Genomic DNA, 57,671 nt, shown 5'->3' with positions numbered 1-57,671 from the left:
ATCGAACCCATCAAGAAGCTGCTGCCACCTCCGAACTGACAGCAGAAAAACACGAACACAGAGCAGCAGACATAGCCAACCCAACTGAGGTAACTCGTGTTCAAGCGGAAGAAGCTGATGGGAGGGAGGCAGAAATCCAAAACTCGGGTATCCATCATGATGTCATACATGCTGAAGATGACGATACACCACGTAACGAACTTGTGAGAAAAATTGCTGCAGCTTGGGAAGAGGTACTTGGCGTGAAAAAGGTTGACATCCACAAAAACTTCCAAGACCTCGGCGGCGATTCAATCATGGCCACTCAGATTATTTCCAGATTGAAAAATAGCTTCCCGGTAGATTTGAATCTGGACAATCTCTTTTCGGCGCCAACTGTTGCAGGAATGGCGGAGCTAATTGAAGAGGAACTGATTGCTGTTATTGATGAACTTCCAGAAGAGGCAATTTTGGAGCTATTAAGCTGATGAATTCATCTCGTAAGTACGGCAGCAGAATCAACAGGTAGGAAGGAGCAATCCGATGATTAATGATAAGGAATCAGCTAAATCAAGAGATGAGATACTTGCCGAGAGCAGGTCAAAGCTTTCCGAGAAGAAACTGGCCTTGCTGGAAAAGCTGAAAGGCTCAAAACTGGAGACGAAAAAGACGGGAATTCCGCGCCGTTCAAGAGAGGGCTTCGTGCCCCTCTCTTTTGCCCAGCAGAGACTATGGTTTTTAGACCAGTTGGTACCAAACAGTCCTGCCTATAATGTGGTTGCGGCCTTCCATCTGTCGGGTGAGCTTCACACAGACATCATGGAGCGGTGCGTTAATGAGATTGTGAAGCGCCATGAAGCACTGCGAACCACCTTTCAAGTCGCAAACGGAGAGCCGTATCAGCTCATTGCTCCTTCCTTGCAAATTCCTTTTCCCCTTGTCGATCTTACTGGATATCCCGAGGCGGAGAGAGAAGATGAGTTTCGCCGACTCGCGAAAGAGGAAAGCATGTATGTTTTCGATCTAACCAAAGGACCCTTGCTGCGTGTTACTTTATTCAAACTCGGCGAGGATTTGAATATCTTACTTTTGAACGTTCACCATATCATCATAGACGGATGGTCAGTCGGGGTTTTCTTCAGAGAGATGGTTTTGCTTTATCAGGCATATCTCGCGGGCAAGCCTTCCCCATTGCCTGAGCTTCCGATCCAGTATGCGGATTTTTCCATCTGGCAACGGGAGTGGCTTCAAGGAGAAGTGCTGGAGAAACAGCTTTCTTACTGGAGAGAAACCCTTGGAAAAGAAAGCAGCGCGTTAGAGCTGCCAGTAGACCGTACACGACCTCCCATCCAAACGTTTCAAGGAGGAAGCCTAAAACTACAGATTCCCTCTTCCCTTTCCCATGCCATAAAAGCGCTGAGCGAGCAAGAAAATGCCACGCTGTATATGGTCATGATCACCGCGTTAAAGATATTGTTGCACCGTTACAGCGGGCAAAATGATATCCGGGTGGGAGTGCCCGTAGCGAACCGTAACCGAGTGGAAATAGAGAATTTGGTCGGCTTTTTTGTAAATACGTTGGTTCTCAAAACGGATGTTTCCGGCAATCAAAGCTTTAGAGAACTGCTGTCACGTGTGAGAGATACGGCGAACAGCGCATACAGACATCAAGATGTACCGTTTGAACGATTGGTGGATGAATTACAGCCTGAGCGTAATATGAGTCAAAATCCACTATTTGAAGTCTGCTTTGTGTTGCAGAACTTTCCTATGCCGAAAAAATCGGACATGTCTGCATTAGGCTTTTCCTTGGTCAAATTTGAAGAGTTCCGTAACAACACTTCCAAGTTTGATCTCTGGATTCAAGTTGTAGAAAAAGGAGATATCCTTGACCTCGACGTTGAGTTCAATTCCGATATTTTTAATGAATCGACAATTAGTCGTCTACTGGAGAGCTTTACAATCGTACTGGCAGGTATTGTCGCGAATCCGAACCAGCCGATTGCTGATCTGCCGATTTTGACCGCGGCTGAAGAGCAAAAGTTGTTGGTTGAATGGAACGATACGAAGACGTACTACCCAGAGCAACATATGTGTCTTCATGAAATAATCGAAGCGCAGGCTGTCAAAACTCCAGATGCGCCAGCCGTTATTTTTGAAGAGGAGCAACTCACTTACCGTGAATTGGATCAACGGGCGAATCAACTGGCGAACTATCTCCAGAAACAGGGTGTACGAGCGGAAACGCTTGTGGGCATTTATATGGAGCGCTCCTTTGAAATGGTTATTGGGCTGTTAGGTATCCTCAAAGCAGGCGGTGCCTACGTTCCCCTAGATCCGAGCTATCCGCAAGATCGGGTGGCTTTTATGATCACGGATGCGAATCCTTCCTTCCTCTTGACCGCGGAAGGGCTGAAGAACACGCTGCCTGAATACGGTGGACAACTCATTTGCCTCGATTCAGATTGGGAGACAATCAACCTGGAGAACCATGTGGCGCCCGCAATCGAAGTCAACAGCGACAATTTGGCGTACATGATTTACACCTCAGGCTCTACAGGCAAGCCAAAAGGTGCGATGAACACTCATCGCGGTATCGTCAACCGACTTTTGTGGATGCAGGAACAATATCAGCTAAATGAAACCGACCGGGTCATGCAAAAGACGCCTTTCAGCTTTGATGTGTCGGTATGGGAATTTTTCTGGCCATTAATGACGGGCGCCTGCATGGTAGTAGCTCGTCCAGAAGGTCACAAAGATACGACCTACCTGGCACGACTGATCAAAAAAGAGAAAATTACCACCATGCACTTTGTCCCTTCGATGCTGCAAGTGTTCCTTGAGGAGTCGGAAATTAGCGGCTGCGATACGCTACGACGAGTCATTTGCAGTGGGGAAGCCTTATCTTATTCAACGCAGGAGCGCTTTTTCGAATGTCTCGATGCGGAGTTGCACAACCTGTATGGTCCTACAGAAGCGGCGATTGATGTCACGTACTGGGCGTGTCAAAAAGGAAGCAAGCTTAGATCAGTGCCGATTGGACGCCCTGTGGCAAACACCCAAATCTATCTGTTAGACGAGCACCTGAATCCTGTTCCCGTCGGTGTTGCCGGTGAGCTGCACATTGGTGGCGTGCAACTGGCTCGCGGATACTATAACCGCCCTGAGCTGACAGAAGAGAAATTCATCCCTGATCCGTTCAGCAACGTAGAGGGAGCGCGCCTTTATAAAACAGGTGACTTGGCCCGTTACATGCCGGATGGAACGATCGAGTATCTGGGGCGCATTGATTTTATGGTCAAACTAAGAGGGTTCCGTATCGAGCTGGGTGAGATTGAAGCTGTACTAGATGAACATCCACATGTACAAAAAGCGGCAGTGATCGTTCATGAATCCGAGCAGCGACCAGGGCATAAGCAGTTGGTATCTTATATCGTGCCAGATTCTCAGTCCAAGGAAAAATTGAAAGTGGCAACAGAAGAAGCACTTCCTGCGGAACAGGTATCTGAATGGCAGGATGTCTTTGATAAAGCCTATGATGATGAAAATAAATATGAAGCCGATTTCAACATTACCAGCTGGAACAGCAGTTATACGGGTCAACCCCTTTTAGCGGAAGAAATGCGTGAATGGGTCCATTCGACGGTGGATCGTATCCTTGCCTTGCAACCGAAAAAGGTACTCGAGATCGGGTGCGGTACAGGGCTGTTGCTATCTCGAATTGCGCCTCATTGTGAACAGTATTGGGGTACGGATTTTTCTTCGATGGCTTTGGATTATATTACTGCGAATCTGATCAACCAAAGAGAGGATTTATCCAATGTCACACTGCGTAAGAGCTATGCGGATGATTTTAGTGGACTAAAGGGACAGAAGTTCGATGTGATCGTGCTCAACTCTGTCGTGCAGTATTTCCCGGATGCGAACTACCTGTTGGATGTGCTGAAAAAGGCCATACATGCCATGAATGACAAAGGAGCAATCTTTGTCGGTGATGTTCGTAATCTTTCTTTACTGCAAACCTTCCTCACTGAGGTTGAGATGGAAAAGTCACCGGCGACATTGACCACCGATCAATTGAAACGCCGTGTACAAAAGCGAATGAGACAAGAGCAGGAGCTGGTTATCGATCCTGCCTTTTTCTATGCGCTTCAAGATCAGTTGCATCAAATCAGCCATGTAGAAATCAAGCTGAAGCGCGGAAGTCATCATAATGAATTAACTCGCTATCGCTATGATGTGATTCTTCATCTCGGCAAAAAAGTGCAGACAATCGAAGACTTTGCATGGCTGGATTGGCATGAGGAGGGATTCCGAAATATTGATGGACTTCGTCAAATCATGACCAAATATAAACCGCAAATCTTAGGACTTACGAAAATCCCGAATTTGCGGTTGGACAGGGCGAATCGATACCAGTCATTACTTGCTGACCCAGATGCTCTCAAAACGGTGGAAGAGCTGAGAACAGATCAGAACCATCCTAGCACTGGAATAGACCCGGAGGAGCTTTGGAGGTTGGGCGCTGAGCTTCGATACCGTGTAGATATCGCTTGGATGGGCGATTGCGGGGATGGCAGCTATGAAGCTGTGCTCCGACCTGAGCATTTACTAGAAAAAAGACAGCGTAACACAGTGGTCACCGCGTGGCATCGTCCAGCGAGAAACTATCAACCGATCGAAACGTATGCGAACGATCCTTTGACAGACAGAGTTGCTCGCCAGTTCATTCCAGAGCTGCGCAGTTATTTACGGGATAAGCTGCCAGATTACATGGTTCCGTCTATCTTTGAGTTTATCAAGGAAATGCCCGTGAACATGAATGGTAAATTGGACCGCAAAGCGCTTCCTGCGCCGCTTATGGAAGTGCCAGAAATGGAAGGGGATTTTGAACCGCCAACGACGGAGACGGAAAAAATTCTTGCCGATGTCTGGGCTGAAATATTGGGCTTGGATAAGGTTGGCATACATAATAACTTCTTCGGATTGGGCGGGGACTCCATTCATACCATTCGAGTGGTTGCGAGAGCAAAACAACTCGGTTTGGAAATGACTCCACAGCAGATTTTCCAATTCCAAACCATAGCTGAACTGGCAGAGGTTGTAGGTGGGGGTTCCACTCAAAGTGCGAAGCGAACGGCAACAGCAGTAAAGTTACCCACTCTTGATAAGCATCAGTTGGATCGGATAAAAGCAGACAACCCATACATGGAGGATGTTTATCCGCTGACGATCATGCAAGAAAATATGCTCTATCGATACAAACATCATCCAGAACCCGGTTTGAATGTGGTTCATCATGCTTTTCGCATAGAGGGCGGCCCTTTCCATGTAGCTGCTTTCGAGCATGCATGGCAGCATCTCATCCAACAATTCCCTGCCTTGCGAACCTCCTTCATCTGGGAAGAGCTGGATGAACCGATGCAGATCGTTCATGAGAAAGTGGATATCCACATCAAGCAGGAAGATTGGCGGGACATTCCGGAAGAAAATCAACACGAAAAATTGCAATCCTATATTCAAAAGCTAAGACAACAAGGATTTGAGATGGGCAAAGCACCACATGCGCATCTTGCTCTTATTCAAGTAGGAGAGGATGTCTACTACTTTATTTATGTCTTCAATCTGATGTTGCAGGATGGTTGGAGCTATACGTTGATCGTTAAAAGACTATTCGAATATTATCAAGCGTTTTCCCAAGGGAAGGCGATTGATATTGTGCCTGTATATCCGTATCGGGATTATGTTGCGCTACAAAAACAGCAGGACTTAACGGATGCGGAGCTGTTTTGGAAGAAGAATCTGAAAGGAATGACCAGCTCCACGCTTGAATGGGCACAAGCGAGCAAGAAGAATATGTCTGCCGAGGAGCCTCCCTATTCTCAAGAAAGGTTCATTGTATCGCCAGAAGTCTCCTCGGCGCTGTTATCCTTGTCCAAGAAGTATCATCTGACGCCATATACATTGGTACAGGGGGCTTGGGCATTGCTGCTCCATCATTACAGCGGCAAGGAAGATGTTGTATTTGGTACGATCTTCTCCGGTCGCAGCATAGCGATGATGGAGGTCGAACATTCTGTCGGACTTTTCTTCAATATTTTGCCCATTCGCGTGAGCGTTGAGCAAAACATGAGGTTCTTGTCTTGGCTACAAAACATGCAGTCGAAAGTGGTAGAGACGAGTCAATACGAGTACACGCCGCTGAAAAAAATATACGAGTGGTGCGATATTCCACGAGATCGGCTTTTATTTGACAGCTATCTGGTAAGCGAACAGCTCCCTGATTTCTCTTCCGTGTTTAGAGGATTTAATGATGTCCTCGGCGCTACCATCTATGATTCGATTGCGCAGACGGAGCATCCATTACGAGTGGAAATCCTTTTCTATGAACAAGTTTTGGTCCTGCATATCAACTACTATCGACGTTTCTTCAACGATAAGGAAATTAGCAGGATGCTGCAGCACTTGAATGCTCTTTTAGAAGGATTGGTAGCGAACCCAGAGCAAAAGGTAAATGAGTTAGTCAATGCGATAACGCATCATCCCCAACACTAAATTTGCGAACAAGAGGAGAGGTTACTATGTGTGGAATTGTGGGATGGCTTGATTGGGATGACGATTTGACATCCCAGCATGCTATTTTGCACAAAATGGCTCAAGCGATCCAACATCGTGGGCCAGATGAAGAGGGGTATTGGTTGTCTCCTCGGGCAGCGATTGCGCATCGGCGCCTGATCGTGATCGACCCGGAAGGCGGCAAGCAACCCATGATCTACCGAGAAGGAGATCAGACGTGTGTCTTATCGTTTAATGGCGAAATCTATAATTACTTGGACCTGCGCCGCCAGTTAGAGCTGCTTGGGCACTCCTTTCAAACCAATTCTGACACGGAAGTATTACTGCACGCTTTTTTGGAATGGAGAGAGGAATGTGTCCGTCATCTCAATGGAATTTTTGCATTCGCCATTTGGGACGAAAAAAATCATCGCTTGTTTTTAGCACGTGATCACTTGGGTGTAAAACCATTATTTTATTGTCAACGAGGGAGCTCGTTCTTGTTCGGTTCTGAACTGAAAGCCTTGCTCGCCCATCCAAAAGTAAAGCCTGAGGTAGAAGCGGATGGGTTAGCGGATATTATCGGACTCGGTCCGGCGAGAACGCCTGGATTTGGCATTTTCCGCAATGTAAGGGAGGTGCGAGCTGGACATTGTGTAACAGTCACGAAGGATCAAATCAGAACAAGGCCATACTGGAAACTGGCGAGCAAGGTGCATACCGATGATATGGAGACAACGACAGAAACGATACGCGGTCTGTTACAAGACACGGTAAAACGTCAGTTAATCTCTGACCTGCCATTGGTTAGTATGCTGTCTGGGGGCTTGGACTCTAGTGGCTTGGTTGCTTTAGCCGCTGAGGAGCTCCGTAAAAAAGGGAAAACGTTGCAAACCTATTCGGTAGATTTTGTTGACAATGATCAGCATTTTGAAGAAGGTTTGCTTCACATTAGTTTGGACGCGCCATGGGCAAAATCAGTCTCAGAGCATGTACAAACCAAGCATCAAGAGATTACCTTCAACGCCCAAGATCTGATTACTCATTTTCATATGCCGTTGAGAGCGCGTGATCTCCCAGGATTAGGGGAGACGGATACCTCGCTCTATTTGTTCTGCCGGGAAATGAAGAAAAAAGCGACCGTCTCGCTATCAGGTGAATCGGCAGACGAAGTATTTAACGGGTACCCTTGGTTTCAGAAGGAGAAATTCTTGAACTCAGGGAAATTCCCTTGGATGGAGCATGACGGGTGGAGCTCATTTTTAAATGAAGAAGCCATCGAAAAGATTCGCCCACAAGAATATCTTCGCAGGCGGTACGAAGAAGGGATTGCAGAGGTACACCCTTTGGAAGGGGAGACAGCTTTGGAAGCTCAACAGCGCAAAATGTCGTACCTCTTTATCACGCGTTTTCTTCCGTTGCTATTGGATCGCAAGGATCGAATGAGCATGTATACGGGGTTTGAAGTACGTGTTCCCTATTGTGATTACCGTCTGGTTGAATATTTGTGGAATGTCCCATGGAAAGTAAAAAATATTGATCAAATCGAAAAAGGCTTGCTTCGCAGAGCGTACAAAGGATATTTGCCGCAGGAAGTATTGTATCGCAACAAAAGCGCATATCCGATGACCTATCATCCGGAGTATTACCATGCGATTCTGGACCATATGAAACAAATTCTAGCCAATCCTAATTCGCCTCTATTACCTTTAATTAATAAGTCTGTAATCCAATTTGTACTGGATGGAAAAGCACCTATGAATCTCGCTCAATCAACGAAGCTGATCGAATATCTCGTCCAGATAAACATGTGGTTAGAGGAATACAAGGTATCAATTCGATAGAATCTCTGGGATTTGCTGATAAAAAGGACAGTCAGGATATTTTTTCCTGACTGTTTTTCTTTCAAAAATTGTAGGTAAAGGGGTGTTTCGTAAATGAATGTCAGTGAGGTAAATCAGAACATGGCAATCCCAAACCGACTGCCTGCAAACGGAAGTGACAGGTTTAATTACATGGTCAGCTATCTTTCCGATTGCCAGCTTCAAATGGTGTTGGAAATGGACGGACAGGTGAATCAACAGCGATTGCTTCAAGCGATGGAGGCAAGCACCATTGCGGAACCTATCATTGGTTGCCGCTTTATAAAAGATTCAGTCCGCCCTTATTGGGAGCGACGCAGCGATTTGGCGTCAAGCGGTTGGTGTTCCTTGCAACTTCTCGGTGAGTCCGATTCCGCAGAGAAAGCCATACAGGAGTGGCTGTCGAGCCCAATAGACATCGATGCTGATGCGATGGTCAAAATTCGCATTCTGCGGACCTCGACCAAAGATATCGTTTGCATCAAACTGAATCATCTATGCAGTGATGGTGCAGGGTTGATCGAATATGTTCACTTGTTAGCTTCGCTTTATAGTGAGCTAGCCAAAGACCCGCGCTACGTTCCCAAGCCAAACCTTGAGGGGAGGGATCAGAGCCGTTTGTTCAAGGAAATGGGTATCCCAAATGGCGGGACGCCGCAAGCTCCCGAACCGCAGGGGCCAACACTTCCTTTTACGCCTGGAGAACCAGCGAAAAGGAGACAAGCCATTCGCAGAATACCGGGCGAAGAGTGGCTGGAGCTGGCGCAAGGATTTAAACAAAAAGGGTTCACGGTAAATGATGTGGTACTGGCTGCCTACATGCGAGCTTTATATCAACAGATGGAAAATGTTCCGGATGAGCAGGTCAAAGTCATGGTGACTGTAAATGTAAGAAAATTCTTACCCAAGGGCAAGGCAGACGCTATTTACAACTTGTCTGGAGTTGTTCATGCCACAATGAATCAAGCAACAGGGACATTTGCAGATAAGGTAGAAGAAGTGGCGGAATTCATGAAGAGTCAACGTGATAATAAAGACATTCTGCACGATGCGGTAAACACGTTTGCCTTTGTGGAAAATTTAGAGTTCCATCACACCTTGAAGATCATACAGGATGTAAGAAAACAACTTGTAGCAGATGGTAATAGTACACCAATACTATCAAATTTTGGTATGATTAGTATGAGTCAGCTATCATTCGATGATGTGAAAGTCGCAGGTGCATATATCGTATCACCAGCCTATTACGCACCAGGACTGATGCTTGGAGTCAGTACCTATCAAGAGTGCATAACCCTCAATATTTCCTTCTTTGAATCGAACACAGACGTTGGGCTAATAGAAAAACTCCTCGATACCATGATAGAGGATATCAAATCATACAGACAGTAGCCAGCTTGCAGCACATACCCATCCATATAAATAAGGAGTGAATGAAATGAATAAAGTAGTATTCCCCAATGAAATATCAGGTGCGGAGAATCTGCAACAACAGTTTGAACCCTATGGCTGGTATGCAGAAATGAGAAAAAATAGCCCGGTACATTATGATGAAAAGCAACAGGTTTGGAACGTATTTCTGTATGCGGATGTCGAGCGCGTGCTGACCGATTATCACCTCTTTTCAAGCGATACAGGCAAACGAATTGCTGGTTCCCTCGCATTGAAAGAAAAGGGCATCACAGAGATGGACCCGCCTGATCATGGAAAAAGGAGAGCTCTCTATACAAAAGCCTTTTCAACCCGAACACTTCAGGAGTGGGAGCCGCGCATTCAAGAAATTTCACGTCATCTATTAGAGGAAGTAAAAGAAAAGCAAAGCATCAGAATTTTAGGTGATCTCGCAACCCCGATGCCAGTGATTGTCATTGCCGATTTGCTCGGTGTACCGTCTAGCGATTGGATGCTGTTCAAACAATGGTCAGATGTTCTCATCGCTTCCGGGACACGCGAAACGCATGAGGATATTAACCTCAAAAAGGAAGAAATCATGAAGGAAATGGCTGTTTATCTCTCTCCGATCATTCAAGAAAAAAGAGAGAACCCGACAAAAGATTTCCTTTCCGACTTAACGCAAACAGAATATAAAGGCCAAAAGCTATCTGACCCTGAGATTATTGATATTGCAATCAGTTTGCTGCTTGCCGGAAATGTAACGACAAGTACGCTCTTGTTCAGTGTTTTCTACTGCTTTTTACTGGATCGACCAGGCGTTTATCGTGAATTAAGGGAGAATCCGCAACTGGTAGATCAAGCGATCGAGGAAGTATTGCGCTTCCGTCCGCCAGCACAGGTTTTGATGCGCAAGGTGCAAGAAGACACGGATATGTTTGGAAGTCTGATGAAAAAAGGCGAGATCGTCATGGCATGGCTCGGTTCTGCCAATCGTGATGAACATACCTTTGCACAGGGAGATCAATTCGATATCCATCGACCTAATAGCAACAAGCACTTAACCTTCGGAAAAGGCTGCCATTTCTGCTTGGGAGCACCACTATCCAGACTGGAAGCAAAGGTGATGCTAACAGAAATGCTCAAGTGCTATTCTGACATCTCAATCGGTGGATTTGAGAACGATCTGATCCTCAATGTGACGAGAGCCTAATCATATTTTCTGATCAAGCAGTTGAGCAGGAAGGTTATTCCTGTTTGACTGCTTTTTTTATTTCGGGAAATGAGAGAGAGGTTATACGAAGAAAAAATAAAAAAGGAAGGAAAAGAGAATTCCTTACTTTTCAAAACTTATCTTTCCGAATCACCAAATAAACGATCAACCCGATAATGGGAAAAAACAATAATGCAATCAGCACGATGATGGAGAACTCCTTGCTATTCCCACGTCTCCTCGCATCACGGTATGCCCAAATACTGATGACGATATTAATCACGTTTAAAAATAAGATGAGAAGGATCGGGAGGAACACAAAAAAGGTTGATGAAGCATCGCCTACTTGAATCAAAGGATCACCTGCTTTTGAATATTTACAAGACTTTCCCAATTATATATAAAGAAGTGGGAATTGTGTAATGGTTTGACTCACCATGTAAAAGTATTTGGAAAAGATGGCATGAAGTATTTCTATCATCTTTTTGATCCCTCTACATATCCAAGGACAAGATGGAGCAGAAGCTGTATGCAAGCGAGGAGAGAGTATTCGCTATGTTTTGGAAGGAAACTTTCCCCGAACCTCCTCCAGAAAAGCCTGCACAGCCGGGGCCAAATAACGATTTTTCAAGTACGCCAAATAAACCGTCCGCTCCAACGCAGGCGAATCAATCGTTTTCCGAACGAGTGAAGCATCTGTTGATCCAGACAAATAGTTCTCAGGAATAATCGTTACCCCCAAATTCTCCCTCACTAACGTCAATGCAGTTTCAAAGCGCTCAATCTCAAATTTGATTTGCGGGTCGACTTGTTCAAACGAAAAGGCCGTTAAAATATCCTCCCTTGTCTGAAATCCCTCTGTACTAATGATGAATGGCTCATTAGCCAAGTCTTTTAATCGAACGGATTCCTTTTCTGCCAGCGCATGATCCTTGTGCAGCACCAGCATTAAGCGCTCATCATACAGAGCAATGGATTCAATATCTTCTTCATTGATGAATTGGTTGGTTATGAGCAAATGCGTATGATACTTCCGCAGTGATTCCTTTACAGCTTTCCCGCTCAGAACCTCGATTAGCTTGATGTTAATCGAGGGAAAACGCCCCTGATATCCGCGAATGACTTTTGGAATCCAATGCTTTACGGACTCTATGATGCCGATGATAAGATCGCCGCTCCCGGTTAGCTTTACTTCTTCCATCTCTTTTTTTAGCATGTTCATTTGGGAAAGAAGCAGCAATGCTTTCTGGTACAAGATTTTACCAGCATCCGTCAATTCCATTTTTCTCGTGTTTCTCTCGAGCAGTGGAGAGCCGACTTCTTGCTCCAGATTTTTGATCGCGTTACTTAAGGAAGGCTGCGAAATATGCAGTTTTTGTGCGGCTTTGGAGTAGCTCAACTGATCACAAACTGTCACAAAATAGTGCAAATGTTTGATATCCAACTGGGGCACCTACCCTTATTTATAGCATAAAGCTATCAATTTATTTGAATTATATATTAGAAATAATAAGTTTGTCATTATATAATCAATAAACAAAAGGTTCAGAAAGGATGAATAGCTTGCCAAAGAATGTATCAGCAGATTTGTGGACCGGCCGGACTGACCATACGGAGAGAAGAAGCAGTTTTCGCTACCATCAGATTGTAGAAATAACGGACTTGGATACATTGCAAGCTGCCGAGGATCGCACAGTCGCTATCATTGGGTTTGAATGTGAAGAGGGAGTGAGGCGCAATCAAGGAAGATTAGGTGCAGCCAAGGCTCCAAACGCAATTCGGCAAGCGCTTGCAAGCCTTCCTTGGAAGGTGGAGGAAGGGAAACGTATTGTAGATGTGGGGAATGTTGTTTGTCCAAACGAAGAGCTGGAAGCAGCTCAGGAAGAATTGGGGAACGCCGTCTCTGCAATCTTTTCCAAAGCCATGACGCCCATTATTTTAGGCGGAGGCCATGAGACATTGTATGGACATTACGCCGGTGTCCGCAAGCATATTGGAAAAGAGGCTTCCCTGGGCATTATCAATATTGACGCTCATTTCGATTTGCGTTCCTATGAAGTTCAGCCTTCATCTGGGACGATGTTTCGGCAAATACTAGAGCATGACAAAAATAGCAGCTATTTTGTGTTGGGGATTCAGCGCTATGGCAATACGCAAGAGCTATTTGATAAAGCAGATGAGCTCGGTGTGAGCTATGTGTATGAAGAAGAGATGACAGACGCGCGAATGGATGAAATTAGTTTATCTGTAAGCGAATTCATTGAAAAACACGATCATGTCATGCTGACGCTATGTACAGATGTTTTAAACGCAGCCTTTGCACCGGGAGTAAGTGCGCCATCTCCTTTCGGCTTAACACCAATGGTTGTTCGCACTTTGATCCGTGCCGTTGCCACTCATAAGAAAACGCTTTCTTTTGATATTTGTGAAGTGAATCCGGTTTTAGATGAAAACGGAAGAACCGTAAAGCTAGGTGCTTACTTGACGAATGAAGCCATCATGGGATTACTAGAGAACAACTAAGGGGAGACAACTATGACGTTAGCACTTAATCAAGTAACGACGATTTTTCTCGCAGTAGCACTTCTCGTATTAGGTACTTTCCTCGTAAAAAAGGCTAGTTTCTTGCAAAAGTTTTGCATCCCGGCACCAGTGGTTGGGGGCTTGTTGTTCGCTATTATTGCAACAGCTTTGAAAGCGACCGGAATTTTACAAATTACATTGGATACTTCCTTGCAAAGCTTGTTCATGCTTACGTTTTTTACTACTGTTGGATTGGGAGCGAGCTTTAAGCTGATCAAGCTTGGCGGGAAGCTGCTCGTTATTTACTGGATCGCCTGTGGATTTCTGGCTCTGGCACAAAACGTAATCGGTGTGTCACTAGCTTCCGTGTTCGGTATTCATCCATTGATCGGGATGATGGCAGGAGCTGTCTCCATGGAAGGTGGACATGGAGCAGCTGGTGCTTTTGGACAAACGCTTGAGGACATGGGCATTCAATCTGCGTTGGCGATTGGGATCGCAGCAGCTACCTTTGGTCTCGTAGCAGGGGGCTTGGTTGGCGGACCGACTGTGAAATATTTAATTGCCAAATACGATCTGAAGCCGACGGAAACGGAAGAAGTAGTAGAGACAGTAGAAGAAAAAGGACAACCGATTCACTCGAATACCTTCTTCATCCAAGTCCTGCTGATTACATTCTGTATGGCATTGGGAACGTATTTGGGAGAGCTGTTCTCGACTGCAACCGGATTTGTTCTGCCGGGTTATGTGGGAGCGATGTTTGTAGCGGTGATTGTCCGTAACATCGTAGATAAGCTCAATCCAAAAGCAATCGACATGAAGAGCATCAACCTGATCAGTGATGTGACGCTCGGAATCTTCCTGTCCATGGCACTGATGAGCATCAAGCTGTGGGAAGTTGCCGACCTAGCGCTTCCAATGCTCGTGATCGTATTTGTTCAAGTAGTATTCATCGTTTTGTTCGGGATTTTCGTCCTGTTCCGTTTGCTTGGCAAAAACTACGATGCCGCAGTTATGGTCGCAGGCTTTACAGGCCATGGTCTGGGCGCTACTCCAAACGCAATGGCGAATATGGCGGCCGTAACGGGAAGATTTGGTCCTTCGCGAAAAGCATACTTGGTCGTTCCGATCGTTGGTGCCTTCCTGATTGATGTGTTCGCGATGCCGATCATTATTACCACGATTAATTTGTTTAAATAAAGACGATTTAAAATCCCTTCATGCTGAGATAGTCACGCTGAAGGGATTTTTTGTGCTTATCTTCACTTTGCGGTGCTTTCTGTCGCTTGTATTTTTACAAAAAATAGAAAGAAAAGGGAGTAATTTCTTGACTGTTCGCATCCTGTTCGTATATATTTGTATAAGAACACACGTTCTTGTTTTTGCTTAGACGATTCCACTTCAATACACAAGTTTGGCGTGGAGATGGGGAATTCAGGCTTGGTAAGAGACAGCTGGAAGGGGATGAAAAGGGTCATCACTCTGAGGGGAAATTAGGGGCATAGATCCAGAGACAAAGTTTGCACAAGTAGAAGCTGATAAAAAATATTTAGTGTTTTTTGCGAAAATTGTAACGTATTGTCATTTTTTGCGTATTAACTGACAGAAACAACCAAAAATCAGAAAATGTGGAGGGAAGTAGAATGAGAGAACTTCATGCTGATGTGGTGATTATTGGGGGAGGCACTGGTGGCTGCGCAGCAGCACTGGCAGCAGCGAAATCAGGAAAATCAGTCATTATGACGGAGGAAACCGATTGGATTGGCGGTCAATTTACGAGTCAGGCGGTACCTCCAGATGAGCATCCATGGATCGAACAGTTTGGTTGCACGCGCAGCTATCGCACATTCCGTGACAGCGTGCGTGACTATTATCGCAACCATTACCCAATGACGGCAGAAGCACGCGTCATTCCGAATCTTGACCCTGGTAACGGTTCCGTAAGTCGCCTTTGCCACGAACCAAAAGTAGCACTGGCTGTTTTTTATCAGATGCTTGCTCCGTACATTAACAGTGGTAGACTTACTATTCTGACTAATCATAAGCTGCATGCCGTTCGCATGGATGGCGATAATGTCTTGTCGATCACGGTCGAAGATAAGAAGCATCATGATTTTCATGAATTGGTAGCACCTTATTTCTTGGACGCGACAGAATGTGGAGATGTTCTCCCGCAAGCCGGCGTCGAATATGTGCTTGGCGCTGAATCAGTTGATCAAACGGGAGAGCCAAATGCTGTTGTCGGACCGCCGCAGCCAAATGATATTCAGGCGTTTACGTATGTCTTTGCCATGGACTATTTGGAGGGAGAAGATCATACAATTGCCAAACCGGAAACGTATGACTTCTGGAGAAACTACAAAGCAGATTTTTGGCCGGACAAGCTGCTCAGCTGGACAGGTTCCAACCCGCGAAATACTGCTGAATCTGTAAGATATGAGCTGTTCCCGGGTACTAAATATTTTCCGCTCTTTACGTATCGTCAGGTTGCTGATCCGAAAAACTTCCAAACCGGTTTGTACAAGAGTGGTGTATCGCTCGTTAACTGGCCGCAAAATGATTACTGGTTGGGCTCGATCATCGATGTGCCAGAGGAAGAGCGTCAGCGTCACCTTTACGGTGGTAAACAGCTGAGTCTCTCCCTTCTGTATTGGATGCAAACAGAGGCTCCTCGCCCAGATGGTGGACAAGGGTATCCAGGCCTGCGACTGCGCAAGGATGTAGTAGGAACAGAGGATGGGCTGGCGATGTATCCGTATATTCGTGAATCCCGCCGGATCAAAGCCGAATTCACCGTATTGGAGCAGCATGTGAGTGCATTTGTCCGCAAAACAGGCAAAGCAGAGGCTTTCGAAGATTCCGTTGGAGTCGGTAGTTACCGAATCGATCTACATCCGAGTACAGCGAACCGCAATTACGTCGATGTGTCTACCTATCCGTTCCAAATTCCGTTGGGCAGCTTAATCCCTGTGCGTGTAAATAACCTGCTGCCAGCGGGCAAAAATCTTGGGGTTACGCATATTACAAATGGATGCTTCCGTCTCCACCCAGTAGAGTGGAACGTTGGTGAAGTAGCTGGTTATTTGACAGCTTATTGCTTGCAATATGGCTTGACTCCTCGCGCTGTTCGAAACACTCCTGATGAGCTGAAAAAGTTCCAAGCGTTCTTGTACGCGGAAGGCGTAGAGTACTTCTGGCCAACGATGTACGCAGTGTAAGAAGTTAGACGATTTGGTTGCCTGAGTTCGGCATGTCACTGAACTCAGGCTTTTTCATGGAGAGTAAGATTTCCTCCACCGTTTCCTGAGGTGCCTGCTCGGAAGAATCGATCCACATGCCGAGCTTTGGTGTCTCGGTTTGCAAGATTTTATTGAGGTGGGAAATCGTCCAAGCACCATACCCTGTTTTGGAACGGGAAGCTTCTCTCTCTTCAATTGCTTTTTCGCTTGGCGAGAGTACTACAACATACAACGGACGGTTCCGAATCATTTCAACAAATTCGCCCAAAAAGGGGCCGATCACAACATCCTGTACAACGACATTAAATCCTGCTTCAAAAAAAGTGTCTGCTGTAGAGGCTGCTATTTTGTAGCGCAACCGCAACTGTCGAATGGCTTCTTCTGACGGTTCAGGCATGTACTCCTCTCTGCCATTTACAATCATTCGTCGGAACGAATCACCACGCAGATGGACGCCTCGATTCAGCTTTTCAGCAAGTAACTGAGCTACCGTTGATTTTCCAGAAGCCATAACCCCGGTAACGAGAAAGATACATCTGTCTGGAACATGAAGATTGGCATTCTCTTGCAACATCTTTATCCCACCTTACTTTATCAGGATAGATCCTATTTTTTTGCACGGAAAGTAATGATAAGCAGCGTTGACAACGAAATGATGATATCTGCATGGTGTTCTTTTTTTACCAAAACATAACATATTTGTCTTAGAAGAACAATGACACATGGAGGTGCCAAGGTATGGTGAACCTGATCAAAATCAGGGCGAGTGTATTTATCCCCCTGTCATGGACGGAACCAAGAACTGATTCGCAAACAGGAAAAATCATTCAATTCGAAGGCGATTCGCGTGAATTTACCCCGCATGCAGTTAACGCCATGCGTTCCAGAGTGGAGCAAGAGGTTGTCGTAGACTTTATGAAAAAAGAAATTTTCACCTATCAGAACACGGGAATCACAACAGAGAAGATCACGAATCCTGATGGCTCGATTCAGCTGAGAAAGGGAAAAGCGAGTACGGACGGCATTTTGTGCAGGAATATGATATGGAAATCGGATGATGAAGTGAGCTTTGAAATGAGCGCAAGTGCGAGCAATCCCCTGAATGAGCATGCGCCTCCGGTTGACTACTTATTATCAGTTACGGCGAAAAAGGATGGTCTTGTACAGATCGAAGGAGCGCATGATGGCTTCCCTTGTTTTGAGTTTTATAAGCAAGCGGATTTTGGACCGTTTGAAACGATTCATACCCATGATTTCCGCGAAACAGGTGATACTCCGGCAGCCATGGCTGGAGAGATGGAATATCACTTTCGTAAGATGCTGTAGTACGAACGCATTAACACTCTGCTATCCTCCACCAGTAGAACAGAGTTGTCACGACAACTATATGGATCAAGGCATCGTCAAAAAGAGCAACGCACAAGCAGATTCAGCAATTCGAGACATTGCTTCTTTCTATCATAAACTATATCATGAACTAGATTATGGAAGGGAATGAGGCAACCAAAATGTCCCGTCCTACGTTTGTGAGGAGGTTCTTATCGTGAGTAGCCCGACGATGTTCGATCAATTCCCTGTCATCGAAACAGACAGATTGATCCTGCGACAACCTGATCAACAAGACATAGAAGATATTTTTGAAGTGTTGTCACATGAAGATGTGGCGAGATATGTAGGAATAGCGAGATTTCAATCGATTGCAGATGCTGAAAATGAACTTCGATGGTACCGAGACTTATTTGAACAAAAACAGGGACTCAGGTGGGCGGTCACGGATCGTTTCACTGGAAAATTTCTTGGTAGCTGCGGCTATAAACATTATCATGCTGGACATAACAAAGCGGAGATTGGGTATGATCTGAATTTTTCGTGGTGGAATAAGGGGATCATGTCGGAAGCACTGCGGCCCATTATCGCGTACGGGTTTACGCATATGCATCTAAACAGAATAGAAGCAGATGCAGATACACGAAATACGGCATCTATCCATTTGCTCCAAAAATTTGGCTTTCAGGTGGAAGGAATCCATCGAGAAACGGAATTTGAAAATGGGATGTACATTGATCTTGTGAAGCTGGCGCTGCTTCGAAAAGAATATGAGTGGAATTCGTAAAAGAATCATAATCGACAAACGGCGGGGAATGTACGGAATATTTTATCGTACAGAACCCCGCTTATTTTCTGCCCACCTCTACAGCCACGCGCACAGCAGACTCAATCGCCCCCTGAATCCAGCCGTGATATTCATTCGAGATATGCTCCCCCGCAAAATAAATTTTTCCTTCAGGCGCACCAATGTGGGAAGCAAATTCCGTCTCCTGCAACGGTTTGAACAAGGCAAAGGCACCAGCAGCATGGGGCTGCAATGCCCAATTATGTGCGACCCCCGTAACGAATGTATTGTACACCTGCTCTCCATGAATATCAGCCAGATGCTTTACTGCTTGCATCACTTGAACTTCTTTCGGCATGCTGAGCCAAGGAAGGTCGTCATCTTCCCATGTGTAACTGACCAATACGACACCCCCGGGCCGATCAAATCCGTGATTGGGGAAGTAGGAGAGGCGAATAGGTGAATCCGTTACTGTTTGTCCGCTCCTTATTCCTTGTGCTTCCCAGAAGCGCTGAGAAAACTGAACGCCTATTTTGGATGAAGAAACATAGTGGAGTTGACGAATGGCTTTCCATTTTTGATAGGAAAACAGGTCGTACGGTTCGACCTGAACAAACTGCAAGACAGTAAAAGGGATGGTAATAATCGCGATATCGCCGGTCATCTGAAACATTTCGTCTGTGTCGGTACGAACGCCAGAAATGGTCATTTGATTCCCCGTCTTGACGATTCGCGTCATTTTATGCCGGAGATATATATTGTCTTGTAATTGTGGGAGAAATGCCTGTGGTAGCTGATCAAATCCCCCTGCTATTTCGTAAAAGCGTGTAGAAGGATCGAACAGGATGAAGTCTCGTAAAATTTCGGGAAAGGCGAGCTCAGGGAAACCCTCGAAGCCAGTCATGACCTTGATCATATCGATAGCGGGGGAGGATAAGGAAGGACCAACAGGATTGAAGCGCAAGAACTGGTCCATGGAAAATCGATCGTATTTTTTGACGATGATGGGCCAGTTCGTTGCTGGATTGAGATTGATGAAGTCGATGACAGGCTTAATGGCTTGCCCGGCTAATTCATTGAAAGTACGGCCTTTTTCATGTGGGGCTACAGGGAACCGGAGGATGTCAGGATTGCGTTCATAGATCCAGCGTCTTGTTTTGATGCCATTTACGGAGAGGATATCGTTGGGAGAGTTGTTGATAAACGGATGAAGGGGCAGAGCGAATTTCGTCACGTATGCCAGGGTAAGTTCGTGCGTGTGAGGAATACGCATGGCCCCGGCATCCAGATAATGGCCATGGGTAAATGGAGAGCGCAATGTGTACACTCTGCCCCCTATCCGGTTTGCTGCTTCCAAAATCGTTACGTTGTGTCCCGCTGCTTTTAGCAACGAGGCAGAAACAAGACCAGCCATCCCAGCCCCGACGATGATGATATGGAGGGGGGAGTGGGTTTTGGGGAGACCATTGCGAATAATGGACAGCATGTCAGGTTGTGTTAAGGAGAGGGAGGGATTATCCATCGATTGTCTCCTTTCCATTATTTTCCGGTACTATGATCCTATTCCATAGATGACTCAGGTATGCGTTGTGCAAGCCGGTTATACAGGACTCTACCATTTTCATCCAAGAAATGATAGGATGAGAAAAGGGGAACAAATGATCGGAGGGGTTCGCATGTTACCAACGAATGTTATCTAGAAACCAACCACAGGTGTAGGATATGAGCATTTGAGCATACGGGAGGGCTCGAACAGAATCCACGTAAATAGCATGGTGATCGGAAGGCTGGATGACGCTAGTATAACCAGAATCCAATATGAAATGGTCCTGGATTCAAATTGGGTCACACGTGAGGTTTCACTGGCAATCATGGGCGAAGAAGGAGCTTTGCATCTCTCATCGGATGGCAAGGGAAACTGGACGAATGAGGTGGGTGAGCCCATTCCTGAGCTCTTTGGCTGTATCGATATCGATATTTCTTGTACACCTTTCACAAATACACTGCCAATCCGCCGTTTATCGTATTCTCCATGGGAACCACAGTCTATTCAAGTAGTCTATTTCTTGGCCCATGAGCTGACGTATAGACAAGTGCAGCAGCAATATACGCTGTTAGAAAGCAATGGGGACTCTTCTGTCTATCGATACCAGGCTGGAACATTCGTGGAGAACATCACTGTTGATACAAATGGGTTGGTCCTGAACTATCCAGACCTGTTTATTCGTGAGCAGGAAGAAGGAGTGATTGTTCTGCATGGCTGAAAGGTTTATGGCGGGTATAGTGGCGAGTTTTTTATTTACATTTGCAACTGCCCTTCTGTATTTTCAGGATCGATTCTCGGTTCTTCCCGTCGCGATGCTTACGTTCCCGACGGTGTTTATGTTAGGGATTCCGCAATCTATCATCATTGATTGGGTCATGAAGCGAATGCCATTGAACAAGAGAAGGCACCTTCTCATACTGGAAGCAATGCTGTACGTCGTAGCTGGAATCATCGCAACGATGATGCTTTTTTTCATCGTTATGCATACCTTAACGCTGCTTCTCAAGTTTTATGTCCTGGGCGTAGCGGCATCTGTGCTTTATTTTGTTTGTCTGCGCTTCTTTAGGCGTAAAAAGAAAGTCCTGCATGAAGCGTAAGGAAAAGGAGTGAGTGCCATGAATGAATGGGTACAAGTCGTGTCAGGAAATATTTTGGAAGCTACAGAAAATATCATCGTGCAGCAGGTCAACTGCATGGGTGTGATGGGAGCAGGTCTTGCCAAGCAAATTAGGGCCAACTATCCAAGTGTTTATACGGCGTACAAGCGTCATTGCGAGCAGTATGCAGATGCACGAGGCGACCTCCTTGGACAAGTGCTGCTTTGCCAGGTCGGGGAAGGGAAGTACATTGCGAACCTTTTTGCACAGCTCGGTTATGGAAAAAAAGGAGTCTATACGAAATATGACATGCTGCAAAAAGGGTTGGAAGAAGTTCTCACCCTCGCGAAAAAAGAAAATCTGACCATCGCCATTCCATACGGGATCGGCTGCGGATTAGCAGGCGGGGATTGGGATGTGGTGAGGAAGCAGCTTGACGATATTTTTACTGGTTATGGTGTGAAGCTGTACAAATTCGAAGCGGATTGACGGCAGAGGATCACATGCGCTATAGTGAAAGGAACCATATCTAGGGAGAGATGTTGATGTCGGCGGTCGTTCTTAACTAAAGCAATTCCATACAAAAGGTCTTGATTCACCATTCGAAATTTTGCCCTGTAGCAAAGTTTCTTTGTGCTGGGTGATAATCGGCCTTGGAATTAGTTAAGAACAACGGATATCATACAATGCCTTAGGTGAAAACCCTATCATTGCGCCCAAAATCCGTGCTGTGTTCAGCGCGGTTTTTTATTTGGTTGCGTTTTGTTTAGGTATACCAAAAAAAGGGCGGAGAATGACATTTGTTCATTCTTCGCCCTTTTTTATTTTTCATAAAAAGGAGAAATCAGTCATGAATGAAAAAGCATTACAGCGTCTCGAATACGACAAGATCAAAGAAAAGGTAATGGAATACGCCTTATCGTACGCAGGGAAAAAGCATGTAGAACAAATGATGCCAATGGACTCTGTCAAGGTAGTGCGTAGTAAGCTGGACGAAACAGCTGAAGCCAAGAACATCCTGCAAAATGGAGCTAGTGTACCAATTCCCGCGCTGGAAGGGATGGAGAAGATCCTTTCTCTTCTGGGGACGGGATATGTATTTGGCGTAAACGATTTTACGAATCTGTACTTGTTCCTAACGAGTTGCTCACAACTCATGAAGTACATGGCAACAAAAGCACAATTGGCGCCACGCGTAAGCACCTATGCAGCATCGATGTACGACGCTACAAAATTGAGGAACGAAATCGAACAGTGCATCCGTCATGGGCAAGTTGTCGATTCCGCCAGCAAAGACTTGTTGAAGGTGCGCAAACGAATTGTCGTATTTGAAGATCGCCTGAAAAGGCAATTGGATTCGATCATGAACAAATATCGTTCGATCATGCAAGAAAATGTGATTAGTACACGCAATGGACGCTATGTCATCCCTATCAAAAAAGAACATCGCAAGCAAGTGGCAGGCAGTGTCTTAGATGAGTCGGCGAGCGGTCAAACCGTCTATATGGAACCGACGGAGATCAGCGCCGTACAGTTTGAGCTGACAGCACTCAAGGCAGAGGAAGAACGCGAGGTAACAAAAGTACTGATGCAATTATCCGCGTTCGCAGAAGAATATACCCATGAACTCACCGCGAATGTCGAGATCGTTGGAATGTATGACTTCCTTTTCGCAAAAGCGAAGTACGCATTGGCAATCGGAGGCGCGAACGTCGAGCTAAACGAAAAAGGAATCCTCGATGTCAAGGAAGCACGGCATCCGCTACTCGGTCCGAAAATGGTGCCACTGCATTTGAAAATTGGCCGAGAGTACAAATCGCTTATTATTACAGGTCCCAATACAGGCGGGAAAACATTGACCCTAAAAACCATTGGGCTGTTAACCATGATGGTTCAGTCAGGTTTGCTAGTACCAGTACAGGAAGGCAGTCGTTTCTCCATTTTCCGCAACATCGCTGTAGATATTGGGGATGGGCAGAGTATCGAGCAAGCGTTAAGCACGTTTTCGGCGCATATTCATAATGTCTTGGAAATCTTGAAGATTACCGACGCCTCGACCCTTGTTCTAATTGATGAGATGGCTACGGGTACAGATCCAGGAGAAGGGGTCGCTTTATCGATTGCGATTTTGGAGGAGCTGCACCGAAGAGGAGCGACGGTAATCGTGAATACACATTTTAACGAAATCAAAAATTTTGCCTCCGCAACTGCCGGGTTCCAAAATGCACGAATGGAATTTGACGAGGAGACCTTGCAGCCACTGTATCGCTTGCGAATCGGAGAAGCTGGCCAGAGCTACGCATTCCTGATCGCACTGAAGCTGGGTATCCCGTCTGAGATGATTCAGCGTTCTCGGGAAATTACTCGGAATGGATTCATGACTACGACTGCCGCTAATGAGAGGCTGGAACAATACCAAGACGTCGAGCAGGAAGAGTATGAGGCTCCAGGCTATGTGGAGTCACGGATAATAGAAAAGCCGGAAGAAGTGGTAGTGGCAGTAGAAGAGGAAACGCGTGAGCAACTTTCCCAGGAGATTTCCGAAAAAGCAGCAGATACCCCAGCCACGCCAAAGCGTGACAAACCATTTGCTGTTGGCGATAGTGTATTCATCTCCTATTTGGGGAGAACCGGCATCGTGTTTGCTGCGGAGGACTCCAAAGGTATCGTTGGCGTCATGATTCAAAATCAGAAATATAAAATCAACAAAAAGCGCCTCGTCTTGCATATTGAGGGCAAAGAGCTGTATCCGGCCGATTATGACATGGACATCGTTTTTGAGACAAAAGAGAACCGAAAGAAACGTAAAATGATGAGTCGCAAGCATGTCGAAGGATTATCGATCGAGACGAAGCGGGAGGAGTGACGAGTACAGGCAAAAAGCCGATTTCTCTATGAGAGAATCGGCTTTTTGGTGTTGAAGTTGCTGAAAAGAGCGAATCGGCTATTTGGTTGTATGGCTGGCCGTCATTTGTTTACTAACAAGCACCATCATGATTGCCAATAGCAAGAAGTAGATTGGCATGGTGACCAGCGAGCCGTTATGAAAATAGCTCATGCCACTCGTGATGAGACTGACGATGAGGTAGTAAATCAAACCAAAAATAGCGCCAGCAGTTCCGAGCACATCGCTGTAGTGGACAAGAGCTAAACTCAGGCAGTTTGGAATCATGATCCCAATCCCTAGCAAAAGGGTAAAGATAGAGATTACCATGATCGCCATCGAAACAACGGACGGGCTCACTCCATACAAAGTGAAACTTGTGAGGCATACTGCTCCTAACGTTGTCACCAGTGAGCCGATCAGGATAATGTTCTCAGCGGGGTATTTGGTTAGTTGTTTTTTCGAGAGCATGGCCCCGATCACAGAAGCCAAAGCTACGAAAATCCCCAAGAACCCAAACACACCAGGCGTCATGCCGAAAAACGCAATGAAAATAAATGGCGCTTCGGCATAGTAACTGAACAACATGCCATTTGTCGCCCCAATTAAGAAGCCAAAAGCCCAAATCCTTTTGTCCGTAAAAAGGCGTTTGGCTACAGCCAGCGTGTTTATCTTTGAAGCGGTAAATGTTTTGGTCTCAGGCAACGATACAAACGCGTAAGCAAAAATCGCTACGCTCATCGCAATTAGCGTGAAGAAAACAGCCTGGTATCCAAACGATTGATCCACCCAACCACCGATTAAGGGGCCAATTGCAGGCGTAAAAGCGAGAGCAGCTGAAATCTGAGCAAAAACAGCATGACGCTTGGTGGTATCGGTACTCTCTCGTAAAATGGTTTGGGTTACCACCGATCCTGCACTCGCACCGAAAGCTTGAATGAACCGGCTCCATAACAACCAGTCAGCTGAAACGGAGAGGTAGCAACCCAAGCTGCCCAGACCGTAAACGAAAATTCCCCAGAGCATGGCAGGGCGTCGGCCGGTAGCGTCAGAGAGTCTTCCCCAACAAAATACGCCAAAGGCAAAACCGAGGAAGTAAATACTGAGTGTCAGCTGGATCGTATTGTTACTGGCATGAAGACTATTGGCGATATCAGGTAACGAAGGTGTGTAGATCGTTTCACTAATTTGCGGAAAACCCACCAGAATGATCAACAGTAGCAAAGATGGTGTTGAGATTTTTGTATTCACTTGTACATTCCCCCTACATTCCGAAAATCTCAAACAGCGCAGGAGGGAGATTACGGGATTGGGGGTTTACATTTGATTAGTCTGGAAAATGAAAGCATATTGTCACCTTACATAAGTAATAGGGGGAAATTTTTCACTAGAATAGCATTCGTTTGCAATCGGTGACAAGTCATTTTCGTCTGGTGATTTACTCACACTTTTCTCTTTTTCCTCGATGTAGGGCTGTACGGAAGCTGCTTCCACAGCCGCAGGTTGCAATCGCATTCGGGTTTTGGATCGTAAACCCACCCATCATTCCTGTCTCTTTATAATCGATTTCGACGCCATCGACATACGGATAACTTTCCGGATTGACGACCAACTTCACGCCATCCATTTCGATTGTGGAGTCGCCCTCTTGATAAGTATCATCAAAACCGAGCGCGTAGGTCATTCCGGAACACCCGCCGTCCTTCACGCCAAAACGAATGAAGAGAGGAGAGCTTTCTTGTTCAAGCATATTTTGAATGCGAGTGACAGCAGCTTGGCTGATTTGAATCATCGTGAGACCTCCCTTTTTTATGTTTACAGTTCACCTACGATCACAACTTCAGGAACAAGCTGAATGCCAGATTGGCTGTGAACTTTTTCCTGAATCTGTCTCATGAGTGTCCATACATCAAGTGCAGTGGCATTGCCGGTATTCATAATAAAATTGGCGTGTTTGCTCGATACTTCCGCGCCTCCGTACCGCATACCTTTTAGGCCAGCATCTTCGATGAGCTTTGCCGCAAAATGGCCCGGTGGATTTCTGAATACACTGCCCGCACAGTCGAACGGCAGAGGCTGTGTTTTTAAACGTTTTTCTTTATATTGGTTCCATTGGAGCTTGATGCTTTCGCTATCGCGCAAAGTCAGTTCAAAAATCGCTTCCGTGATGATGACATCAGCATCTTGCAAGGAAGAGTGGCGATAAGAAAAATCCAAATCTACAACACGCAAGGAGCGAATGGCTCCGGTTTGTGTGATCACTTCAGCTGAATGGAAAATGTCTGATATATCCGATCCGTTGGCGCCTGCATTCATATACACAGCTCCGCCGACAGACCCGGGTATTCCACCTGCGAACTCCAAGCCACTGAGTCTGTGCTTGTTTGCCAATGCTGCAAGCTTGATTAAGGAGTAGCCGGCCCCTGCGTAAATCTGATTGCCCACGATTCGGGCATAGTCCAAAGCCTTGTTTAATTTAATGACCGCGCCACGATACCCCTTGTCTGTGATCAAAAGGTTGGAACCCTTTCCCATCACCATCCATGGGACATGATGTTCATTCAGTATTTGTAGGACCATGATCAGTTGAGATTTACTGCTCGGTATAATCAGTAAATCCGCAGGTCCGCCAATTCTCCAGGTAGTATGTGCCGCCAAAGGCTCCTGATAAGTCACTTCGACCTGTCGTTCACGGAGAAGGGAGAATACAGCTTTCATCCTTTTCACCTATCCTTCTTGGAAAAAAACACCGTGCACTACAATCATAGTATAGGCACTAATTTATATATATTCAACTAAAATGTTTAATAAATTGCAGTTGCGTAACCTTTGTGATGAACAAAGAGGGTCACTTTATAAACATGTTTGTTGAATTAGTTATACAAAGGACATATACTGTGAGCGTATCGTTCTTTTCCAATAAAGGGGCGAAGAGAAAATGGAGAGATATAAACACCTGTCAACACGTGAATACATTCTATTGTTGCTGAAAAGAGAAGGGGAACTCAGCACAAAGGATTTACAAAACAGGCTGGAACTCACAAAGGTAGCTGTCAGCAGGCAAATGATCTACTTGGAAAAAGACGGTTTTGTTGTGTGCAGAGTAGGTCGTCAAAAAGCAGGCAGACCGATGCATTACTACTCGTTGACACAGCAAGGCAACGAACAATTTCCGAATGATTACGGGCAATTGGCCGTGGATTTGATGGAGCATATCGTGCTGGCAGACGGGGAAGACCGAGTGGATCAATTTTTCGCAAGACAACAAGAAAAGATGATCCAGAAATACGAGGGACAGATGGAAGGAAAAGCGCTATCTGAAAAGGTGGCAGAGATGGCGCGCATCCAAGATGACAATGGATTTATGGCGAGATGGGAGCAGGTCAGTGATGAGGAATATGTGATCACGCAGCACAATTGTCCTTATTTTAAAGTAGCAGATCGGTATCAGATGATTTGTGCAAGAGAGCTTAATTGTTACCGAGCGTTACTGCAGACGAGCGTAGAACGGACGGAATGCGTGGCAATCGGCGGAAAGAGATGTGTCTATCAGATCCGATCTACGTAATCGTAGCTGTAAGCACCCATCACGGCAGATGAAAGGACAAATGGGAGGGGACGAAAACCATGACCAACTCGAATCCATGGGATGCTGACTGGGACGTATCCGAACCATTGGCACGTGCACTCATTTTCCGTCAGTTTCCGCGGCTATCTTCCATGCCCATTAAGCTGATTGGCTGTGGGTGGGATAACGTGGTCTTTCGAGTGGGGGACGAATATGTCTTCCGTTTTCCCAGGCGGAATGTCGCTGTTGCGTTGATCAAGAAGGAAGGGGTGCTGCTGCCAATGCTTGCGGCATTCCTGACGATCCCGTATCCGAAGCCGGTTTTTTATGGGGAACCAACCAACGACTATCCATTCCCTTTCTTGGGGTACACGTATGTGCCTGGAACGTTTCCAAAAGGCTTGACCGACGAGCAGCGTGCTTCATCAGCAGTGGCACTTGCAACGTTTTTAAAAAGCCTGCATGCATTTCCGTCCCAGCGTGCCCGGGAGAACGGCATCGAGCATGATCACAGGAACCTCCTGGACATTGCACAGAGAAAAGAAAAGATGCAGACGTTTTTGTCTACCTTAGTTGTACATATTCCTGCAGAGGATCGGGATGCGATCGCAAATTATTTAGGACAAGTCGTGATCGACCGATTAAGTCCACGTGAAGTGCTGCTGCACGGAGACTTGCATGTTAAAAATATGCTGGTAGATGAAGCCGGGCAGATATCAGGCATCATTGACTGGGGCGATCTCAATCTGGGTCACCCGGGAGCGGATGTAAATGTGGCGTACAGTTTTTTACCGCCACAAGCCCGTCAATCGTTTTTCCATACGTATGGAGAAGTGGATGAAGAGACAAAAATATTGGCGAGAATGATGGCGGTGTACATTCCGATGCTGCTCTGGATGCAAGCCATTGATCACAATGATGAGATAGTAGCAGAGGAAGCAAGAATGACGATACGGCGAGCACTCGCTGGCGAATAGGGTATCTGTAAAATGATTCGGGGGACAAGCTGCTAAGGCTCATCCCCCGAATTTCTTATCCGATTCCTAACTCTTCCATTTTTCGATAAAGGGTGCTTCGCGCAATACCTAGCTTTTTGGCAGCGGCGCTGATGGACGGAGCTTGTGTGATGGCTTGCTGGATCGTCTGTCGCTCTAATTCGCGCAATAATGGCAAAGGTTCCCCGGATGCTTCTTGCAGCCCATACTGCTGCTGCCATTCGCTCGGGAGATGGTGAGAGGTGACCCACGAATCACCAAACGCATGTAAAAATGCCCGTTCCACGATATTGCGCAGCTCACGAATATTTCCGGGCCATGAATGCTGCTTTAAGATCGCCAGGGCAGATTCACAGATATCGGTCGGACCGCCAGCATATTGGGTATGTAGCTGCTGGAGGAACTCGTGAGCCAAGGTTGCAATGTCTTCCTTGCGTTCGCGCAGAGGAGGGATGCGTATTTGCAGGACATTGAGCCTGTAGTAAAGGTCTGCGCGAAACTGCCCATTTTGTACCTGTTCTTCTATAGAACGATTGGTGGCTGCGATAATCCGAATGTCCAATGGCTTTTCTTCATGAGAGCCCAATCTCGTCACTTTGCGCTCTTCGAGGACGCGTAGCAAAAGCACTTGAAGCTCCAAACTCATTTCCCCGATTTCATCGAGAAATAGCGTTCCTCCATTTGCTGCTTCGAATTTTCCTGGTTGTCCTCCTTTTTTTGCTCCCGTAAAAGCTCCTTCTGTATATCCAAATAGCTCACTGGCGATCAGTTCGCGTGGAAGTGCTGCGATATTGACCGCAAGAAAAGGGCCGTCTTTTCTCGAACTGGAGGAGTGGATGGCACGTGCCAGGACTTCTTTGCCACAGCCTGTTTCTCCGAGCAATAACGTATTCGATAGCGATTTTGCAGCAATACGTGCTGTATGTAGTTGAGCTTGATAGAGGGGGCTATTCGTATGAATCTCTGAAAAAGAATCGCTGCTAGTAGTCTTTGAAAAGGTTGACATACTTGGGCGAATAAGAAAAAGGCGATACCACGTCTTCTCACCCAGATCGAGTTCTTCTAAATACCAATTGGTTAAGCGTTCTTGTTCCCATTCCGCCTCGAGCACAAGGCCTTCAACTAACGAAAATCGTTCTTGTGCCCGCTTGTTAGCAAAAAGTACGATGCGCTCGTCACTGAGTGCGATGAGGTATTCTTGGCTGTTTTCCGCCCATGCGAAAAGAAGACTCTTCCAATTGGGAACAGAATGAGAGGGATGCCTGAGTGCTGGAATCACATGATTCGTTTGAAGGGCAGAAGAATGTCGCGTAGTGGAATGAGATAGCGGAAAAAGCGGCAAAGAGCCATTTTGTAGCAAATGGATTAGCGCATCCCTAATCAGAGAAAATTCATAGGATGAAAGATTCGCGGAGGCCTGTAATTGCTGATAGAGAGAGTGAAAGACAGCATGAGGGATCGCGCGATGATGGGAACGCTCGGTTACGGAGGAAGAATCGAAAGACGAGAGTAGCATGCCGGCTTCAAAAATCGTTCTCGCACCCTTTCTTGTTATAGTTTGTTTGTTCGATCGTGGGACAGGTGTCCGACAAGGAAGCAGGGAAACAAACGACACACAATGACGAAAGCGATACAAGAGAGGTGGGACATTTCCGGGTCAAGGGCAGATCAACTGCATGACCTGTTTTGCGACAAGCACTTTCTATTAAGTATACAGGAGAAAGTAGCCAAAAGAATCGGTATTATCAAATTTTTATTAGGTCCAGCAAGCATTGGCATGTCATTTGCTTCTTTTTGTGAATGTAGGGCATACGCATTTTGAACAAGTGAGGGGGAAGCAGCATGCCAGAAGTTTTATTTCGAGTTGATTTGAACAAACCGATGGAGGAGCAGGATACACCTGGTCACAACAGATGGCATCCAGACATTCCAGCAACCGTTTCCGTGAATCCAGGAGCTGTTTTCCGCATGGAATGTAAGGACTGGACGGACGGGCAGATCGCGAATAACGATGACCCTTCCGACATTCGGGATGTCAATCTCAATCGCGTCCATGTGCTCAGTGGACCTGTCTGGGTGAATGGAGCAGAGCCAGGCGACCTCTTGGTTGTCGATATTCTCGATATCGGGGCACTCCCTCAATCGGAATGGGGTTTTAACGGGATTTTCGCCAAAGAAAACGGCGGGAGCTTCCTCGTCGATCATTATTCGCAAGCAGCCAAGTCGATCTGGGACTTCCACGGCATTTACACCACTTCTCGTCATTTGCCAGGAGTCAAATTTGCTGGGATTCTTCATCCAGGCTTGATTGGTACCGCACCTTCCCACCAACTGTTGGATCGCTGGAACCGAAGAGAGAGCGACCTCGTAGCGACAAATCCTGAACGAATGCCGCCACTCGCGAATTTGCCGACCCCGCACAGTGCCGTGTTGGGAAGTCTAAAGGGAGCCGAGTTTGATCGGATTGCCAGAGAAGCGGCCCGGACTGTCCCCCCTCGCGAGCACGGAGGAAACTGCGATATTAAAAACTTGTCCAAAGGCACTCGCATTTACTTTCCGGTTTATGTAAATGGAGCGAAGCTGTCCATGGGCGATTTGCATTTTTCACAAGGAGACGGAGAAGTGACCTTCTGCGGCGGTATTGAAATGGCTGGTTGGCTGGATCTTCATGTGGACGTCATCAAGGGCGGGATGGCCAAGTATAACATCGTGAACAACCCTGTATTCAAACCGGGTCCAGTAGAGCCTCGCTATACCGAATACCTCGTTTTCGAAGGAATTTCAGTCCACGAGACGACAGGGCAGCAGCTGTACATGGATGCGCATGTTGCCTACCGCAATGCATGCCTGAATGCCATCGAATATTTGAAAACAGCGATGGGTTTCACAGGGGAGCAGGCGTACATGCTGCTGGGAACGGCACCGGTGGAAGGAAGAATTGCGGGAATCGTCGATATTCCGAACGCATGCTGCACCTTGTCTATCCCGACAAGCATTTTTGATCGAGATATCTTGCCGAAGTAGCCAAGAAAAAGAACGCGAAAGAGGGAGCCAAATACGATGCCGAGATATGATTACATGTGCGAGGAATGTGGTCCATTTGTACAATGGCTGAAGATGAGCGAGCTTACAGATAGCATTGCGTGCCCCAATTGCCGGCTACCGTCAAAGCGTTTGTATGCCGCACCAGGATTGATCATGACACCGCAAGCGCTGCGACAACGTGTTGAGCGTGGCGTGGAACCAAAAGTGGTACGGAAGCATTCGCATTCCCATGAAGGAGGAGGGTGCAGCCATAACCACGGTAGCCAGACACAGCGGGGACATTCTCACAGTCGTGGGGGCAAACGCCCTTGGATGGTAGGGCACTAAACGCCCCTTTGCCATGCTATTACCGCAGATATCCACCGTTGTTGATGTCAAAAGTCGCTCCGGTGTAGTGTTTGGACTTCTCCGATAACAGGAAAACGACGGTATCTGCTACGTCCGCTGGCATTACAGGGCTGTCGATGAGGCCGTGAGCGAGATATTCTGCCCGACGCCATTCTGGAATGGTGTCCATCATCGGTGTAGCAACCATAGTGGGTGCTACCGCATTGACCCGGATGTAGGGAGCGAAGTTCATTGCGCAGCTTTTCGTCAAGCCGAGAATTGCCGCCTTCGAGGTTCCGTAGACTGCATCCGAGCTGCCCTCGATTCCGGATACAGAGGACAGGTTGACGATAGCTCCTCGTTTTTGGGCAGGAAAAAGGAGCTTTCCGAACATCTGTGAGAAATAAATGCAACCTTTTACGTTAATCGCGAGCACTTTTTCAATTGTGTCGAGGTCGTAGTCCAGAATGTTTTTCGCCAGGTAAATGCCTGCGTTATTGACGAGACTGGTACAATCCGCATGCTCTGCCTCGATATGCGCAAAAAAAGCCGCGACCTCTTCATATTTGCTAACATCCACACAATACGTATGTAGTCTTTCTGCTCGATCCATCTCTTCTTCCAGTGCCAGCAAAGCTTCCTGATTGAGGTCACACGCGATGACAGCGGCCCCTTCTTTCAAGCAGTGCATCACTACGGCTTTCCCGATCCCAGAAGCTGCTCCTGTTACGATTACTTTTTGATTGCTCAGCATACCTGTACCTCTTTCTGTTAGTTTTTTAGTAGAAACATAGGTAGAAAATATGAGATGCTTTGTTAAAATATACGATCATTTAGAAATAGTTGTCTACAAAGAGTGTCATGAGAATAACTTAAGTGGAAAGAGAAAACGTCGAGTGGTCATCTTGTTGATCGCTTGGCGTTTTTTTGCTTTTTCTCACTCGAGTGCAATTGCGGTTTTGCCAAGTCTCTCGTACAATTGGTGAGAATTGTTATCATTTGATGCATCATGATTCAAGAGGAGTTATTTATGGGAAAAACAGACATATTTAGTGATCCGAATGTCATCACTGTAAATGATGTGCACGTTTTGTCCATTTCAAAAGAATGGAAGCTTGTAGAAGCGAGAGAGAGAAGCGAACAAATCATTATTTTGGTAATAGAGGGCAGGGCGTCGTTTCGGTTGGATAAGACAGGAGGGATGCTTAACCAGGGAGATTGCATGTTCATATCTCCAGAGGATATGAAGGAAGGGCTCGCCCTCTTGCCCATTACGGAGAACCTCTATGTTTGTTACGTGGCGCTTTTTGCTGCTCATGCCAGAAAAGAAAGGGATGGGTGGCTCATAAACGAAGTGATGCTACCGATTCAGGGGAAGCACCATATCGAAACTATATCCTTAATTCACCATCACATCGAACAATTGCATCTGGCATGGCGAAAAGATCGCTTCGATCAGGCAACCATGCAGATTCTTTTTCTGAAGCTATGGCAAGCTATTATGGCTGGAATCACGCTGCAAGAGAAAAAAACAGATCGTCAACAACTTCTTCAAGGGATCGCTGAGCATATGGAGCAGCATTGTGAGGAGACTTTTCAGATCGAGGAGATGGCTCGCTACTCAGGAATGACGCCGACCCTTTTCTACCAGCAGTTTAAGGAGTACACCTCGCTCACTCCCTTGCAATTCATCAATCGGAAACGAATGGAGAAGGCTTGTCAGCTTCTGGTGACGCAGGACGTGCTGATTCCTGAGGTAGCTAGTGAAGTGGGCTATCGGGATGTGTACTATTTCAGTCGGATGTTTAAAAAGATCGTTGGCGTGCCCCCTTATCGCTTCAAGAAATCGTTACAAAAGAAAATCGCCGTACTCCATCCAGCAATCATCGGTGATCTGCTCGCATTGGGGATTTCGATCCAACATCTGATCCCTGTTTGGGAAAAGCATCGGCAAAAGAGGCCGTACTCCCAGATGGAAGCAGCCACACTGGAATTTGACTTGTACCGTCTGCATCAGATGGAGCCAGATTTGATTGTCGGAACAGATCAGGTTGCCCCTTGGCTTGAACAATTGGAAACCATTGCACCGACCTGGCTCATTCCCTTTAAAACAACGACTTGGCGAGATCATTTGCAGCAGGTAGCTGCCATGCTAGGAATTACAGAGGTGGCGACCAGTTGGCTCTATTATTATGATCTGAAAGCAGCTGCGGCTCGCGAGCGTATCCGCAAAAAAATTGGAAATGAAACCGTTATGGCAGTGAGGGCGTGGGATGGTGGAGCCCGTATATTTGGTGCGAAAAGGCGGAAAATTTCCGATATTTTATACGGTGACCTACAGGTAAGACCTCCAGTGGGAACAGATTATTTTGCCTTTCTGGATATCGCGAGCCTGGATGAGCTTCAAGATTTTCAGGCTGATCATATTCTGCTTTTCGACGAAAGGAAAATTCGAACGGATGTACGCAAGCATCGATTAAAAGGAAATGTACATCGAGCTGGGGTATATCCTTGGCTGCATTATTCCGCCCTCGGCCATGAGCAATCCATATCAGAGGCGCTCACGCATCTTGCAGAGTCACAGGAATGTACAAAAAAGGAATCAGGTTCTTCAATTTTCTTGCGCCCACAAGTTTGTGATAATGATTGAGAATGAGTATCACTATTGTTGGAGGGAACGAGATGGAGCCATCAATGTATCCGATTGCACAAGCGATCCGAGACCGCAGAACCATAAAGAAATTCAAGCCAGACCTGATTCCACTGGAATTGATTCGTGAGTTGCTGGATGTAGCTGTCTGGGCGCCTAACCACGGACTACGTGAGCCTTGGCGATTCGTCCTTTATATGGAGGAAGGGAAGCGGGTAGTTGTCGATGCCATTCTTCAAAACGCCATGAAAAAAAGAGATCCGGAATTGCTTTTACGCGTCCCGGCCTATCTTTTGGTTATCGTAAATGAAGACTCTCGGCAAAGAGAACGGGAAGAGGATTATGCGGCAGCCTGCACGTTGATTCAAAACTTTCAGCTCGCGGCGTGGGAGCGGGGCTTGGGCGTCGTTTGGAAAACGGAACCGTTCACGTATCAAGCAGGATTTTTGCAAGCGGTAGGGGTACGTGCGGAGGAAAAACTCGTAGGAATGCTTCAGCTTGGCTTTCCGGAGGTCATCCCGGAAGCACGAGCGAGAACGGCTGCAAATGACAAGCTGACCGTGATTCATTCGAACGTTGCTCTGGAGGATAAGAAGGGAAATGTCACTGTCACAGCCGATCACTAAAAATGCTTCGTTTCGAACCAGGCCGTGGATGGCCACGGTGTTGATTGTTGCAGGGATTTGCGCCATTCTTTTCGGACTAGGTTCATCCATTATCACTGGAGTGGCGAATATCTCTTTTGCTACCGTTTGGAATTCGATTTTTCATTATGATTCTAGCAACGAGCACCATGTTATTATTCAAACACTGCGAATGCCGCGTGCCTTGGCAGGAGCGCTGGTGGGAGCCGCTTTTGCCGTAGCGGGAGCCATCATGCAAGGGGTTACGAAAAATCCGATTGCGGATACGGGCTTGATGGGCATTAATGCAGGGGCTGGATTCGTACTTGTACTCGTTTTTGCTTTTGCCCCAGGACTCCCTTTTGAGTCTATTATTCTCTTTTCTTTTATCGGAGCGGGTCTGGGGGTAGGGCTTGTTTATGGTCTGGCCTATTTTTCCAAAAACGGTTTGACCCCCTTGCGGCTCGCGTTGGCAGGGGCAGTCGTCAGCTCAATCATATCAGGGATTAGTCAGGCGATTTCTCTCCTCTTTCAGATCAACTACGATCTGGCATTCTGGTCAGCAGGGGGGATCTCTACAGCGGAGTGGTTTCAAGTATCCGTCATGATGCCGTGGATTGTCGGAGGAATCGTTGTGGCCATGATCCTATCTCGCTCCATTACTATTTTAAGTTTGGGAGAAGAGATCGCAGCGGGACTCGGACAAAAGACAAGGCTGGTGAAGGGGGTGTCGGCGGCTGTCGTCATGGTGCTGGCGGGTGCTTCTGTCTCGACAGTTGGTGGTGTTGGGTTTGTCGGTCTTGTTGTCCCACATATCGTCCGTTTTCTGGTCGGGGTTGATTACCGCTGGATTATTCCATGCTCTGCAGTCTTGGGAGCTGTTTTGGTTGTTTTTGCAGACATCGGAGCCAAAATGATAGCGATGCCCTACGAGACACCGCTTGGCGCCATTATCGCTGTTATCGGGGTCCCCTTCTTCCTGTACCTGGCACGTAAGGAAAGGAGGGAGTGGTAGTGGACATCGATCAATTTTCCCAAAAAAGAAAATGCCGTAGTGTCCGACTGATCCTTCTTTTCGCAGTGCTTTTGCTTGTCGGTTTTGTCCTGAGCTTGAACACGGGACCGTACAGTATTGGGCCCTTCGAGGTGTTGCAAACGTTGCTGGGGGAGGGTTCGAAAAAGCAGAGTCTCGTGTTGTTTGAGCTGAGGCTTCCTCGGATGGTGATTGCGGTCATGATTGGAGCGGGGCTTGCTATATCGGGAGCGATCCTGCAAGGAATCTCTCGCAATGGCCTGTCTGACCCTGGCATTCTTGGAATCAGTTCTGGTGCTGGACTGGCCGTATTGTTGTTCGTCTCTTTATATCCCGCAACGAATATGGCCCCGCCTTTTTTGATGCCGTTTCTCGCACTCATCGGTGCCACCGCCACAGCAGCCATAATCTATACGCTGGCATACAAGAAAGGGCACGGCATATCTCCTACCCGTCTCTTGCTTACAGGGATTGCAGTAGGGGCGGGACTTAGCGCCATCAGCATTATTTTGACACTTCAGTTGAATCCGCGAAACCTCGAGTTTGTCGTCACTTGGCAGATGGGATCGTTGTGGGGTTCCAATTGGAAGTTCGTGCTGGCGCTTATGCCGTGGATGGTGATCCTGCTGCCGTACGTGTATCGGAAGGCAAATGTACTGAACCTGCTCAGTATGAATGAACAAATTGCAGCAAGCCTGGGCGTATCTCTTCAACGGGAGCGACTGGCCTTGATGGCGGGTGCGGTTGGATTGGCTGCGTCGAGTGTAGCGACAGGTGGAGGCATAGGCTTTATCGGTTTGCTTGGCCCGCATATCGCGCGCAGATTGGTCGGACCCCAGCATCAATACATGCTGCCCATTACAGCGCTCGTCGGTTCCTTGCTCGTGTTGACCGGAGATACGATAGGGCGAAGCATTATGCCGGTTACAGAAGTACCGGCGGGTATTGTCATTTCCCTCATTGGGGGGCCTTATTTTCTGTATTTGTTGATCCGAACAAAAGGGTAAATCATGTTTGAAATCAGGAGATGAATAAAAGGAGTTCAATTGATATGAAAAAGAAATTATCAGGCATTTTGTCTGTAATCTTAGCCACAGCCGTCGTGGCGGGGTGCGGAGCAGGACAGGCGACTACAGACACAAACACTGCCAATAAAGCGCAAACGGTTGAGGCAGGAGCATCACAACCCGATACAAAAGGGGCTGGGGCTGGGGAGCCTGTATATCCTCGAACCATCAAGCATACGATGGGGGAAGTCACATTGGAGAAAAAGCCGGAGCGTGTCGCTTCTGTCGATATCATGGGAACAGATTACTTCCTCGTGCTAGATTTTGCTCCGATTGTATCGGAAGGCTTTGAGTCGACGAAAAGCAAGTCACCCATTTTTGCGAAGTATGCGGAAGGTAAAACGGTAAAGGATCTGGGTGGAAAAACGAATTTGGAGACTTTGCTGGAGATGGACCCAGAGGTTATTGTCATGACTAGCACCGGAAAAGGCTCCAGATTTGAGGAATTCAACAAAATGGCTAATTCCATTGTCATTGATTTCTCAGTGGATGTCCCCACTCGCCTCATGAAAATCGCTGAAGTAATTGGTAAAGAAGAAAAGGCGAAGCAAGTTTTGTCCGATTTTAATAAGCTGAAAAGCGAAGCAAAAGCAGCAGCAGACAAACATAAAGGAGAAACGGCGCTATTCCTCGTTTCTAATGGTAAGGATTTTACGGTAATGCATCCCAAAAACTTCCCGATTTATTATAAGGAAGTGGGATTAACACCGATAACCGGATTGCCAGAGGATGGCAAGATTGGAGGGCGTATCGGAATCGAGGCGTTGAGTGAGCTTGCTCCCGATCATATCTTTATTGCGGAGAACCGCCGTTCAGCAAAAGCAGAGGAGCCAGAAGGGTTGATTCATATCTGGAAGGATCATCCTGTCTGGAAAAACCTCAAAGCAGTGAAAAACAACCAGGTCTACACGATGGATACACTCGCAGGCGATACGTTCTTCCTGGGAGAAATCGCTGGATTGGAAGCCATTAAGAACAATCTCGGAAAATAGAAATTTACTGCTGCTCATTCTGAGAATATTTCCATACAAGCGCTTTTTGTTCCAGAGCTTTTGCAAGTGAATCTTTCCCTTTTACATAACCGCCAGAATCATAGGGGAATCGTTTGGCCAGCTCTGCCTTCGCATCGCCGTAATGTTTGGCTTCATCAGGATGAGCACGCAAGTAGTCGCGAAAAGCCAGATGGCGGTCAATAGCTGGATGCACTGAAGCACTCTACAAGATTAGTAGAGTGCCTTTTTTCATTTCCGATTGCCTGATTCCGTATTGGCAGAGGAGATAGCTTGTGTTGCTTGTGCTGCCAATTGAATACGTGCTGGGTTTTTCACTTCCAAAGTCATAACGGACATGACAACCGTATGCATAGTGACGAAAAAATAGATTCAAAAAAAGATGTTTTTCAAAAGTGGTGATTCCACGGAAAAATCGTTTCTCCTTCTCATGTAAGAAAAAATAGAAAGTAATTAGAAACGATATGTATTACACTGCCATTCACGCTCTCTTTCGTATGTCATCGAGTCGACTGTTGTCCTCTCGATTGCTTTCATTATACGGAAAAAAGCGGAGGGCACGCAAAAGCGCGAATGGTTCATTTGCGTCGATTTAAAGGCAGTATGGTTCGTTTTTGCCAGTAGAAAACACGCGCTCTTTTTGTTAATCGCTGTGGCTCCCTGGCAATTATGAATGCTGTGAGAGGTCTCTTCTATTTTCTCATCAATTTCTAATCTCTCTCTTTATTTTCCTTCATCTGTCCTTTTTATGATAAAGGAGATCAAACAAACCCAGTCGAAAAAAGGAGCGAGATCATATGAAAAAAGTAGTCATGACCATGGTAGGAGCACTGATTGTAGGGAGCCTTGGCGTAACAGCCTTTGCACATAGCAACCAATCCTACAGTGTACCGCAAAAGAACACTTCTGCCGTGTACCTGCAAATCGACGATGATGTGAAACACAACTGGGCGAAGCTTGTGCGCATCACACCTGAAAAAGCACTGAAAAAAGTTCGGGATGTACAGCCTGGTACCATTATCGAATGGACGCTGGACGAAGAGGACGGTTTCCTCGTATACAAAGCAGAGATCAGAAATAAGCAGCAAGAGATTGATGTGTACGTCGACGCGATGACTGGCGATGTGTGGCAAACAGTTGACCACGATGACGACGATGATCATGACGACGACAACGACGATCAGTGGGAAAAACAACCGGTGAAAATCAGTGTAGAACAAGCGAAAAAAATCGCGCTGGCTAAAGTGAACGGCACCATCAAATCCATGAAGCTGGATGATGATGATAACCACTATGTGTATGAAGTAGAAGTGAAAACGGCTAAAGGACAGGAAGTCGATTTGGAGATTTCCGCTACAACAGGCGCTGTATTGGATGTAGACTGGGACGATTAATCTAGGCAGCTATCCTTCTCAACCGACCCTCAATAAACAGAGGGCCGGTTTTTTTGTGCAAGTGCCTCTAAAAATTCCATTGCTTCTTGAGCCGTAGGTATCTTTCGGACATTCTCTTCGGCAAACTTCTGAGCTTGTGGATAGTTCGTGGAAGCGATTTGTTTTGCAGCAGCCTCTACGTCATAGGGTGTAAAGCGATGCTCGTAGCTGTCACCATCAAGAAGTAACCAATATGCCCCTGGTTTGTTGGCAAACGGCATGCCCACACTTCCTGCATTGAGGATAAGCAGATCGCCAAGGCGATGTTCAAATTGGACATGCGTATGACCGCAGATGACGATTCGTTGCAGCGTCCGCTCAAAGTAAGTGGCCACAACTGTATCAGGAGTGAGTGGGGTGAAAATATCTTCATCATTGGTGGGAATGGCATGGCAGAAAAGTACGTCCTCATAATTCTCGCGTGTTAACGTGTAGGTAAGAGGGAGCTGCGACAGAAAGTCACGATGAGAGCGGCTCAATTGCTCCGCAACCCATGACGTGATTTCCCGCACAGAATCGGACATTTCCAAGGCCTGAGCCTCACCGTCAAAAGTGAGGAGTACTTCACGATCGCCATTACCACGAATGAATTGCACAGGTGTCTCCAATTGGAAGAGTATTTCAAGTGTTTGGACGGGCATTGGGCCTGAGATGGTGTCTCCCCCGATGACAATAAGATCAGGCTTCACAACTTCGAGTTCTGCCAATGTTGCATGTAGGGCAGGTACATTCCCGTGAATGTCATATAAAGCTGCCACTCTCATTTTATTTCGCCTCCCATTCATTACGGATTGTTCTTCAAAACCTTATTTCCAACGACCGAGTTTGAACCTATAATGTATCTTGGGCATATCCGCTAAGCTGTGGTATAATTTGGAAGCCAAATTACGATTAAGGAGTATGGATGATGGAAAAAAAACTAATCTTCGGTCATAAAAATCCAGACACAGATTCCATTTGTTCAGCACTTGTGTATGCTGACTTGAAAACAAAACTGGGCGCAAATGTAGAGCCTGTACGCCTGGGTGTAATCAGCAGCGAAACGGCATTTGTGTTGAATTACTTCCAAGTAAAAGAACCGCGTCTCGTAGAGACAGTGGCGAATGAAGTTAATGAAGTGATCCTTGTAGACCACAACGAGCGCCAACAAAGCGCGAATGACATTGAGCAAGTGCAAGTGGTAGAAGTGATCGACCATCACCGTATTGCGAACTTTGAGACGAGCAATCCTCTCTACTTCCGTGCCGAGCCGGTTGGATGCACGACTACCATTTTGAAGAAAATGTACAAAGAAAACGGCGTAGACATTCCTAAAGAGATGGCTGGCTTGATGCTTTCTGCTATCATTTCGGATACGTTGCTGTTGAAATCCCCAACGTGCACGGAGCAAGATGTAGCGGCTGCTCATGAGCTGGCTGAAATCGCGGGTGTCAATCTGGAAGCATACGGCCTGGAAATGCTCAAAGCGGGGGCAGACCTGAGCGACAAAACAATCGCACAATTGCTCACATTGGATGCAAAAGAGTTCCAAATGGGCAATGCGAAAGTAGAAATCGCACAAGTTAATGCAGTGGATGTCAATGATGTACTTGCACGCCAAAGCGAACTGGAAGCAGCTATGAACGCAAACATCGCTGAAAAAGGTTTGGACCTGTTTGTATTTGTTGTAACGGATATCTTGAATAACGATTCTGTTGCAATTGCACTCGGCAGTGCAACACAAGCAGTAGAAAAAGCATACCAAGTAACATTGGTGGACAACAAAGCTGTTCTGAAGGGCGTTGTCTCCCGCAAGAAGCAAATCGTACCGGTATTGACTGATACATTCCAAGCTCTGTAAAAAAGAAAGATGGCTGCCATGCACACGATGCGGGCAGCCATTTTTTATCTTTACATGCCTTGGGTAGGGTTGTTATGCATCTGGAACAAGGTTTGCTGGGCATAAGCATCATCAGTGTAATGGGTGATGGCATGTTTATCTCTCGCTTTAAGACTGAGCAGCCCTGTTAATCCCCATCCGGCACCGACTATAGCTACAATGAAGCCGATGATATAGAGCATCGAAGTCCCCCCTTGTATGGCTTTACCTATATTTTAGCAAATAATGAAAATGAAGTAACGCCAATTTTTTGTGAAAATGTATTTGACATTGACGGTCCGTAAATGTGTACGATCAATTTGTCAGGAGGAATGAACATGGAATATACGGTGCAAAAGCTAGGACTCCTGGCGGGTGTCAGCACCCGGACGCTCCGATACTATGATGAAATTGACCTTCTCAAGCCGGCGAGAATCAATTCGTCAGGGTATCGCATTTACGGACAGCAAGAGGTTGATCGATTGCAGCAAATCCTTTTTTACCGCGAGCTGGGGGTGAGCTTGGAGGAAATCAAGGAGATCCTGGATTCACCAACCTTTGATGCTGACCGGGCACTGCTGGAGCACCGCGAGAAGCTCCTGGAAAGGCGAGCGCAATTGGATGCGTTAATCGCCAATGTCGATTTGACATTAGCACAAAGAGAGGGGACCAAAACGATGAGTGACAAACAAAAATTTGAAGGCTTCAAGCAAAAGTTGATTGACGACAACGAGGCGCAATACGGAGAAGAAATTCGTGCAAAATATGGAAGTGACCGAATCGAAAAATCGAATCAGAAGGTCAAAGGCATGACAGAAGAACAATATGCCGCGCTGGAGAAATTGAACGCAGAGCTGCACGAGACGTTGTCGCAGGCTTTTTCGACAGGCGACCCTGCTCATGAATTAGCGCAAAAAGCAGCAGATCTTCACCGTCAATGGCTGAGTTTTTATTGGGACAGCTACAGTAAGGAAGCCCACGCAGGTGTGGCCCAGATGTATGTAGATGACCCGCGTTTTACTGCTTACTATGACAAGGAGCAGCCAGGTGTAGCCGAGTTTCTCCGCGATGCAGTGGCGATTTATACGAGCAAGTAAAGAGGTTTCCAAAAAAGAAGCTGCGAGAAAGGCAGCTTCTTTGTGTTTTACGCTTCGTTATCCCCACCTACTGCGGGGAAAAGCTTTTGTCCCAAGGGTGTTGGCAAGCCATCCATGCTGACTACGTTGTTTTCCTTTTGATAAGCAAGCAGTTCCTCTTCGTCTTTCGCCAAGGTCCATTTCTGAAGGGTATCCCGTTCTTTTGAAAAGGAATAGAAGGGGATGGCCCAGCCGCAAGAAGTCTTTACTTCCTGTACGTTTACGGAAATGATTTGACGAGCGCCGGGCAGAAGAGGGAAGTCCTTTACGAGCTCATCCCACCGAGGCGTATCCGGGAGAATAACCGTTCCTTTGCCGAATAGGCGCATGATGAGAGGAGGGCCTTCAAAGGCACAAAACATAAGAGTAATCCTGCCATTTTCCTGCAGATGAGCACTGGTTTCATTTCCGCTTCCAGTCAGGTCTAAATAGGCGACCTCCGTAGGCGATATGATGCGAAAAGAATCGTACCCTTTCGGTGAAAGATTCACGTGACCATCTGTGTCCATTGGAGCAGAGGCAACAAAGAACATTCGTTGCTTCTTGATAAACGTCTCATGCTCAGGTCGTAACTCAGAAAAAAGCTGACCCATTTTTGCACCCCTCCAAGTAATGGAATTTTTTTACTGCCCTTATATTACGATAAAAATATGAAGATTTTGTGTTGTTTTTCACCAGCGCCTCCCAAATAGGTGATAAAGTGTAAATATTCTCGCAACAAAATGATTTTTGAAAAGGAGGAGCATTTACATGCAATCATCACAGCCTATTTACTTAGGGGAGCGCATCCATTTAATAGACGGTTTCGATATGGGCTGGCCAGAGCGTACGGGGACTTATGTCATCGCTGAAGAAGAACTGACTTTGGTCGAAACAGGACCAAGCCCCTCCGTCCCATACATCAAGGCCGGTCTTGCCAAGCTCGGTTATACGCCGGAACAAGTAAAATACATCATTGTGACACATATTCATTTGGATCATGCAGGAGGAGTAGGACTGTTTTTGAAGGATTGTCCAAACGCAAAGGTCGTCGTCCACCCGAAAGGTGCACGTCATCTCGTAGATCCGAGCCGACTGATCGCAGGGGCGAGAGCGGTTTATCACGATGATTTTGATCGATTGTTCGATCCGATCGTGGCAGTTTCTGAGGAGAGGCTTTTGATTCGCGGCGACGGGGATACACTGAAGATCGGAGAAAATTGCGTGTTAGAGTTTGTGGATTCGCCGGGACATGCCAATCATCATTTCAGCATCTACGATCCCGTAAGCCGCGGCATGTTCACAGGGGATACGGCAGGTGTACTTTATCCACAGCTTCAAAAGGATGGCATACACCTCGTGCTGCCATCTACTTCGCCGAATCAGTTTGACCCAGATGCCATGCTAGCGTCTCTAAGCCGTTTTGAAGCACGCAAGCTAAATCGCATTTACTTTGGTCATTATGGGATGTCTGAGCAGGTGGATGATGTGTACCGTCAAATACGTGAGTGGCTCCCCGTGTTTGTGGAGGAAGGAGAGTCAGCGATTGCTGCTGGACAAACCTATGAAGAATTGTCTCGTACGCTGTTTGAACGAATCTCGGATCATCTACAGTCACAAGGCATCAGTGGTGACCACGACGTTTTCGAAGTACTCAAGCTCGATTTGCAAGTATGCTCCATGGGCATTCTGGATTATTTGCACAAACGAGAGTAGCCTGCGAAAAGCTTTACATTTGCCTGAACCTTTTGTTCAGGCGTTTTTCATTTTTAGTTAGGCAAGAAAGTATTGGCTTACGTGTTTGTCATTCTTTTTTCATCCAAGGAATGCTATGATGTAGGATGAATCATGGACTGTGACAATTTCAAACGTAACAGCAAATAGGTGCCTCGTCTTTTCTTAAAAAGATCGGGTGAAAAGGGAAGTCGGTGAAAATCCGACGCGGTCCCGCCACTGTAAATCGGCTCGTTCCTCAGCCGTAAGCCAGGAGACCTGCCTGTTTGTTTTCGTGCCTGTTGCCTTCGCGGAAAGGATCGGCCTATTTGAGGAAGCAGACCATCCTGTCTGTTTGCCCTGAGGTGCCGATCCTTTGATTTCCGAATGGAAGCAAGGGTCGCTTTTTTTATTGGAAGGTACAGTCAATCAGACATGAAGAAAGGAAGTTCTACATATGAAACGTTCATTGCGATTCATGATCCCACTACTGGTAGCGGCGAGCCTCGCGGGTTGTGCGGGTAATGATAACAGCCAGCCAGCACCAGGTGGACAAACAGGTGCACCGCAGACAACACCGCAAGAGAGCGCGGCCGAGCAGCCTGCAAAACAAACAACGTATCCATTGACAGTCACGGATGCGACTGGAAAAGAAGTAACCTTTGCAAAAGCTCCTGAGCGAATCGTCTCAACATCACCTGCCGAGACAGAGATATTGTTCGCATTAGGCTTGGAAGATCGGATCGTAGCTGTCTCAGACTATGACGATTATCCAGAAGCGGCGAAGGCAAAGCCGAAAATTGGCGGCGTCGTCAAACCGAATGAAGAAGCCATTCTCGCTCAAACGCCGGATATGGTCGTCGGTGGGATTTCGATGGAGAAGCCAGTGGCTGACAAGCTAAAATCTCTCGGAATGCCCGTCTACATTACTCATCCGACAAAGATGGATGACATCCTTAACAATGTTTTAACAATGGGAGTTATCACGAATACACAGGAACAAGCCGAAAAAGTCGTCGCGCAAATGAAGAAAGACATCGCGTACGTTGAAGATGCAGTGAAAAATGTAAAACCGGAACAGAAGAAAAAGGTATACCTGGAATTCTCCCCAGGCTGGACAGTCGGAAAAGGCGAGTTCATGGACGAACTCATCACACTGGCTGGAGCGACAAATATTGCTTCTGACACCCAAGGCTGGAATCCGATCAGTGAAGAAAAGATTTTGCAAAACGACCCAGACGTCATTTTGTATGCGAGCGGAATTACCGATGAAAAGACCGGCGTCAAGCTGGAGGATATGATCGCGAATCGCAATGGTTGGGATAAAATGAAGGCGATTCGTGAAAAACAAATCTTTGGCATGGACCAAAATATTTTGTCCCGCCCTGGTCCGCGCATTACACAAGGCTTGATCGAAGTAGCCAAGGCGATTTACCCTGACTTGGTGAAATAAAATGAAGAAACGATTGTTCATATGGGGAGGAGTCAGTTGTCTCGTCCTGCTGGCATCAATAGTCATCAGCATCTCGATGGGGGCGGCACAACTTCCGATCTCACAAGTATGGCTCATCCTGCTCCAGCAGATCCCGGGCTTCTCTGACTGGATTGCCGTAACGTGGCCGGAGTCATCTGAGCAAATTGTCATGAAGGTTCGTTTTCCACGCGTTGTATTGGCTGTCTTGATTGGGGCTTGCTTGTCGCTTGCGGGAGCGGGCTTTCAGGGAGTTTTGCGCAATCCGCTCGCCGATCCGTTTACGATGGGCGTGGCATCAGGTTCTGCTGTCGGAGCGGCCTTTTTAATCCTGTTTGGCTTGCAAATCAGCTTTTTGGGTGCATGGAGCACGCCTGTCGTCGCATTTCTTACAGGACTGCTCAGTCTATGGATCGTACTCGGACTCGCAAACACGCAAGGAAAGCTCCAAACAGAGACCCTGATTTTGTCTGGAGTTGTGGTGCAGGCTTTTCTCGGCTCACTCGTTTCCTTTATGGTTTCGCTATCCGATCAGACGGTCAATGAGATCGTGTTCTGGCTGATGGGCAGCCTGTCATTTCGGGGCTGGGCCTTTACGTACGTCTTGATTCCGTACTTGGTCATCGGTGGAATGGTGCTGGTGAGCTATGCGCGTTCCTTGAACCTTTTTGCATTGGGCGAGCGGCAGGCTGCGCATCTCGGCGTCCATGTGGATCGAACAAAGATGGTGGTTCTGGTCGTCTCGACTCTTCTGACGGCAGCAGCGGTTTCTATCGCGGGAATTATCGGGTTCGTTGGCCTGGTGGTACCGCACCTCGTCCGTATGCTGGTTGGTCCTGACCACCGTATTTTGCTGCCGATGGCTGCGATCTGCGGTGGCATCTATGTGCTGTGGGCCGACACTCTCGCCAGAATGCTGCTAAGTCCCACAGAAATCCCGCTCGGTGTCGTGACAGCATTTCTGGGAGCACCGTTTTTCGCTTATTTATTGAAGCAAAATAAACGCTTTAGGAAGAGGTAACGTAAGCTTATGATCAATGTGCGCAGCTTGCAGAAATCGTATCAGGATACGCCAGTTTTGCACGGAATCGATTTTTGCGTGGACAAGGGAGAATTTTTTGGCATCATCGGGCCCAATGGAAGCGGTAAATCCACCTTGCTGAAAATGATTTCAGGAGTCATCAAGGCGGATGCCGGAGACATTTTGCTTCAGGAGAAAAAGCTTCTTTCCTATCCACGCAAAGAGCTTGCCAAAATACTGGCTGTTTTGGAGCAAGAGGGTCTGCCGCCAGTCGGCTTTCGTGTCCGAGAGGTGTTGGAGATGGGACGCTTTCCTTACCAAAATTGGCTGGGCGAAGAAAAGCAGGATGTCGCATCGCTCATTGATGAAATCGTACAGCTGCTGGGTCTTGAACATTTGGAAGAGCGCACACTGGATCAGTTGAGCGGTGGGGAAAAGCAGCGCGTGGCTTTGGGGAAGGCATTGATCCAGCGACCACAGGTGCTATTGCTGGATGAACCCACGACTTACCTCGATATCGGGTATCAGATTCAACTGATGGACATCGTGCGAAAATGGCAAAAGACGACGCGGGTGACGGTCATTGCTGTGCTGCACGATTTGAATCTGGCCTCCTTATACTGCGATCGTATCCTAATGCTGCATAAAGGAAAGCAGATAAGCGTTGGCACACCAAAAGACATCTTGCAAAGTGACAGAATAGAGGCTGTATACGGAACCAGACCGATTGTCATGGAGCATCCTGTTCATCATTTGCCGCAAATTATTTTGCAATCGCAAGTGTAAGGAGACAGAAGCATGATTGTACTGATTACAGGTGGAGCACGCAGCGGAAAAAGCACGTTTGCCGAAAAATACGCAGCTCATTTGGGCTCCTCGGGTGTTTACATCGCGACTGCACAAATCACTGATGAGGAAATGGAAGAGCGGATCTTGTACCATCGCGACCGCCGTTTGCAATCCAACTTTCCTTGGCAAACGATTGAGGAGCCGTACGCATTGACAGAATGGCTTGCAAAGTTGGGAGCACAAAAGGACATACAAGAACAGCAGACGGTGATTTTGGTTGATTGCTTGATCCTTTGGCTGTCCAATTGGCTGTTGTATAAAGGAGAGGAACAGCCATTTGAGAAAGTGCTCCAGCAGGTTGATGTGCTGGTAAACCAGCTAAAAGACTACCCCGGTACCGTTTTGCTGGTGACAAATGAAGTAGGCGACGGGCTCGTCCCGCAACATCCGTTGGGCCGTATGTTTCGTGACTTGGCAGGGTTGATGAATCAACGTGTGGCAACTGTTGCCGATCAAGTTTTTCTTGTCACAGCAGGGATTCCGGTGGAACTAAAAGGACAAGCTTTCCAATTTTAGCTCGGTGAAAAGACGGTTTCGAGTCGTCTTTTCACCTTTTTTGTGATATAATACAAGAAAAGCCATGGAAGGGATCAGGATACCATGCGTCCCCATAGGACGATCTGGAAACGTTTTGACCTCTCCTACATCTAGCTTCGTAGTAGTCGCTCGTCACTGAAGACGACCAATCTACTACGAAAGCGGGGCCCTTTGTATGAGTAGCGACTTATACTTGCGATGTTCCTCGGTAGTCGGTTGGTCGTCTGTGCCTAAACCGACAAAAATGCGAGGAAACCATGATGAGGAGAGCGCTGCAGTTATCTAAGCGTTACAGTATGATTTTGTTTGGAGCTTGTTTACTTGCTTTTGCGTATTATCACATTAACTTTCAGAACCATTTGTCTGAAGGTGGGTTTGTTGGCTTGGGGTTACTGGCGAAATACGCCTTTGACTTGTCGCCAGCGATGGTGATGCTTTTACTGGATATTCCACTGTTTTTGGTTGCCTGGTTAGTTAGAGGCCGCCAGTTCATTTGGGACACCATTTTTGCATCACTTGCTTTTACCATGTTTTACGATTTGTTTGAACGATTTTCACCGATTGTCATGGATATGAGCAGAATGATGCCGCTGGCGTCTGTCTTGTCCGGTGTATTGACCGGGCTGGGTACCGGATTGGTTCTGCGCTATGGAGCTGCGACAGGTGGAGACGATATTTTCTCCCTGTTGATCAGTAAGTACACGGGATTGTCCATTGGTACGGTCTTTCTTTTACTGGACGTTATTGTGCTTTGCATGTCGTTCTGGTTCGTACCGATGAAAGAGATGATGTATACCATTTTGGCCGTTGTCATTTCCAGCCAAGTCATCACCTGGACCGTCAATCATGGTGCAGGAATGGAGGTCATGGAAGAGGAGCACGGGCATGGAAGCGTCTCGATGACCCACCGGTAATGAGTAGATATTCAGTTGAAAAACATGCCTATACAAAAGCAAGCAAAAGGCCAAGTCGGTTTTCATGTCGACTTGGCCTTTTGAACGTTAATGACCGTTTTTGTACATAATATCCTGCTTTCCTAGTGGATACTAACCAACACAGATACTCTCGAAGGAAAGGACCTGCCATGAGCGATCCGTTTTTTAGCAACTACAAAGCATTCGTCGTCATACCAGCGGATGAGAAGCAAATGGGACCGGAGCCTTTTAACCCGAAGGATTACGCCAGCCATTTCATCCTGACCTTTTCATTGTACGATGCGGTTATTTCCTCTTGGAGGGAAGCGACAAAGTATAAAGTGCAAGCAAAAAAGGGTCTGTTAAATGTGATCGATGGTTTCAATGCCAAACGCCGTGGTACAGCCCGTCTGCATTTGCTGGAAATGGAAGAAGACCAGGCGTATTTCGTCCTGGCCTTGTCGTTGAAAATTCAAAAAGACAATGAGAAAGCGGTCATGGAGACGATCACCAATCTGCTGGACAAGGATTTTGCAACCGACTTGTTGATCGGAGAGACCTGGTATCAGATCATTGGCCCCAAAGGGAAATTCGAGCGGAAGCTGTTCTCCTACAGCGTCCAGCCTTACGATTATCGACCGAAGTAATCCGCTAGAGCTTCCGTAATCGCCTGCGCAGCTTTGTCTTGATAGGACGACGTACGGACGATTCCTTCATCCTTTGGATTCGATAAGAACCCAAGCTCAATTAAGACGGATGGATCATCGTTTTCGCGCAGAACGTGATAGTTGCCGAATGAAATGCCATTGCTTCTTAAACCGATGCCACCTGCCAAGCGAGACTCAATCGCTCGAGCTAATGGCTCATCTTTGCCTTGCGAATAATAAAACGTGAGGGTACCGCTATTTGGCTTCACAGAAGAGTTGTAGTGAATGCTAATGAAGGCATCCGCTCCCTTTGATTCACTAAAAGCGACACGCTGCGCTAGCGAAGGCTTTTCTGTGTCACTTGTCCTCGTCATGAAGACTTGCGCTCCCCGTTGTCGCAGTTTACTGGCGAGCAGCATGGACGTTTTGTAATTCAACGTTTTTTCCATGCTATTCCACTTCGTTCCCTGTGTCCCGACATCGGAACCACCATGTCCCGGGTCGATGACGATGACTTTTCCTTTTAAGCCTGGCGATTTGGTGCTTTTGGACACCGGGGCGTTGGCTTTGGCATCGCCAATATATGTCGCAGACACCCAGCCTGTCTGTCCATTGGAAGTTCTCGCCTGGATCCAGTCTCCTTGCTTTTTCAAAATATCTACACGGGTTCCTCTGGGCAGCGAAAGGACAATCTCATGGCTCGTGCTTGGCCCTTTGCGCATTCGAAGCGAATCGGCCAAAACCGTGCCTTGCTGGCTTTTGGTACTCGCCGTATTGGCTGGTGAAGAAGCTGACCTCGCACTCGTTACCGCTCCTTTTTGCAAGTAATACCCCGCGACCCAGCCTACCTTTTGATTGTATTTAATTTTTGCCCAACCGTATGCTTCATCCGTAATGGTCACGACGGCCCCTTGCGGCACGGTAGCGACAACGGAAGCATTGAGGGCTGGTTCACTGCGAACGTTCAGAGAGGTTGCGACCACCTTTGCCTGGATGACACTTGCTGCTTGCGCCGGCTCCGTAAGAAACGGCCATGACAGACTAAGCCATAGCCCACATATGAGAGACGCTTTTTTACATGTTGTTTTCATCATTTCTACCTCTGACTTGGATTAGCTACTATCTCACCTGAATTATCATAAGGGAAATGCAGGAAATCGAATAGGGTATGATTTCCTGATTTTTTGGGACAATCAATGTGGAGTTTCGGTATATCTTGCCAAGGCGTTCGTTGCCGACTCTGCCATTCGCTTTTTGAGTTGATTGTTTTCTACTACTTTTACACGCAGGCCGAGAAAACGAATGCGCGATAAAATAAACTCCTGCTCGTCAGATAGAAAGTGCAGGGTGATTGTATACACCTGTGATTCTGGGTCAAAAGCGACCGCTTTGTCAAAGCAGGAAAAGGCGTACAATATGCGCTGGAGCTCAGTGTTGTAACGAGGGATGATCACGATTTTTGCCATCTGCTTGCGCTGCTGGATCTGTTCCGAGATAGTCGGCAAAAAACTGTCATACCATCCATCTTCTATGTAAAGCTCATCGACGGAGCGAATGAGATGCAGCGGAGTCGTGATCAGTCGATTGGAAGACATGTTCAACCAGATCAGGTACCAGGCCTTCTTGGCAAGTGAATATTCCAGCTTGTAGGGAACCCCACGTTGATTGCGAAAAACCGGGCCTTTGTTCGTGGCTGCGGTTATTTTTATGTGATTCTTGCCGAGAATGATTCGCCGCAGGGTTCGCACGAGTGGGCTCCAGAGCTGCTTGGCCTGAGTTTGCGCTTTTTCCACGAACCGTTCTTGTTCGGTCCATTTATTATCAGGCAGATGTGTCAAACGGTGAAGCTTTTCGAGTGTAGCGGGCTCGAAAATTTCTGCCGCAGATGGATTCTCCAGCATCAGGGCGAGCCACGCTTTTTCGTGTGAGGTTATCGGATAAACACCCGCTTCATCCAGCCGTGTCACCAGTTGGTAATTATGTATCTTATCAAACAGATTCATAGTAGGCGAGCAGCTCCTCCCATTCTTTTTGGAATTGCTTGCGAAGAAACAGCGGTTCAAGAACTTCGACGCTTGAACCGAAGCTGCGAATCCACGGTGTAATTTCCATCGTGCTGTTTACGTTTATCTCGTACACAAAGCTCTCCCGTGATTCTTCTGTCACAATCCCCCATTGCCCCTGTGCCTCCACTCGCTCTTGGATAAAGGAATGAGGCGTGTCGCGAGGCTGAAAAAAGCGCAGGCGTACGGTTACGAGTTTTCCTGTATCAATTAGCCAACTGTTGGCAATACGCTCATCCGCACTTGCTTGCAAGGAAGAGAAGATTTCCGGCGTAACCGATTTGCCTGTTACGAGCTTGGTCATACCTTCCACGCGGTATTTGCGCAGCGGACCATTGCCGCATCCTTGGGCCAGCAAGTACCATCTGCCGTATTGATGATCAAAAATAACCCGGAGTGGAATGACTTTTTGATGTCGCCCGGATGTGTCTCGTTGGAAAGCCGGATTCGTATTTTGGGAATCGTAAAACTTCCGGCGTTTGGGTGTGTAGTAGTGAAATTCAACGATTTTTCGCTGACGAATGGCTTCGGTGAGAAGCAAAGCTTGATATTCATCGAGAATGCGTGAGACGAAATGATATTTGTACAAAAACGTAGATGCATCGGTTAGCTTCAAGCGATGTTTGAGATAACGCTTCACTTTTTCTTGCAGAAGATAACCAGGGACGGCCGGAAGTTGTGTATTTGCCATGAAGTCGATGAAATCATACAGATCCAACAACTCGTCGTCCGTCAGCGAGTCCAGTAGCTCACCGTCGAATTGATAGATGTACGGCCTGACCTCACTCACATTTTTTATCACGCCAATTTCTTCGAGGTATTTCATGTCCTGACGAATCGTTTTTTCATCGGGCTCTGTATCCACAAACGTATCCAGCAAATCTTTAATGGAAAGAGGCTGTTGCTTGAGCTTTTCCAAGATGTGCGACAGTCGTTCTACTTCCGAATCCTTCAATGATTTCGCATGGTACAAAAACATCAAGAAATTGTCCGTCACCTCAAAATAGTTGTAACGAAGCTGTGCATAATACTCTTTTTTCTCCTCATCCCCGACATGCTGATAAAAGGTCGATTGGATGTCCTTCAGCTTTTTTAGCGTTTTATCAAGCGTATGTACGGAAATCCCGAGCCGCTCGGCTAACTGTTGCCGATTGTAGGCACCAGCGGTCAAAAACAGGAGACGGAGCAATTGCAGCTCTTTGTCAAAGCTTTCGCGTGCCATTACATTCATCCTTATTCATTCGTCATTTATTTCCAAATTAGTCCTCATATTACGAAGAGGCTGAAGAGAAGTCAATGAGAAAAAGAGATTCGTAATACTTTTACCATGTTCAAACCAGATGCGCGGATGGAAAATAAGGGTATGAAAAACAGCGCAGGCTGTGAGAGACAGGAGAATTGGATAATGAAAACAATTTTGCATGGAAACAACCATCGTGAAGTGAAGCTGGAGCATGGAGATGTGCACGTTTTTGCGAATGACGAAGTCTTTGCGAGCTTCGGTGAACGCGTATATCAAATGGCAGACAATAATTTGCGGATTCCGCGAAATGTTTATTTTTCGTATACCCCCGATGCGCATGTAGGCGTTGGGACCTGCATTGGGACGACAGCCGTTTGGAATCTTGCCGATGGATTTGTCTCGCCTTCCATCGTCGGATCAGACATTGGATGTGGAATGCGTGTACATCTGACTCCGTTGCATCGAGATGACCTCAAAGACAAGAGCCTAAAACGTGCATTGATCGAAGCGATCGAAGCGTACGTCCCGACAAACGAGCGGGGTCATACGCATTTTACGGATATTCGCTTGGAGGAAGTGGTGAAGCATGGTTTAAAAGGGCTGCCGAGCAACTATATTCCGGATACAGAAGCAGCACCCGACACTTTAAGCCGTTCTTTCTCGCATGTGGAAAAGTACACATTTGAATTCGACCATTCGTTCCTGGAGCAAATACCGCAAAAATCTTGGAGTCGTGCGTGGGGCCAGTTGGGGACATTGGGGGGCGGTAACCACTTTATTGAAATCCAGCATATCGAGATCGCGGAGGAGAACAGGGAGATTGCGAAAGCGTGGGGACTGTTCGACGGCCAGGTCGTCATCATGATTCATTCCGGTTCGCGTGCGTGGGGGGCTATGCTCGGGCGGGATTATACCAAAAGCTTCAAGGAAGCCATGTACAAATGGGGGATTCATAATCCTGAGCCGAGCCTGGTATATGCTCCGATCCAAAGCGAGGAAGGGCAACAGTATTTGAATTTGATGTACTCCGCGCTGAACTTTGCAGTAACGAATCGGCATATGATCGGGTTTTCAGTAGAGCAGGCGTTTCGGGATGTTTTTGGTAGTGAGATGCGTACACCTGTCCTGTATGATCTGATGCATAATTACGCCTTGAAAGAATTTCATCGCAACACACCGATGCTCGTCCACCGCAAAGGAGCGACGAAGGCGTTGCCAGCAGGCCATTTCCAAAATCCGAAGGCTTATCGCGAAACCGGACATCCAGCTTTGATCCCCGGTTCTATGGGAACATCGTCCTATATCATGGTTGGATCGGGGGCCGGTGCGAAAAACTTTTATTCGATCTGTCATGGTGCTGGGCGTGTTCGTTCTCGCAAAGCAACCAAGGAGCTCGTGACCATCGATCAATTTGAGCAGGCAATGCGCGTGGGACAGGAAGACGAGATCATGGTGAATCACCGTTCGCTTGCTTCCATCCTTGATGAATGCCCGCAAGCCTATAAAGATGTGGATCAAATCATCGATTCGGTTGTGGGAGCAAATCTTGCATCTGTCGTAGCAAAATGTAACCCTCTTATTGCCATAAAAGGAGTATAATGAAGAGTGGCTTCCTGAAAATTTTGAGGGAGCCACCTTTTGCAATTTAACTTACACTAAATTACAGAAGTTAAATTGTGAACAAATTGCTGAGAAGTTTCAAAAAATAGGTTCGAATGTAACATAAATTGCATCGCTTCCTCAACCGATACCAAAAGAGAGACAAAATAGGGGAGATAGGGGAACAGATATGCCTACATACTATTACTTCACCTGCCTAAAATGCCGAACCCGGGGGGGAGTTTTCGGCGAACAGGCCTGGGGCTGGGGAAACTTTGACATGATCGAGTCCTTCAAATACCTGGCTCACCACATCCGTACATGCGGAGAAGATTCGATTCGCGTGATTTCTGAGGATGTAGATGATTATGTAGATCAGCTACACGGAGAGTACAACACCTTCCTTGAGCAAACGAAGCATATATTTCCGCATTCCAAAGATTGGGAGTTCCTTGATCGATGGAAAACACTAAAGGTAGAAGAAATGAAGCTAAAATGGGTCGAGGAAAACCGAATCATGCATCCAGATGATCGGATGAAAATATGCGGAGTCCTTGATGCCGTGGATATCTTGAAAGAAGGGGCGGGAAGAGTCTCCTTCAGTGCCAGCGTGACGGATGAGGATGGGAAAGTGTGGAAAATTGTAGCTAACATGCACGAATTACCCATCTTACAGCAAGCGTATATCATTATTGGCGTCATGCAAGAGCATTCTATATTAGGAGAAGTCATCGAGGTATACAAGATGATTCCACGATTCGCTGTTCAAGAGGAAAGGGGTAACGATCATGATTCTGGAGACAATCGGGCAATTACTAATTAAAGTGCGCGAGGAAAATCCACTCGTTCATAACATAACGAACGTAGTTGTCACGAACTTTACAGCGAACGGTTTGTTAGCTCTTGGTGCGTCACCTGTCATGGCGTACGCCAAACAAGAGGTTGCAGACATGGCAAGGATCGCCGGAGCTCTTGTATTGAATATAGGGACGTTGAATGAGCATGAGATTGAAGCGATGTTGATCGCAGGAAAATCCGCTAACCAGCATGGCGTGCCTGTTTTGTTTGATCCGGTGGGAGCGGGAGCAACATCGTATCGAACCGAGACAAGTCAACGTCTTGCGCAGGAACTCAACCTAGCCTTCATTAGAGGAAATGCTGCCGAGATTGCCAATGTGGTAGGGGAGCGCTGGGAGATTAAAGGTGTAGATGCGAAGGAAGCAGGCGGAGATGTCGAGAACCTAGCGAGAGCAGCAGCGAAAAAGCTGGGGACAATCGTAGCGATTACGGGCAAGGTCGACGTGATTTCGGACGGAGAAACGACTTATTCGATCCATAATGGTCATCCCATCTTAACGAAGGTGACCGGAACAGGTTGTTTGTTAACGTCTGTTATGGGAGCGTTTGCAGCCATTGCAAATGACAAGCTGATCGGAGGAGCTGCGGCATTGGTATGCTACGGTGTTGCTGCTCAGTTGGCAGCCGAGAAAGCAGCAGTAGTAGGGCCAGGAAGTTTCCAAATCGAATTTTTGAATGCCTTGTATAACTTGACCACAGACGATGTTCGCCGTTTTGGATATATCGAAAAAAGGGAATAAAAATTCCCCTTTAAAAAAGGGGAGGAAAATGACCGTAGAACGATTAAGCTAGATATGTTAGACAGTAGCTGTAATTTCGCAGTGAATAAGACAGCAGCTTCTTCTGGTGCTCTGAAAGTGCTAGGAATATAAATTCAACGTGATCATCATCGTATGGACGGACATAAAAACGGGAAATACCATGACAAATAATTTCTCTCTTTAACGTCAGCGCCACACTGGCGTCTGTTCGTATGTGCAATTCCACGCTGTGTACCCTCCTTGGACATTCAATAGAGTACCAAAAAAATACAAGGAAAAACAAGGGAATTATGTCTGATTCATGTCCAAGTTGTTACCGTTTTTTGGATGAAAACTGACAAGGAGAACGATTCAGAAAAAACTAGCGTGGATTGCTGGGAAAGCACCCTGTTCGAGAGAAAAAATTCGAGATGAGTCCGGCCATTCTCCCTTTTTCCGTTGAGGTATTTACTTTATTTCGAAGGCACCGTACGAGCTCCTGATCACAGTGACAAGAAAAATAGCCGTGCTTTTGATAGCAATAATCATGCCTCTTGCAGCATCTGTCGACATCATCAATCGGCGCAGCCGGCCCGGAGCATCCAGGCCCGCACCAGTTTCCGTACAAACAGGGGAAGCCTACTGAACGGCGCTTTCTTTTTGACAACTGACATCACTCCGTCTTGTAAAGGAATACTACTTGTATCATATTGAACCGGAAGTGAAGTTGCTTTAGGCAATCTCCCTTTTTTCGTAAACTTTCAAAATATCACTTGAAATCATGTTGTGAATATGATAGATTAATTCTTGCCGAAGCGAACGCTTGCAGGCTCGATGGATGGATGTCCGAGCGGCCGAAGGAGCACGATTGGAAATCGTGTAGGCGGTG

Annotated in this window: 51 protein-coding genes, 1 pseudogene and 1 riboswitch (1 of these 53 running past the window's edge); of the genes and pseudogenes, 36 read left to right on the top strand and 16 right to left on the bottom strand. The window is 46.8% G+C overall.

The window, feature by feature from the left end:
* The 5 genes from KB186_RS12955 to KB186_RS12935 all read left to right on the top strand — a co-directional run.
* Positions 1-467, top strand: the 3' end of a protein-coding gene (locus KB186_RS12955) for a beta-ketoacyl synthase N-terminal-like domain-containing protein (RefSeq protein ID WP_232773761.1). 6,874 nt of this gene lie to the left of the window's left edge; the window shows 467 of its 7,341 coding nt (coding positions 6,875-7,341); its start codon lies beyond the left edge, outside the window; the stop codon is at positions 465-467.
* 55 nt (positions 468-522) lie between these two features.
* Positions 523-6,534: a non-ribosomal peptide synthetase gene (locus tag KB186_RS12950; protein WP_232773760.1), complete on the top strand. Its 6,012-nt coding sequence runs from the start codon at positions 523-525 to the stop codon at positions 6,532-6,534.
* Positions 6,535-6,560: 26 nt separating this feature from the next.
* Positions 6,561-8,378 (top strand): asparagine synthase (glutamine-hydrolyzing), encoded by a 1,818-nt coding sequence (asnB, locus tag KB186_RS12945; protein ID WP_221869045.1) that lies wholly within the window; start codon positions 6,561-6,563, stop codon positions 8,376-8,378.
* A gap of 93 nt (positions 8,379-8,471) precedes the next feature.
* Positions 8,472-9,788, top strand: a complete 1,317-nt coding sequence (locus KB186_RS12940; RefSeq protein WP_232773759.1) for a condensation domain-containing protein — start codon at positions 8,472-8,474, stop codon at positions 9,786-9,788.
* A 46-nt stretch (positions 9,789-9,834) separates the two neighbouring features.
* A complete protein-coding gene (locus KB186_RS12935) occupies positions 9,835-11,001 on the top strand; it encodes a cytochrome P450 (RefSeq protein WP_232773758.1) in 1,167 nt (388 codons plus the stop codon).
* Positions 11,002-11,131: 130 nt separating this feature from the next.
* Here KB186_RS12935 and KB186_RS12930 read toward each other — a convergent pair whose 3' ends face one another.
* Positions 11,132-11,356: a PLDc N-terminal domain-containing protein gene (locus tag KB186_RS12930; protein ID WP_173608310.1), complete on the bottom strand. Its 225-nt coding sequence runs from the start codon at positions 11,354-11,356 to the stop codon at positions 11,132-11,134.
* A gap of 198 nt (positions 11,357-11,554) precedes the next feature.
* Positions 11,555-12,445 (bottom strand): LysR family transcriptional regulator, encoded by an 891-nt coding sequence (locus KB186_RS12925; RefSeq protein ID WP_173608309.1) that lies wholly within the window; start codon positions 12,443-12,445, stop codon positions 11,555-11,557.
* Between the two features lie 110 nt (positions 12,446-12,555).
* Between KB186_RS12925 and hutG the strand changes: the two genes are divergently transcribed.
* The 3 genes from hutG (at position 12,556) to KB186_RS12910 (ending at position 16,742) form a co-directional block, all read left to right on the top strand.
* Positions 12,556-13,524: a formimidoylglutamase gene (gene hutG, locus KB186_RS12920; protein ID WP_173608308.1), complete on the top strand. Its 969-nt coding sequence runs from the start codon at positions 12,556-12,558 to the stop codon at positions 13,522-13,524.
* A gap of 12 nt (positions 13,525-13,536) precedes the next feature.
* Positions 13,537-14,724, top strand: coding sequence for a sodium/glutamate symporter (gene gltS / locus KB186_RS12915; protein WP_047068478.1), 1,188 nt, complete (start codon positions 13,537-13,539; stop codon positions 14,722-14,724).
* Between the two features lie 443 nt (positions 14,725-15,167).
* Positions 15,168-16,742: an FAD-dependent oxidoreductase gene (locus tag KB186_RS12910; RefSeq protein WP_173608307.1), complete on the top strand. Its 1,575-nt coding sequence runs from the start codon at positions 15,168-15,170 to the stop codon at positions 16,740-16,742.
* 4 nt (positions 16,743-16,746) lie between these two features.
* Here the strand turns inward: KB186_RS12910 and KB186_RS12905 are convergent, their stop codons facing one another.
* Positions 16,747-17,337, bottom strand: coding sequence for an AAA family ATPase (locus KB186_RS12905; protein ID WP_173608306.1), 591 nt, complete (start codon positions 17,335-17,337; stop codon positions 16,747-16,749).
* Positions 17,338-17,501: 164 nt separating this feature from the next.
* Between KB186_RS12905 and KB186_RS12900 the strand changes: the two genes are divergently transcribed.
* Both KB186_RS12900 and KB186_RS12895 read left to right on the top strand, forming a co-directional pair.
* A complete protein-coding gene (locus tag KB186_RS12900) occupies positions 17,502-18,089 on the top strand; it encodes a DUF3238 domain-containing protein (RefSeq protein WP_173608305.1) in 588 nt (195 codons plus the stop codon).
* A gap of 217 nt (positions 18,090-18,306) precedes the next feature.
* Entirely contained in the window at positions 18,307-18,876 is a 570-nt protein-coding gene (locus KB186_RS12895; RefSeq protein WP_173608304.1) for a GNAT family N-acetyltransferase, read from the top strand.
* A 61-nt stretch (positions 18,877-18,937) separates the two neighbouring features.
* Here the strand turns inward: KB186_RS12895 and KB186_RS12890 are convergent, their stop codons facing one another.
* Positions 18,938-20,398, bottom strand: a complete 1,461-nt coding sequence (locus KB186_RS12890) for a flavin monoamine oxidase family protein (protein ID WP_173608303.1) — start codon at positions 20,396-20,398, stop codon at positions 18,938-18,940.
* A gap of 154 nt (positions 20,399-20,552) precedes the next feature.
* Between KB186_RS12890 and KB186_RS12885 the strand changes: the two are divergent.
* The 4 genes and pseudogenes from KB186_RS12885 to KB186_RS12870 all read left to right on the top strand — a co-directional run bounded on the left by KB186_RS12885 (position 20,553) and on the right by KB186_RS12870 (position 24,385).
* Positions 20,553-21,140 (top strand): annotated as a pseudogene (locus KB186_RS12885) (putative glycolipid-binding domain-containing protein).
* Positions 21,133-21,519 (top strand): hypothetical protein, encoded by a 387-nt coding sequence (locus KB186_RS12880; RefSeq protein ID WP_173608302.1) that lies wholly within the window; start codon positions 21,133-21,135, stop codon positions 21,517-21,519. Before KB186_RS12885 ends, KB186_RS12880 begins: the two are co-directional and overlap by 8 nt.
* Before the next feature lie 18 nt (positions 21,520-21,537).
* The gene (locus KB186_RS12875) at positions 21,538-22,008 is read left to right on the top strand and encodes a macro domain-containing protein (protein WP_221869052.1); all 471 of its coding nucleotides are present in this window, start codon (positions 21,538-21,540) and stop codon (positions 22,006-22,008) included.
* Positions 22,009-22,369: 361 nt separating this feature from the next.
* Complete coding sequence (locus KB186_RS12870) at positions 22,370-24,385, top strand: endonuclease MutS2 (RefSeq protein ID WP_173608300.1); 2,016 nt, start codon at positions 22,370-22,372, stop codon at positions 24,383-24,385.
* A 78-nt stretch (positions 24,386-24,463) separates the two neighbouring features.
* On the opposite strand, the gene KB186_RS12865 is transcribed toward KB186_RS12870, so the two are convergent.
* The 3 genes from KB186_RS12865 to murB all read right to left on the bottom strand — a co-directional run bounded on the left by KB186_RS12865 (position 24,464) and on the right by murB (position 27,121).
* Complete coding sequence (locus tag KB186_RS12865; RefSeq protein ID WP_173608299.1) at positions 24,464-25,654, bottom strand: multidrug effflux MFS transporter; 1,191 nt, start codon at positions 25,652-25,654, stop codon at positions 24,464-24,466.
* A gap of 187 nt (positions 25,655-25,841) precedes the next feature.
* Positions 25,842-26,195 (bottom strand): HesB/IscA family protein, encoded by a 354-nt coding sequence (locus KB186_RS12860; protein ID WP_173608298.1) that lies wholly within the window; start codon positions 26,193-26,195, stop codon positions 25,842-25,844.
* A 23-nt stretch (positions 26,196-26,218) separates the two neighbouring features.
* Positions 26,219-27,121, bottom strand: coding sequence for a UDP-N-acetylmuramate dehydrogenase (gene murB / locus KB186_RS12855; protein ID WP_173608297.1), 903 nt, complete (start codon positions 27,119-27,121; stop codon positions 26,219-26,221).
* Positions 27,122-27,341: 220 nt separating this feature from the next.
* On the opposite strand from murB, the gene KB186_RS12850 reads away from it, so the two are divergent.
* Entirely contained in the window at positions 27,342-27,971 is a 630-nt protein-coding gene (locus KB186_RS12850; protein WP_173608296.1) for a helix-turn-helix transcriptional regulator, read from the top strand.
* Positions 27,972-28,030: 59 nt separating this feature from the next.
* Positions 28,031-28,948 carry a phosphotransferase gene (locus tag KB186_RS12845; RefSeq protein WP_232773757.1) on the top strand — a complete coding sequence of 306 codons (918 nt, stop codon included), beginning with the start codon at positions 28,031-28,033 and terminating at the stop codon, positions 28,946-28,948.
* A 55-nt stretch (positions 28,949-29,003) separates the two neighbouring features.
* Here KB186_RS12845 and KB186_RS12840 read toward each other — a convergent pair whose 3' ends face one another.
* Positions 29,004-30,326: a sigma-54 interaction domain-containing protein gene (locus KB186_RS12840; protein ID WP_173608294.1), complete on the bottom strand. Its 1,323-nt coding sequence runs from the start codon at positions 30,324-30,326 to the stop codon at positions 29,004-29,006.
* Between the two features lie 482 nt (positions 30,327-30,808).
* Here KB186_RS12840 and fmdA point away from each other — a divergent pair, with 482 nt between their 5' ends.
* Together fmdA and KB186_RS12830 are read left to right on the top strand one after the other, a co-directional pair.
* Positions 30,809-31,990, top strand: a complete 1,182-nt coding sequence (fmdA, locus tag KB186_RS12835) for a formamidase (RefSeq protein WP_106782843.1) — start codon at positions 30,809-30,811, stop codon at positions 31,988-31,990.
* 36 nt (positions 31,991-32,026) lie between these two features.
* Complete coding sequence (locus KB186_RS12830) at positions 32,027-32,338, top strand: FmdB family zinc ribbon protein (RefSeq protein WP_173608292.1); 312 nt, start codon at positions 32,027-32,029, stop codon at positions 32,336-32,338.
* Between the two features lie 19 nt (positions 32,339-32,357).
* On the opposite strand, the gene KB186_RS12825 is transcribed toward KB186_RS12830, so the two are convergent.
* Positions 32,358-33,092: an SDR family NAD(P)-dependent oxidoreductase gene (locus tag KB186_RS12825; protein ID WP_232773756.1), complete on the bottom strand. Its 735-nt coding sequence runs from the start codon at positions 33,090-33,092 to the stop codon at positions 32,358-32,360.
* Between the two features lie 276 nt (positions 33,093-33,368).
* On the opposite strand from KB186_RS12825, the gene KB186_RS12820 reads away from it, so the two are divergent.
* The 5 genes from KB186_RS12820 to KB186_RS12800 are packed head-to-tail and all read left to right on the top strand — an operon-like array spanning position 33,369 to position 38,703.
* Positions 33,369-34,988, top strand: a complete 1,620-nt coding sequence (locus KB186_RS12820; protein ID WP_232773755.1) for an AraC family transcriptional regulator — start codon at positions 33,369-33,371, stop codon at positions 34,986-34,988.
* Between the two features lie 32 nt (positions 34,989-35,020).
* Positions 35,021-35,614, top strand: coding sequence for a nitroreductase family protein (locus KB186_RS12815; protein WP_173608289.1), 594 nt, complete (start codon positions 35,021-35,023; stop codon positions 35,612-35,614).
* Positions 35,589-36,626 carry a FecCD family ABC transporter permease gene (locus tag KB186_RS12810; RefSeq protein ID WP_221869060.1) on the top strand — a complete coding sequence of 346 codons (1,038 nt, stop codon included), beginning with the start codon at positions 35,589-35,591 and terminating at the stop codon, positions 36,624-36,626. Before KB186_RS12815 ends, KB186_RS12810 begins: the two co-directional genes overlap by 26 nt.
* On the top strand, positions 36,626-37,651 hold the full coding sequence (locus tag KB186_RS12805) for a FecCD family ABC transporter permease (RefSeq protein WP_232773754.1): 1,026 nt from the start codon (positions 36,626-36,628) through the stop codon (positions 37,649-37,651). The genes KB186_RS12810 and KB186_RS12805 overlap by 1 nt, the downstream gene beginning before the upstream one ends.
* A 44-nt stretch (positions 37,652-37,695) precedes the next feature.
* The gene (locus tag KB186_RS12800) at positions 37,696-38,703 is read left to right on the top strand and encodes an ABC transporter substrate-binding protein (RefSeq protein WP_232773753.1); all 1,008 of its coding nucleotides are present in this window, start codon (positions 37,696-37,698) and stop codon (positions 38,701-38,703) included.
* Between the two features lie 4 nt (positions 38,704-38,707).
* Here KB186_RS12800 and KB186_RS12795 read toward each other — a convergent pair whose 3' ends face one another.
* Entirely contained in the window at positions 38,708-38,917 is a 210-nt protein-coding gene (locus KB186_RS12795) for a GrpB family protein (RefSeq protein WP_173608285.1), read from the bottom strand.
* Positions 38,918-39,518: 601 nt separating this feature from the next.
* On the opposite strand from KB186_RS12795, the gene KB186_RS12790 reads away from it, so the two are divergent.
* Positions 39,519-40,115, top strand: a complete 597-nt coding sequence (locus KB186_RS12790; RefSeq protein WP_232773752.1) for a PepSY domain-containing protein — start codon at positions 39,519-39,521, stop codon at positions 40,113-40,115.
* A 29-nt stretch (positions 40,116-40,144) separates the two neighbouring features.
* On the opposite strand, the gene KB186_RS12785 is transcribed toward KB186_RS12790, so the two are convergent.
* Positions 40,145-40,918: a metallophosphoesterase family protein gene (locus KB186_RS12785; RefSeq protein WP_173608283.1), complete on the bottom strand. Its 774-nt coding sequence runs from the start codon at positions 40,916-40,918 to the stop codon at positions 40,145-40,147.
* A gap of 143 nt (positions 40,919-41,061) precedes the next feature.
* Here KB186_RS12785 and KB186_RS12780 point away from each other — a divergent pair, with 143 nt between their 5' ends.
* Complete coding sequence (locus KB186_RS12780) at positions 41,062-41,994, top strand: manganese-dependent inorganic pyrophosphatase (protein ID WP_173608389.1); 933 nt, start codon at positions 41,062-41,064, stop codon at positions 41,992-41,994.
* A gap of 50 nt (positions 41,995-42,044) precedes the next feature.
* Here the strand turns inward: KB186_RS12780 and KB186_RS12775 are convergent, their stop codons facing one another.
* Entirely contained in the window at positions 42,045-42,215 is a 171-nt protein-coding gene (locus tag KB186_RS12775; RefSeq protein ID WP_016738742.1) for a hypothetical protein, read from the bottom strand.
* 135 nt (positions 42,216-42,350) lie between these two features.
* Here KB186_RS12775 and KB186_RS12770 point away from each other — a divergent pair, with 135 nt between their 5' ends.
* Positions 42,351-43,109 carry a MerR family transcriptional regulator gene (locus KB186_RS12770; protein WP_232773751.1) on the top strand — a complete coding sequence of 253 codons (759 nt, stop codon included), beginning with the start codon at positions 42,351-42,353 and terminating at the stop codon, positions 43,107-43,109.
* Between the two features lie 47 nt (positions 43,110-43,156).
* Here the strand turns inward: KB186_RS12770 and KB186_RS12765 are convergent, their stop codons facing one another.
* A complete protein-coding gene (locus KB186_RS12765; RefSeq protein ID WP_232773750.1) occupies positions 43,157-43,741 on the bottom strand; it encodes a pyridoxamine 5'-phosphate oxidase family protein in 585 nt (194 codons plus the stop codon).
* Between the two features lie 157 nt (positions 43,742-43,898).
* Here KB186_RS12765 and KB186_RS12760 point away from each other — a divergent pair, with 157 nt between their 5' ends.
* The 7 genes from KB186_RS12760 (at position 43,899) to KB186_RS12730 (ending at position 50,279) form a co-directional block, all read left to right on the top strand.
* A complete protein-coding gene (locus KB186_RS12760) occupies positions 43,899-44,843 on the top strand; it encodes an MBL fold metallo-hydrolase (protein ID WP_232773749.1) in 945 nt (314 codons plus the stop codon).
* 149 nt (positions 44,844-44,992) lie between these two features.
* A riboswitch (cobalamin riboswitch) is annotated at positions 44,993-45,141 on the top strand.
* 156 nt (positions 45,142-45,297) lie between these two features.
* On the top strand, positions 45,298-46,293 hold the full coding sequence (locus KB186_RS12755) for an ABC transporter substrate-binding protein (RefSeq protein ID WP_232773748.1): 996 nt from the start codon (positions 45,298-45,300) through the stop codon (positions 46,291-46,293).
* Position 46,294: 1 nt separating this feature from the next.
* Entirely contained in the window at positions 46,295-47,332 is a 1,038-nt protein-coding gene (locus KB186_RS12750) for a FecCD family ABC transporter permease (RefSeq protein WP_173608278.1), read from the top strand.
* A gap of 9 nt (positions 47,333-47,341) precedes the next feature.
* Positions 47,342-48,118 (top strand): ABC transporter ATP-binding protein, encoded by a 777-nt coding sequence (locus KB186_RS12745; RefSeq protein ID WP_221869068.1) that lies wholly within the window; start codon positions 47,342-47,344, stop codon positions 48,116-48,118.
* Between the two features lie 12 nt (positions 48,119-48,130).
* A complete protein-coding gene (cobU, locus tag KB186_RS12740; protein ID WP_173608276.1) occupies positions 48,131-48,697 on the top strand; it encodes a bifunctional adenosylcobinamide kinase/adenosylcobinamide-phosphate guanylyltransferase in 567 nt (188 codons plus the stop codon).
* 278 nt (positions 48,698-48,975) lie between these two features.
* Positions 48,976-49,632 carry a YitT family protein gene (locus KB186_RS12735; protein WP_173608275.1) on the top strand — a complete coding sequence of 219 codons (657 nt, stop codon included), beginning with the start codon at positions 48,976-48,978 and terminating at the stop codon, positions 49,630-49,632.
* A 170-nt stretch (positions 49,633-49,802) separates the two neighbouring features.
* Positions 49,803-50,279: a hypothetical protein gene (locus KB186_RS12730; protein ID WP_173608274.1), complete on the top strand. Its 477-nt coding sequence runs from the start codon at positions 49,803-49,805 to the stop codon at positions 50,277-50,279.
* Here KB186_RS12730 and KB186_RS12725 read toward each other — a convergent pair.
* From KB186_RS12725 to KB186_RS12715, 3 genes are all read right to left on the bottom strand, one after another.
* Positions 50,264-51,370: an N-acetylmuramoyl-L-alanine amidase family protein gene (locus KB186_RS12725; RefSeq protein WP_232773786.1), complete on the bottom strand. Its 1,107-nt coding sequence runs from the start codon at positions 51,368-51,370 to the stop codon at positions 50,264-50,266. The genes KB186_RS12730 and KB186_RS12725 overlap by 16 nt on opposite strands.
* 102 nt (positions 51,371-51,472) lie before the next feature.
* The gene (locus KB186_RS12720; protein WP_173608273.1) at positions 51,473-52,282 is read right to left on the bottom strand and encodes a WYL domain-containing protein; all 810 of its coding nucleotides are present in this window, start codon (positions 52,280-52,282) and stop codon (positions 51,473-51,475) included.
* Entirely contained in the window at positions 52,269-53,564 is a 1,296-nt protein-coding gene (locus tag KB186_RS12715; RefSeq protein WP_221869071.1) for a helix-turn-helix transcriptional regulator, read from the bottom strand. Before KB186_RS12715 ends, KB186_RS12720 begins: the two co-directional genes overlap by 14 nt.
* Before the next feature lie 183 nt (positions 53,565-53,747).
* Between KB186_RS12715 and KB186_RS12710 the strand changes: the two genes are divergently transcribed.
* The 3 genes from KB186_RS12710 to thiM all read left to right on the top strand — a co-directional run bounded on the left by KB186_RS12710 (position 53,748) and on the right by thiM (position 56,782).
* Positions 53,748-55,184 carry an RtcB family protein gene (locus tag KB186_RS12710; RefSeq protein WP_232773747.1) on the top strand — a complete coding sequence of 479 codons (1,437 nt, stop codon included), beginning with the start codon at positions 53,748-53,750 and terminating at the stop codon, positions 55,182-55,184.
* Positions 55,185-55,464: 280 nt separating this feature from the next.
* Entirely contained in the window at positions 55,465-56,007 is a 543-nt protein-coding gene (locus tag KB186_RS12705; protein WP_232773746.1) for a hypothetical protein, read from the top strand.
* Positions 55,973-56,782 carry a hydroxyethylthiazole kinase gene (thiM, locus tag KB186_RS12700; protein WP_173608269.1) on the top strand — a complete coding sequence of 270 codons (810 nt, stop codon included), beginning with the start codon at positions 55,973-55,975 and terminating at the stop codon, positions 56,780-56,782. Before KB186_RS12705 ends, thiM begins: the two co-directional genes overlap by 35 nt.
* The last annotated feature ends 889 nt before the right edge of the window (positions 56,783-57,671 follow it).

The sequence above is a fragment of the Brevibacillus sp. AF8 genome (assembly GCF_021270385.1).
GTDB lineage: Bacteria > Bacillota > Bacilli > Brevibacillales > Brevibacillaceae > Brevibacillus.
This window is presented reverse-complemented; position numbering and strand designations above follow the sequence as displayed.

Bases quoted from the DNA above. Each gene is read 5' to 3' on its own strand.
- KB186_RS12845 (WP_232773757.1), top strand. From the start codon at position 28,031: ATGACCAACTCGAATCCATGGGATGCTGACTGGGACGTATCCGAACCA.
- KB186_RS12715 (WP_221869071.1), bottom strand. From the start codon at position 53,564: ATGGCACGCGAAAGCTTTGACAAAGAGCTGCAATTGCTCCGTCTCCTG.
- KB186_RS12710 (WP_232773747.1), top strand. From the start codon at position 53,748: ATGAAAACAATTTTGCATGGAAACAACCATCGTGAAGTGAAGCTGGAG.
- KB186_RS12890 (WP_173608303.1), bottom strand. From the start codon at position 20,398: ATGGATAATCCCTCCCTCTCCTTAACACAACCTGACATGCTGTCCATT.
- KB186_RS12735 (WP_173608275.1), top strand. From the start codon at position 48,976: ATGATGAGGAGAGCGCTGCAGTTATCTAAGCGTTACAGTATGATTTTG.
- KB186_RS12745 (WP_221869068.1), top strand. From the start codon at position 47,342: ATGATCAATGTGCGCAGCTTGCAGAAATCGTATCAGGATACGCCAGTT.
- KB186_RS12860 (WP_173608298.1), bottom strand. From the start codon at position 26,195: ATGATTCAAATCAGCCAAGCTGCTGTCACTCGCATTCAAAATATGCTT.
- KB186_RS12760 (WP_232773749.1), top strand. From the start codon at position 43,899: ATGCAATCATCACAGCCTATTTACTTAGGGGAGCGCATCCATTTAATA.
- KB186_RS12780 (WP_173608389.1), top strand. From the start codon at position 41,062: ATGGAAAAAAAACTAATCTTCGGTCATAAAAATCCAGACACAGATTCC.
- KB186_RS12870 (WP_173608300.1), top strand. From the start codon at position 22,370: ATGAATGAAAAAGCATTACAGCGTCTCGAATACGACAAGATCAAAGAA.
- KB186_RS12785 (WP_173608283.1), bottom strand. From the start codon at position 40,918: ATGAGAGTGGCAGCTTTATATGACATTCACGGGAATGTACCTGCCCTA.
- KB186_RS12725 (WP_232773786.1), bottom strand. From the start codon at position 51,370: ATGAAAACAACATGTAAAAAAGCGTCTCTCATATGTGGGCTATGGCTT.
- KB186_RS12765 (WP_232773750.1), bottom strand. From the start codon at position 43,741: ATGGGTCAGCTTTTTTCTGAGTTACGACCTGAGCATGAGACGTTTATC.
- KB186_RS12755 (WP_232773748.1), top strand. From the start codon at position 45,298: ATGAAACGTTCATTGCGATTCATGATCCCACTACTGGTAGCGGCGAGC.
- KB186_RS12730 (WP_173608274.1), top strand. From the start codon at position 49,803: ATGAGCGATCCGTTTTTTAGCAACTACAAAGCATTCGTCGTCATACCA.
- KB186_RS12950 (WP_232773760.1), top strand. From the start codon at position 523: ATGATTAATGATAAGGAATCAGCTAAATCAAGAGATGAGATACTTGCC.
- KB186_RS12750 (WP_173608278.1), top strand. From the start codon at position 46,295: ATGAAGAAACGATTGTTCATATGGGGAGGAGTCAGTTGTCTCGTCCTG.
- KB186_RS12880 (WP_173608302.1), top strand. From the start codon at position 21,133: ATGGCTGAAAGGTTTATGGCGGGTATAGTGGCGAGTTTTTTATTTACA.
- KB186_RS12810 (WP_221869060.1), top strand. From the start codon at position 35,589: ATGTCACTGTCACAGCCGATCACTAAAAATGCTTCGTTTCGAACCAGG.
- KB186_RS12790 (WP_232773752.1), top strand. From the start codon at position 39,519: ATGAAAAAAGTAGTCATGACCATGGTAGGAGCACTGATTGTAGGGAGC.
- KB186_RS12720 (WP_173608273.1), bottom strand. From the start codon at position 52,282: ATGAATCTGTTTGATAAGATACATAATTACCAACTGGTGACACGGCTG.
- KB186_RS12850 (WP_173608296.1), top strand. From the start codon at position 27,342: ATGGAGAGATATAAACACCTGTCAACACGTGAATACATTCTATTGTTG.
- murB (WP_173608297.1), bottom strand. From the start codon at position 27,121: ATGAAAGCTGTATTCTCCCTTCTCCGTGAACGACAGGTCGAAGTGACT.
- KB186_RS12775 (WP_016738742.1), bottom strand. From the start codon at position 42,215: ATGCTCTATATCATCGGCTTCATTGTAGCTATAGTCGGTGCCGGATGG.
- KB186_RS12825 (WP_232773756.1), bottom strand. From the start codon at position 33,092: ATGCTGAGCAATCAAAAAGTAATCGTAACAGGAGCAGCTTCTGGGATC.
- KB186_RS12910 (WP_173608307.1), top strand. From the start codon at position 15,168: ATGAGAGAACTTCATGCTGATGTGGTGATTATTGGGGGAGGCACTGGT.
- KB186_RS12820 (WP_232773755.1), top strand. From the start codon at position 33,369: ATGGGAAAAACAGACATATTTAGTGATCCGAATGTCATCACTGTAAAT.
- KB186_RS12875 (WP_221869052.1), top strand. From the start codon at position 21,538: ATGAATGAATGGGTACAAGTCGTGTCAGGAAATATTTTGGAAGCTACA.
- KB186_RS12800 (WP_232773753.1), top strand. From the start codon at position 37,696: ATGAAAAAGAAATTATCAGGCATTTTGTCTGTAATCTTAGCCACAGCC.
- KB186_RS12815 (WP_173608289.1), top strand. From the start codon at position 35,021: ATGGAGCCATCAATGTATCCGATTGCACAAGCGATCCGAGACCGCAGA.
- thiM (WP_173608269.1), top strand. From the start codon at position 55,973: ATGATTCTGGAGACAATCGGGCAATTACTAATTAAAGTGCGCGAGGAA.
- asnB (WP_221869045.1), top strand. From the start codon at position 6,561: ATGTGTGGAATTGTGGGATGGCTTGATTGGGATGACGATTTGACATCC.
- KB186_RS12935 (WP_232773758.1), top strand. From the start codon at position 9,835: ATGAATAAAGTAGTATTCCCCAATGAAATATCAGGTGCGGAGAATCTG.
- KB186_RS12705 (WP_232773746.1), top strand. From the start codon at position 55,465: ATGATCGAGTCCTTCAAATACCTGGCTCACCACATCCGTACATGCGGA.
- hutG (WP_173608308.1), top strand. From the start codon at position 12,556: ATGAATAGCTTGCCAAAGAATGTATCAGCAGATTTGTGGACCGGCCGG.
- cobU (WP_173608276.1), top strand. From the start codon at position 48,131: ATGATTGTACTGATTACAGGTGGAGCACGCAGCGGAAAAAGCACGTTT.
- KB186_RS12830 (WP_173608292.1), top strand. From the start codon at position 32,027: ATGCCGAGATATGATTACATGTGCGAGGAATGTGGTCCATTTGTACAA.
- KB186_RS12770 (WP_232773751.1), top strand. From the start codon at position 42,351: ATGGAATATACGGTGCAAAAGCTAGGACTCCTGGCGGGTGTCAGCACC.
- KB186_RS12900 (WP_173608305.1), top strand. From the start codon at position 17,502: ATGGTGAACCTGATCAAAATCAGGGCGAGTGTATTTATCCCCCTGTCA.
- KB186_RS12940 (WP_232773759.1), top strand. From the start codon at position 8,472: ATGAATGTCAGTGAGGTAAATCAGAACATGGCAATCCCAAACCGACTG.
- fmdA (WP_106782843.1), top strand. From the start codon at position 30,809: ATGCCAGAAGTTTTATTTCGAGTTGATTTGAACAAACCGATGGAGGAG.
- KB186_RS12905 (WP_173608306.1), bottom strand. From the start codon at position 17,337: ATGTTGCAAGAGAATGCCAATCTTCATGTTCCAGACAGATGTATCTTT.
- gltS (WP_047068478.1), top strand. From the start codon at position 13,537: ATGACGTTAGCACTTAATCAAGTAACGACGATTTTTCTCGCAGTAGCA.